Source organism: Micromonospora sp. NPDC047521, assembly GCF_055587305.1.
The window spans coordinates 56,014-106,305 of the sequence record NZ_JBVJGN010000016.1; the positions used below are offsets into that span (position 1 = coordinate 56,014).

Annotated in this window: 57 protein-coding genes (1 of these 57 only partly in view); 28 read left to right on the plus strand and 29 right to left on the minus strand. The window is 72.8% G+C overall.

Annotation, left to right across the window (positions count from 1 at the left end):
• The 4 genes from ACZ6N8_RS27100 to ACZ6N8_RS27115 all read right to left on the minus strand — a co-directional run.
• Nucleotides 1–712, minus strand: partial view of a phosphate/phosphite/phosphonate ABC transporter substrate-binding protein gene (locus ACZ6N8_RS27100; protein WP_466013354.1) — the 5' portion only. 134 nt of this gene lie to the left of the window's left edge; only the first 712 of its 846 coding nucleotides appear in the window; the start codon lies at nt 710–712; its stop codon lies beyond the left edge, outside the window.
• Entirely contained in the window at nt 712–1,881 is a 1,170-nt protein-coding gene (locus ACZ6N8_RS27105) for an acyl-CoA dehydrogenase family protein (RefSeq protein ID WP_466013356.1), read from the minus strand. Before ACZ6N8_RS27105 ends, ACZ6N8_RS27100 begins: the two co-directional genes overlap by 1 nt.
• A 78-nt stretch (nt 1,882–1,959) precedes the next feature.
• On the minus strand, nt 1,960–2,865 hold the full coding sequence (locus ACZ6N8_RS27110; RefSeq protein ID WP_466013358.1) for an ion transporter: 906 nt from the start codon (nt 2,863–2,865) through the stop codon (nt 1,960–1,962).
• A 49-nt stretch (nt 2,866–2,914) separates the two neighbouring features.
• The gene (locus ACZ6N8_RS27115; RefSeq protein WP_466013360.1) at nt 2,915–3,754 is read right to left on the minus strand and encodes an alpha/beta fold hydrolase; all 840 of its coding nucleotides are present in this window, start codon (nt 3,752–3,754) and stop codon (nt 2,915–2,917) included.
• 58 nt (nt 3,755–3,812) lie between these two features.
• On the opposite strand from ACZ6N8_RS27115, the gene ACZ6N8_RS27120 reads away from it, so the two are divergent.
• The gene (locus ACZ6N8_RS27120) at nt 3,813–4,502 is read left to right on the plus strand and encodes a TetR/AcrR family transcriptional regulator (protein ID WP_466013362.1); all 690 of its coding nucleotides are present in this window, start codon (nt 3,813–3,815) and stop codon (nt 4,500–4,502) included.
• A gap of 68 nt (nt 4,503–4,570) precedes the next feature.
• Here ACZ6N8_RS27120 and ACZ6N8_RS27125 read toward each other — a convergent pair whose 3' ends face one another.
• Nucleotides 4,571–5,428, minus strand: a complete 858-nt coding sequence (locus ACZ6N8_RS27125) for an NAD(P)H-binding protein (protein WP_466013364.1) — start codon at nt 5,426–5,428, stop codon at nt 4,571–4,573.
• 88 nt (nt 5,429–5,516) lie between these two features.
• Between ACZ6N8_RS27125 and ACZ6N8_RS27130 the strand changes: the two genes are divergently transcribed.
• Complete coding sequence (locus tag ACZ6N8_RS27130; protein ID WP_364376581.1) at nt 5,517–5,912, plus strand: winged helix-turn-helix transcriptional regulator; 396 nt, start codon at nt 5,517–5,519, stop codon at nt 5,910–5,912.
• Here ACZ6N8_RS27130 and ACZ6N8_RS27135 read toward each other — a convergent pair.
• On the minus strand, nt 5,909–6,856 hold the full coding sequence (locus ACZ6N8_RS27135) for a DMT family transporter (protein ID WP_466013366.1): 948 nt from the start codon (nt 6,854–6,856) through the stop codon (nt 5,909–5,911). The two genes, ACZ6N8_RS27130 and ACZ6N8_RS27135, sit on opposite strands and share 4 nt — an antisense overlap.
• On the opposite strand from ACZ6N8_RS27135, the gene ACZ6N8_RS27140 reads away from it, so the two are divergent.
• Nucleotides 6,855–8,261 (plus strand): aminotransferase-like domain-containing protein, encoded by a 1,407-nt coding sequence (locus ACZ6N8_RS27140; protein ID WP_466013368.1) that lies wholly within the window; start codon nt 6,855–6,857, stop codon nt 8,259–8,261. The genes ACZ6N8_RS27135 and ACZ6N8_RS27140 overlap by 2 nt on opposite strands.
• Here the strand turns inward: ACZ6N8_RS27140 and ACZ6N8_RS27145 are convergent.
• Both ACZ6N8_RS27145 and ACZ6N8_RS27150 read right to left on the minus strand, forming a co-directional pair.
• The gene (locus ACZ6N8_RS27145) at nt 8,258–8,899 is read right to left on the minus strand and encodes a DUF6624 domain-containing protein (RefSeq protein WP_466013370.1); all 642 of its coding nucleotides are present in this window, start codon (nt 8,897–8,899) and stop codon (nt 8,258–8,260) included. The two genes, ACZ6N8_RS27140 and ACZ6N8_RS27145, sit on opposite strands and share 4 nt — an antisense overlap.
• Nucleotides 8,900–8,954: 55 nt before the next feature.
• A complete protein-coding gene (locus ACZ6N8_RS27150; RefSeq protein ID WP_466013372.1) occupies nt 8,955–9,917 on the minus strand; it encodes a helix-turn-helix transcriptional regulator in 963 nt (320 codons plus the stop codon).
• A 405-nt stretch (nt 9,918–10,322) separates the two neighbouring features.
• Here ACZ6N8_RS27150 and ACZ6N8_RS27155 point away from each other — a divergent pair, with 405 nt between their 5' ends.
• From ACZ6N8_RS27155 to ACZ6N8_RS27165, 3 genes are all read left to right on the plus strand, one after another.
• On the plus strand, nt 10,323–10,985 hold the full coding sequence (locus ACZ6N8_RS27155) for a hypothetical protein (RefSeq protein WP_466013374.1): 663 nt from the start codon (nt 10,323–10,325) through the stop codon (nt 10,983–10,985).
• A gap of 85 nt (nt 10,986–11,070) precedes the next feature.
• On the plus strand, nt 11,071–13,035 hold the full coding sequence (locus ACZ6N8_RS27160) for a Xaa-Pro dipeptidyl-peptidase (RefSeq protein ID WP_466013376.1): 1,965 nt from the start codon (nt 11,071–11,073) through the stop codon (nt 13,033–13,035).
• A gap of 103 nt (nt 13,036–13,138) precedes the next feature.
• Nucleotides 13,139–14,647 (plus strand): phosphoesterase, encoded by a 1,509-nt coding sequence (locus ACZ6N8_RS27165; RefSeq protein ID WP_466013378.1) that lies wholly within the window; start codon nt 13,139–13,141, stop codon nt 14,645–14,647.
• 94 nt (nt 14,648–14,741) lie between these two features.
• Here the strand turns inward: ACZ6N8_RS27165 and ACZ6N8_RS27170 are convergent, their stop codons facing one another.
• Entirely contained in the window at nt 14,742–15,308 is a 567-nt protein-coding gene (locus tag ACZ6N8_RS27170) for a MarR family winged helix-turn-helix transcriptional regulator (RefSeq protein WP_466013380.1), read from the minus strand.
• A gap of 102 nt (nt 15,309–15,410) precedes the next feature.
• Here ACZ6N8_RS27170 and ACZ6N8_RS27175 point away from each other — a divergent pair, with 102 nt between their 5' ends.
• The 3 genes from ACZ6N8_RS27175 to ACZ6N8_RS27185 are packed head-to-tail and all read left to right on the plus strand — an operon-like array spanning nt 15,411 to nt 18,874.
• Complete coding sequence (locus ACZ6N8_RS27175; RefSeq protein ID WP_466013382.1) at nt 15,411–16,976, plus strand: LLM class flavin-dependent oxidoreductase; 1,566 nt, start codon at nt 15,411–15,413, stop codon at nt 16,974–16,976.
• A 48-nt stretch (nt 16,977–17,024) separates the two neighbouring features.
• Complete coding sequence (locus ACZ6N8_RS27180; RefSeq protein ID WP_466013384.1) at nt 17,025–17,621, plus strand: ArsR/SmtB family transcription factor; 597 nt, start codon at nt 17,025–17,027, stop codon at nt 17,619–17,621.
• A complete protein-coding gene (locus tag ACZ6N8_RS27185; RefSeq protein WP_466013386.1) occupies nt 17,618–18,874 on the plus strand; it encodes an MFS transporter in 1,257 nt (418 codons plus the stop codon). Before ACZ6N8_RS27180 ends, ACZ6N8_RS27185 begins: the two co-directional genes overlap by 4 nt.
• Nucleotides 18,875–18,881: 7 nt before the next feature.
• Here the strand turns inward: ACZ6N8_RS27185 and ACZ6N8_RS27190 are convergent, their stop codons facing one another.
• The 4 genes from ACZ6N8_RS27190 to ACZ6N8_RS27205 form a co-directional block, all read right to left on the minus strand.
• Nucleotides 18,882–19,577, minus strand: coding sequence for an alpha/beta fold hydrolase (locus ACZ6N8_RS27190; protein ID WP_466013387.1), 696 nt, complete (start codon nt 19,575–19,577; stop codon nt 18,882–18,884).
• Nucleotides 19,578–19,616: 39 nt separating this feature from the next.
• The gene (locus tag ACZ6N8_RS27195; RefSeq protein WP_466013389.1) at nt 19,617–19,997 is read right to left on the minus strand and encodes a VOC family protein; all 381 of its coding nucleotides are present in this window, start codon (nt 19,995–19,997) and stop codon (nt 19,617–19,619) included.
• Between the two features lie 46 nt (nt 19,998–20,043).
• Entirely contained in the window at nt 20,044–21,081 is a 1,038-nt protein-coding gene (locus ACZ6N8_RS27200; RefSeq protein ID WP_466013391.1) for an SMP-30/gluconolactonase/LRE family protein, read from the minus strand.
• 107 nt (nt 21,082–21,188) lie between these two features.
• Entirely contained in the window at nt 21,189–21,599 is a 411-nt protein-coding gene (locus ACZ6N8_RS27205) for an MmcQ/YjbR family DNA-binding protein (protein WP_387121562.1), read from the minus strand.
• Between the two features lie 140 nt (nt 21,600–21,739).
• Between ACZ6N8_RS27205 and ACZ6N8_RS27210 the strand changes: the two genes are divergently transcribed.
• Complete coding sequence (locus ACZ6N8_RS27210; RefSeq protein ID WP_466013393.1) at nt 21,740–23,542, plus strand: acyl-CoA dehydrogenase; 1,803 nt, start codon at nt 21,740–21,742, stop codon at nt 23,540–23,542.
• A 17-nt stretch (nt 23,543–23,559) separates the two neighbouring features.
• On the opposite strand, the gene ACZ6N8_RS27215 is transcribed toward ACZ6N8_RS27210, so the two are convergent.
• Nucleotides 23,560–23,739 carry a hypothetical protein gene (locus tag ACZ6N8_RS27215; protein ID WP_466013395.1) on the minus strand — a complete coding sequence of 60 codons (180 nt, stop codon included), beginning with the start codon at nt 23,737–23,739 and terminating at the stop codon, nt 23,560–23,562.
• A 181-nt stretch (nt 23,740–23,920) separates the two neighbouring features.
• Nucleotides 23,921–24,634 (minus strand): polyamine aminopropyltransferase, encoded by a 714-nt coding sequence (locus ACZ6N8_RS27220; RefSeq protein ID WP_466013396.1) that lies wholly within the window; start codon nt 24,632–24,634, stop codon nt 23,921–23,923.
• 127 nt (nt 24,635–24,761) lie between these two features.
• On the opposite strand from ACZ6N8_RS27220, the gene eccB reads away from it, so the two are divergent.
• Entirely contained in the window at nt 24,762–26,147 is a 1,386-nt protein-coding gene (gene eccB / locus ACZ6N8_RS27225; RefSeq protein ID WP_466013398.1) for a type VII secretion protein EccB, read from the plus strand.
• Between the two features lie 16 nt (nt 26,148–26,163).
• On the opposite strand, the gene ACZ6N8_RS27230 is transcribed toward eccB, so the two are convergent.
• From ACZ6N8_RS27230 to ACZ6N8_RS27245, 4 genes are all read right to left on the minus strand, one after another.
• The gene (locus ACZ6N8_RS27230; protein WP_377600346.1) at nt 26,164–26,769 is read right to left on the minus strand and encodes a class I SAM-dependent methyltransferase; all 606 of its coding nucleotides are present in this window, start codon (nt 26,767–26,769) and stop codon (nt 26,164–26,166) included.
• Nucleotides 26,770–26,842: 73 nt separating this feature from the next.
• On the minus strand, nt 26,843–27,709 hold the full coding sequence (locus ACZ6N8_RS27235; RefSeq protein ID WP_466013400.1) for a carbohydrate ABC transporter permease: 867 nt from the start codon (nt 27,707–27,709) through the stop codon (nt 26,843–26,845).
• Nucleotides 27,709–28,665 carry a carbohydrate ABC transporter permease gene (locus ACZ6N8_RS27240; protein WP_466013402.1) on the minus strand — a complete coding sequence of 319 codons (957 nt, stop codon included), beginning with the start codon at nt 28,663–28,665 and terminating at the stop codon, nt 27,709–27,711. Before ACZ6N8_RS27240 ends, ACZ6N8_RS27235 begins: the two co-directional genes overlap by 1 nt.
• Nucleotides 28,662–30,056 (minus strand): ABC transporter substrate-binding protein, encoded by a 1,395-nt coding sequence (locus ACZ6N8_RS27245; protein ID WP_466013404.1) that lies wholly within the window; start codon nt 30,054–30,056, stop codon nt 28,662–28,664. Before ACZ6N8_RS27245 ends, ACZ6N8_RS27240 begins: the two co-directional genes overlap by 4 nt.
• A gap of 115 nt (nt 30,057–30,171) precedes the next feature.
• On the opposite strand from ACZ6N8_RS27245, the gene ACZ6N8_RS27250 reads away from it, so the two are divergent.
• From ACZ6N8_RS27250 to ACZ6N8_RS27270, 5 genes are all read left to right on the plus strand, one after another.
• Complete coding sequence (locus ACZ6N8_RS27250) at nt 30,172–31,209, plus strand: zinc-dependent alcohol dehydrogenase (protein WP_466013406.1); 1,038 nt, start codon at nt 30,172–30,174, stop codon at nt 31,207–31,209.
• Nucleotides 31,210–32,031 (plus strand): TIM barrel protein, encoded by an 822-nt coding sequence (locus tag ACZ6N8_RS27255; protein WP_466013408.1) that lies wholly within the window; start codon nt 31,210–31,212, stop codon nt 32,029–32,031. It abuts the gene before it with no gap.
• Nucleotides 32,028–33,404, plus strand: a complete 1,377-nt coding sequence (locus ACZ6N8_RS27260) for an MGH1-like glycoside hydrolase domain-containing protein (RefSeq protein WP_466013410.1) — start codon at nt 32,028–32,030, stop codon at nt 33,402–33,404. The genes ACZ6N8_RS27255 and ACZ6N8_RS27260 overlap by 4 nt, the downstream gene beginning before the upstream one ends.
• 55 nt (nt 33,405–33,459) lie before the next feature.
• Complete coding sequence (locus ACZ6N8_RS27265) at nt 33,460–33,858, plus strand: NUDIX hydrolase (protein ID WP_466013412.1); 399 nt, start codon at nt 33,460–33,462, stop codon at nt 33,856–33,858.
• A 61-nt stretch (nt 33,859–33,919) separates the two neighbouring features.
• Nucleotides 33,920–34,327, plus strand: coding sequence for a DUF2267 domain-containing protein (locus ACZ6N8_RS27270; RefSeq protein ID WP_466013414.1), 408 nt, complete (start codon nt 33,920–33,922; stop codon nt 34,325–34,327).
• Between the two features lie 24 nt (nt 34,328–34,351).
• On the opposite strand, the gene ACZ6N8_RS27275 is transcribed toward ACZ6N8_RS27270, so the two are convergent.
• Together ACZ6N8_RS27275 and ACZ6N8_RS27280 are read right to left on the minus strand one after the other, a co-directional pair.
• The gene (locus ACZ6N8_RS27275; RefSeq protein WP_466013416.1) at nt 34,352–34,588 is read right to left on the minus strand and encodes a flavin reductase; all 237 of its coding nucleotides are present in this window, start codon (nt 34,586–34,588) and stop codon (nt 34,352–34,354) included.
• Complete coding sequence (locus ACZ6N8_RS27280) at nt 34,585–34,917, minus strand: hypothetical protein (RefSeq protein ID WP_466013418.1); 333 nt, start codon at nt 34,915–34,917, stop codon at nt 34,585–34,587. The genes ACZ6N8_RS27275 and ACZ6N8_RS27280 overlap by 4 nt, the downstream gene beginning before the upstream one ends.
• Before the next feature lie 208 nt (nt 34,918–35,125).
• On the opposite strand from ACZ6N8_RS27280, the gene ACZ6N8_RS27285 reads away from it, so the two are divergent.
• Genes ACZ6N8_RS27285 through ACZ6N8_RS27295 form a run of 3 tightly spaced genes read left to right on the plus strand, consistent with a single transcriptional unit; the run spans nt 35,126 to nt 36,512 of the window.
• Nucleotides 35,126–35,893, plus strand: coding sequence for a DUF5753 domain-containing protein (locus ACZ6N8_RS27285; RefSeq protein ID WP_466013420.1), 768 nt, complete (start codon nt 35,126–35,128; stop codon nt 35,891–35,893).
• The gene (locus ACZ6N8_RS27290; RefSeq protein ID WP_466013422.1) at nt 35,884–36,075 is read left to right on the plus strand and encodes a DUF397 domain-containing protein; all 192 of its coding nucleotides are present in this window, start codon (nt 35,884–35,886) and stop codon (nt 36,073–36,075) included. Before ACZ6N8_RS27285 ends, ACZ6N8_RS27290 begins: the two co-directional genes overlap by 10 nt.
• A gap of 20 nt (nt 36,076–36,095) precedes the next feature.
• Entirely contained in the window at nt 36,096–36,512 is a 417-nt protein-coding gene (locus ACZ6N8_RS27295; protein ID WP_466013424.1) for an NUDIX hydrolase, read from the plus strand.
• A 42-nt stretch (nt 36,513–36,554) separates the two neighbouring features.
• Here ACZ6N8_RS27295 and ACZ6N8_RS27300 read toward each other — a convergent pair whose 3' ends face one another.
• On the minus strand, nt 36,555–37,781 hold the full coding sequence (locus ACZ6N8_RS27300; RefSeq protein ID WP_466013426.1) for a hypothetical protein: 1,227 nt from the start codon (nt 37,779–37,781) through the stop codon (nt 36,555–36,557).
• Between the two features lie 26 nt (nt 37,782–37,807).
• Entirely contained in the window at nt 37,808–38,323 is a 516-nt protein-coding gene (locus ACZ6N8_RS27305) for an NUDIX hydrolase (RefSeq protein WP_466013428.1), read from the minus strand.
• Nucleotides 38,324–38,386: 63 nt separating this feature from the next.
• On the opposite strand from ACZ6N8_RS27305, the gene ACZ6N8_RS27310 reads away from it, so the two are divergent.
• Nucleotides 38,387–38,878 carry a type II toxin-antitoxin system PemK/MazF family toxin gene (locus ACZ6N8_RS27310; protein WP_354818926.1) on the plus strand — a complete coding sequence of 164 codons (492 nt, stop codon included), beginning with the start codon at nt 38,387–38,389 and terminating at the stop codon, nt 38,876–38,878.
• Nucleotides 38,879–38,884: 6 nt separating this feature from the next.
• On the opposite strand, the gene ACZ6N8_RS27315 is transcribed toward ACZ6N8_RS27310, so the two are convergent.
• Entirely contained in the window at nt 38,885–39,535 is a 651-nt protein-coding gene (locus tag ACZ6N8_RS27315; protein ID WP_466013430.1) for a flavodoxin family protein, read from the minus strand.
• A 208-nt stretch (nt 39,536–39,743) separates the two neighbouring features.
• On the opposite strand from ACZ6N8_RS27315, the gene ACZ6N8_RS27320 reads away from it, so the two are divergent.
• The gene (locus ACZ6N8_RS27320) at nt 39,744–40,733 is read left to right on the plus strand and encodes a phosphotransferase enzyme family protein (RefSeq protein ID WP_466013432.1); all 990 of its coding nucleotides are present in this window, start codon (nt 39,744–39,746) and stop codon (nt 40,731–40,733) included.
• A gap of 18 nt (nt 40,734–40,751) precedes the next feature.
• On the opposite strand, the gene ACZ6N8_RS27325 is transcribed toward ACZ6N8_RS27320, so the two are convergent.
• The gene (locus ACZ6N8_RS27325) at nt 40,752–41,402 is read right to left on the minus strand and encodes a GGDEF domain-containing protein (protein WP_466013458.1); all 651 of its coding nucleotides are present in this window, start codon (nt 41,400–41,402) and stop codon (nt 40,752–40,754) included.
• 265 nt (nt 41,403–41,667) lie between these two features.
• On the opposite strand from ACZ6N8_RS27325, the gene ACZ6N8_RS27330 reads away from it, so the two are divergent.
• The 6 genes from ACZ6N8_RS27330 (at nt 41,668) to ACZ6N8_RS27355 (ending at nt 46,529) form a co-directional block, all read left to right on the plus strand.
• Entirely contained in the window at nt 41,668–41,907 is a 240-nt protein-coding gene (locus ACZ6N8_RS27330; protein ID WP_139584525.1) for a DUF397 domain-containing protein, read from the plus strand.
• A gap of 126 nt (nt 41,908–42,033) precedes the next feature.
• Entirely contained in the window at nt 42,034–42,921 is an 888-nt protein-coding gene (locus tag ACZ6N8_RS27335; protein ID WP_364376469.1) for a helix-turn-helix domain-containing protein, read from the plus strand.
• Nucleotides 42,922–43,047: 126 nt separating this feature from the next.
• On the plus strand, nt 43,048–44,091 hold the full coding sequence (locus ACZ6N8_RS27340; RefSeq protein WP_466013434.1) for a LacI family DNA-binding transcriptional regulator: 1,044 nt from the start codon (nt 43,048–43,050) through the stop codon (nt 44,089–44,091).
• Nucleotides 44,092–44,093: 2 nt separating this feature from the next.
• Complete coding sequence (locus ACZ6N8_RS27345; protein WP_466013436.1) at nt 44,094–44,288, plus strand: hypothetical protein; 195 nt, start codon at nt 44,094–44,096, stop codon at nt 44,286–44,288.
• Between the two features lie 105 nt (nt 44,289–44,393).
• Nucleotides 44,394–45,830, plus strand: a complete 1,437-nt coding sequence (locus ACZ6N8_RS27350) for a serine/threonine-protein kinase (protein WP_466013438.1) — start codon at nt 44,394–44,396, stop codon at nt 45,828–45,830.
• A 33-nt stretch (nt 45,831–45,863) separates the two neighbouring features.
• On the plus strand, nt 45,864–46,529 hold the full coding sequence (locus tag ACZ6N8_RS27355) for a histidine phosphatase family protein (RefSeq protein ID WP_466013440.1): 666 nt from the start codon (nt 45,864–45,866) through the stop codon (nt 46,527–46,529).
• Here ACZ6N8_RS27355 and ACZ6N8_RS27360 read toward each other — a convergent pair.
• From ACZ6N8_RS27360 to ACZ6N8_RS27375, 4 genes are read right to left on the minus strand one after another with little or no spacing between them, the layout of a single operon-like run.
• Nucleotides 46,526–47,050 carry a GNAT family N-acetyltransferase gene (locus tag ACZ6N8_RS27360; RefSeq protein ID WP_466013442.1) on the minus strand — a complete coding sequence of 175 codons (525 nt, stop codon included), beginning with the start codon at nt 47,048–47,050 and terminating at the stop codon, nt 46,526–46,528. The genes ACZ6N8_RS27355 and ACZ6N8_RS27360 overlap by 4 nt on opposite strands.
• An 11-nt stretch (nt 47,051–47,061) precedes the next feature.
• A complete protein-coding gene (locus tag ACZ6N8_RS27365) occupies nt 47,062–47,559 on the minus strand; it encodes a DinB family protein (protein ID WP_466013444.1) in 498 nt (165 codons plus the stop codon).
• A gap of 46 nt (nt 47,560–47,605) precedes the next feature.
• The gene (locus ACZ6N8_RS27370; protein ID WP_466013446.1) at nt 47,606–48,436 is read right to left on the minus strand and encodes an MOSC domain-containing protein; all 831 of its coding nucleotides are present in this window, start codon (nt 48,434–48,436) and stop codon (nt 47,606–47,608) included.
• 19 nt (nt 48,437–48,455) lie between these two features.
• Nucleotides 48,456–49,208: a carbon-nitrogen hydrolase family protein gene (locus ACZ6N8_RS27375; RefSeq protein ID WP_466013448.1), complete on the minus strand. Its 753-nt coding sequence runs from the start codon at nt 49,206–49,208 to the stop codon at nt 48,456–48,458.
• Here ACZ6N8_RS27375 and ACZ6N8_RS27380 point away from each other — a divergent pair.
• Entirely contained in the window at nt 49,207–49,989 is a 783-nt protein-coding gene (locus ACZ6N8_RS27380) for a DedA family protein (RefSeq protein WP_466013450.1), read from the plus strand. The two genes, ACZ6N8_RS27375 and ACZ6N8_RS27380, sit on opposite strands and share 2 nt — an antisense overlap.
• Nucleotides 49,990–50,292 lie beyond the last annotated feature (303 nt).

The window sequence follows — 50,292 nt, forward strand, 5'->3', positions numbered from 1 at the left end:
GCGGGCGCACCTGCGGATCGGCGTACGACATGCCGCGCAGCAGGGTGCCGAAGAGCCGGACACCGTTGGACGCCGGCTCGCGTACCGTCATGGTGCAGTGGTCGTACGGGTCGGTCTGGGCGACGATCCGGGTGCCTTCGGGGGGCAGCGTGCCCTCCTGGACGAACAGCAGGTGGTTGGCGTCGATCATGCAGGCGGCGTCGACCTCCCCAGCCGCCAGGGCGCGGGCGGCGTCTCGTTCGCCGCCGATGTGGTCGCCGTGCAGCCCCACACCGACGTCGAACCGGCGCACGTCGACCCGGACACCGGCGGCCGTGAGGTGACCGAGCGGGATCAGCGTCGCCTGCGGGCTGTCCACCGCGCCGGTGCCGACCACCCTCCCGGCGAGGTCCTCGACCCGGCGTACCGGCGAGTCGGCGCGCACCACGACGACCGACGTGAGGTCCCGGTCGGTGTCGCGCATCGTGAGCGCGCTTACCGAGCCGCCGCCGGCCGCCGCCAACCGTTCGGCTCGGAGCCAGGCGAGGGGAGAGTTCCAGGCCGCGTCGAGCCGGCCGGCGACCAGGTCCTCGACCTGCCGCTCGTAGTGCGAGTAGAGGACGAAGTCGAAATCCAGGCCGCGCTCGCGCAGCCAGGCGCGAAAGCCCTCCCAGATGGTGACCACCTTGGGGTCGTACGCGACAGCGCCCATCAGGACCGATGGCGCGGGCATCAGCGGTTGGCCTCGTCGAGCAGCGGCAGTCCGGTGGCGACGCGGCCCACGAAGTCGTGCAGGGCGTCGGTGGTAGGTGCCATCACACGGGCCGCTCGAGAGTCGCGGAACCGGCGTTCCAGACCCAGCTCCCTGCGGAACGCGCTGCCACCGCAGAGCCGCATCGCGCCGTCGGTGACGTCCGCGACCGTCTCGCCGGCCAGGGCCTTGACCTGCAACACCCGCAGCGTCGCGTCGTCCCGGCCGGTCTCCAGCGCGGTGAGGGTGTCGGCGAGAAAGGCGCGCAGGGCGTCGGTGCGGATCTTCAGCTGGGCGAAGTCGCGCCGGGCCACGGGCGCGTCGCGAAGGGCCGCGCCGGTGTGCGTGAGTGTGGTGCCGGTGAGGTGCCGCCCGGCCTCGGCGACCGCGCTGTCCGCGAGGCCGAGGCAGAACGCGGAGTTGAGCACCAGGAACCAGGGGAGTACGGCACCGAGCGCGGTGTCGAGGCCGGCGCCGTCGGCGGCCAGCATCGCGTCGGCGGGGACCAGCAGGCCGTCGGCCGTCATCGGTCGGGAGCCGTTGCCGCGCAGGCCGAGCCCGTCGAAGTCCCCGGCCACGCGGAGCCCCGCGCTGTCGGCGGGAACGAGCCACAGCGTCATCGGCCCGGCCCCCGGCGACAGCGCGAGGCTGGACCAGACGTAGCTGTCGGCCTGGCCCGCCGCGGTGACCCAGCTCTTGCGGGCGTCGAGCCGCACGGTGTCCCCACCTGCCGCCGTCGCGGTGCCGGTGGGTGACCAGAAGTGGCTGCGGGAGCCGTACTCGGAGAACGCCAACGTGGTCAGGTGGCCTCCGGCGGCGATGGCCGCGCGGACCTCGCGCGGGCCGTGGGCCTCGACGACGGCGGTCGCCGCGTAGTGCATGAGCACCACCATCGCGGTGGATCCACACTCGGCGGCCAGCCGTTCGATGACGGCGGCGACGGCCCGCATGCCCTGGCCGCCGCCACCGACGTCGGTCGAGGAGGCCAGACCGAGCAGGCCTGCGGCGGCGAGCGCGTCGATGCCCTCGCGGGGAAAGGCGCCGTCCCGGTCGACGGTCTCCGCCCGCGGGCGGATCACCTCGTCGACCACTGTGTCCAGTGGGGTCAGGATGTCGGCGCTGGGTTGGACGTTGTCGACACTGGCCGTCATGGGGATGCCCCTTCAGCCGGACCGGCAGACCGTCATCGAGGTTAACCGATCCCGATGTCACCGGGCGAGAGTGTCGGATCACCGTCTGGAGCTGACGTCCTCGCGGTGTGCTCGGCCGTGCCCGTCCTCACGGTCGATCCGCAGTTCCCGTTCCAACTCGGCGATGACCGCCCGTAGGTCGTCCAGCCGTTGGGTGAGCGCGATGCGGTCCACCTCGTCGGGGACGCCGTCGCCGTCCTCGTCGTAGCCGGGGGCCAGCCGCTCGGTCATCTCCAGCCGGCGTGCCTCCTCCATCGAGTTGACGATGACCGCGATGAGGATGTTGAGGAGCAGGTTGACCGTGATGATCACGTAGCTGACGTAGTAGAGCAGCGTCCACGGCGACATGGCCAGTCCCTGCTCGATGAGGTCGGGCAGGGTCTCCAGCGACAGCAGCACGAACAGCGTCAGCAGCGACCGGCCGATGTCGCCGTACTCGTCGGGATAGCGGTCGCCGAAGATCAGCCAGCCGGCCATCCCGTACACGTAGAGCGTCACCACGGCCAGGGCCAGGAACCCGGTGACGCCCGGCAGGCTGCGCCACAGCGCCGACACGATGGTCCGCAGGCCCGGTGAGAACCGCACCAACCGCACCATCCGGGCGACCCGGACGACGCGCAGCAGCGCCGAGTCACCGTGCAGGCCCGGAACGAAGATGGCCGCGATCACCAGGAAGTCGAAGACGTTCCAGCCGTGCCGGAAGAAATCCTGCGGACGGCGGCCGTAGGCCGCCAGCCGGATGGCGATCTCCAGGACGAAGACCGCGCGGAAGAGCCATTCCAGCCCGTGCAGCGCCGCGTTCGCGGGGATCAGACCGTCGTACGTCTCCAGGCCGAGAACGACGCCGTTGGCGAGGATGGCGACGACGATGACGATCTCGAAGGGTCGCGACCGGGCGAGCCGTGCGCAGGCGTCGGCCAGCGCGGGCCGGCGGTGCGGGGGCATGGCGACCAGCCTAGCCAAGATCAAGCTCGCCCGGCGACCGCGCGACCGCTCAGGAACGGCCCGCCGGGTCCGGAGTCACGGGTGCGGCGAAGAAGTCGACGAGCGGTTCGACGGTCCTCGGGTGTGCGCGGTTGATGGCGTCGTGGCCGCTGCGGGGGATCGTCAGCGCCCGTGCGCGCGGCAGTGCGCGTGCCAATGCCTCGTTCATGTCGACGTAGTAGGGCGGGCCGTCGGCGCCGCAGGCCAGCAGCACCTCCGCGGTCACCCCGGCCCACCGCGTGGCGGGCCCGTCATGCGCCAGGATCAGGGCCGTCTCGTCGAGCGTCATCGGCAGCAGATCGCCCATCATGCGGCCGATCGGGGTCCGCAGGAAAGCGCGGATGATCGCCACCCGGACGGCGAGCGGAAGCCTCGCCGCCGCCATCTGCGGGTTGATTCCGGCGGTCGTGATGGCGAGACCCCTGGCGATGTCGCCATCGCGTGCCGCCGCGCGGGCCTCCTCGAGCCACGCGGAGGGCATGCCGCCGTCGACGGAGATGGCGGCGTCGTAGAGGGCGAGCCTGTCGATCGGCAGGTGACGTGCGCCCTCGAGTGCGATGAACCCGCCGGCGCTGTGGCCGATGACGTTGGTGGCGCCGGTGTGCTCCAGCACCGTGGCGAGGTCGTCGATCTCCTGCTCGAGTGTGTATGGCTCAGATCTGGGCGGCGCGTCGGCCCGTCCCCGCCGGTTGTAGAGGTGCACGGTGAACCGGTCGGCGAGGGCGGCGGTCAGCCGGCGGTAGACGTCGATGGTGACGCCGCCGCCGTGCACGACGACGATCCCCGGGCCGTTGCCCGTGGAGTGCAACGCGAGGGTCTGCCCGTCGCGCGCCCTGATCCGCTCCGTCATCGGCCCGCCTCTCCGTCTCAGCAAACTGCGAACGACGTTTGCAGTTTACAGTGGATCGGTGACCGACGCACCCAGGAAATCCGGCGACCCTGCCGCCGACGGTCGGCAGTCGGTCTGGGCCCGGCCCGAGCGGGGCAGCCGTGGACCGGCGCCGGCCCACAGTCGGGACGCCATCGTCGGGGCGGCCATCGCCCTGGCCGACGCCGAAGGGCTCGCCGCGGTGTCGATGCGTGCCGTCGCCACCGCACTCGGCACCGGTGCGGGATCGCTCTACCGCTACCTGTCGTCCCGTGACGATCTGCTGGACCTGATGACCGACCGCGTCGTGGGGGAGATGCGGCCGTACCCGCAGGATCGGGGCGACTGGCTGGACACGATGATGCTGCTGGCCCGTCGGCAGTTGGCGCTGCACCGCGCCCACCCGTGGCTGCTGGACGTGATCCATCGCGGCTCCGGTGTCGGCCCCGAGGCCCTGGCCTGGTTCGACAACTGCGTCCGGGTCCTGGAGCCGGTGCCCTGTGCCGTCTCGGCCAAGTTCGAGGCGATCGCCATGATGACCGGCGTGGTGACCCTGTTCGCCCGTAGCGAGGCCGCCTCCGGGGCGGTCGGTTTCGCGGGCGTCGACCTCGCGGCGTACCCGTATCTGGTCGCGGCGCTCCGCCAACCCTCCGCGCCGCCGCCCCGGGCGGACCTTTTCGAGCGGACGCTCCGCAGCGTGCTGAGTGGCCTGCTCACCGACCCGGCATGACGTCGGACGGCGACGCGGGGGGCTGTGCCGCCGTGGAGGTCGCTACCTCGGCGTCGCGGCCGGTCAGCTCAGCCCCGCGCGGCCCGGATGGCGTCGCGCAGCGGGGTGCTCGGCCGGCTGATCAGCCGGCTGAGGTCGTCGCTGTCGGTCGCCAGCTCGCCGAGGGCGATCGAGTGGTCGAGCGCGGCGACGAAGCCGGCGGTGCCGGCGTCCAGCCCGACGCTCTGCAGGGTGGCGGCCAGGTCGGTGGCCGACATGTCCCGGTGCACGACAGTGGTGCCGGTGACCTCGGTGACGGCCTCGGCCAGTTCGTCGAAGGTGAACGCCGCGCCGCCCAGTTCGTAGACGACTGTGCCGTCCTCGTCGCGGGTCAGCGCCGCGGCCGCGGCGGCGGCGTAGTCGGCCCGGGTCGCGGCGGAGACCCGGCCGCCGCCGGTAGCTCCGAGGATGGCGCCGCTCTCGAGGTACTGCGGTAGCTGGTCGGTGTAGTTCTCGGTGTACCAGCTGTTGCGCAGCGCCGTGTACGGCAGGCCCGACGCGGCGAGGACCGCCTCGGTCGCCTTGTGCTCGGGTGCCAGGGGGTTCGTGGTCGTGTCGGCCTTCAGGATGCTGGTGTAGACGACGCGCTCGATCCCGGCGAGCCTGGCGGCGTCGATGACGGCGGTGTGCTGGGCGACGCGCTGCCCGGGGGTGTCGCCGGAGATGAGCAGCAGGCGGCGTACGCCGGCCACGGCGCCGGGCAGCGTCGACGGGTCGTCGTAGTCGGCCTGCCGGATCTCGACGCCGCGCGCGGCCAGGTCGGCGGCCTTGTCGGTGTCGCGGACCACGGCGGCGATCTCGGTGGCGGGCAGGCCTGTGTCGAGCAGGCGCTCGATGACCAGGCGGCCCAGCCGGCCGGTGGCGCCGGTGACGGCATAGGTGGGCATGGGAACCTCCGAAGGGGCGGTAATGATCGGTAAGTACTTACGAATCTATAGTACAAGTAGTTGTGTAAGCGTCGGGTAGGCTGGTGAGGTGAACGACAAGCCGGCCCACGACCCGGCGGGGCCTACCCAGGAACTCGTCAGCGATGTCTTCGCGCGGGGCTGCACCTCGCGTGCCGCCTTCGAGGACGTGACCTCGAAGTGGGCCTCGCTCGCGCTGCTCGCCCTCGGCGAGGGCCGGTACCGGTTCAACGCGTTGCGGAGGCGCATCGACGGGGTCAGCGAACGGATGCTCTCGCAGACGCTGCAGACGCTCGAACGCGACGGCATGCTCACCCGCGAGGTGCTCACCGCGATCCCGCCGCGCGTCGAATACTCACTGACGCCCCTCGGCGCCCGCGTCGCCGAACAGTTGCGTGGCCTCGCGGACCTGCTGGAGGCCTCGGTGCCCGAGTTGCAGACGGCCCGCGAGCGCGAGCGGGCCTAACGCACGCCCGCCCGCTCCCGTCGCACCACCGGCCCCGGCCGCCGGGTGCGCTGGATCAACACGACGCACGCCAGCACCACCACCGCCGCCACGATCGAGGTGGGGGTGACGTTCTCGCCGAGCAGCAGCGCCGACCACCCGAGAGTGAGCACCGGCTGCGCGAGCTGGACCTGACCGACCTGCGCGATGCCGCCCCGGGCCAGCCCCGCGTACCAGGCGAAGAAACCCAGGAACATCGAGACGACAGTGAGGTAGCCGAACGCCGACCAGCCGACGGTGTCGGCGTGCGGCCGGTCGGCCAGCGCGGCGACGACAGTAACGGGCACGGTGACGGGCAGCGACAGCAGCAGCGCCCAGCAGATCGTCCGGGCGCCGCCCAGATCGCGGGCCAGCGCGCCGCCCTCGGCGTAGCCCAGGCCGCAGAGCACGATCGCCGCGAGCAGGAACACGTCGGGCAGGGTGATCGTGCCGCGTACCGCGCCGCTGGCGGCGAGGAAGACCAGCACCGCCAGCAGCCCGCCGGCGCTCGCGATCCAGAACAGCGTCGGCGGGCGTTCCCCCGCGCGCAGCACCGCGAAGACGGCGGTCATCGCGGGCAGCGCGGCGATGACGACCGCGCCGTGCGCCGAGGTCTGGGTGAGCAGCGCCAGCGAGGTGAACAACGGGAAGCCGACGACGACGCCCAGGGCCACGACCGCCAGCCGCCGCCACTGGCCGCGCGAGGGCCGTGGCGCGCCCGTGAGACGCAGGTACGCCCAGGCCAGCAGACCCGCGCCGACCGCGCGTCCGAAGGCGACGAACCACGGATCGAGTTGTTCGACGGCCAGGCGGGTCGCCGGCAGGGAGAGGCTGAAGCCGAGCACGCCCAGCGCGCCGAGGGCGAGGCCGCCGGCCCGGCTCGTTGTTACCGTGCTGCCGGCAGTAGCGCTACTATCTTCCTTCATGGAAGACGGTAACGCAGCCGCTCGCGTTATCCAAGATCTGCGGGTGCTGGTGGCCGCCGCGGGTCCGGGCGCCCGACTGCCCTCGGTCCGGGAGTTGACCGCCCGGCACCAGGCCTCACCTGTCACCGTCGCCGAGGCCGTCCGGCGGTTGGTGGCCGAAGGGCTGATCGAGGCGCGGCCCGGCAGAGGCACCTTCGTGGCCGCCGCGCCGGACGTGCGGCGCGTACCCGACCTGTCCTGGCAGACAGTCGCGCTCGGCCCCCGCCCGTCCGGCGAGAGCGAGATGCAGGCACTGCTGGCGCTGCCGCGCGACGGTGCGATCCCGTTGTCCGGCGGCTACCTGGACGCCGACCTTCAGCCGGCCGCCGCGTTGGGCGCCGCCCTCGCCCGCGCCGCCCGCCAGCCCGCCACCTGGCAGCGCGGGCCGGTCGAGGGGCGCGAGGACCTGCGCGCCTGGTTCGCCCGCGAGGCCGGGACCGGGCTGCGGGCCGAGGACATGGTGATCTGCCCCGGTGGGCAGGCCGCGCTGTCCTCGGCGGTGCGGGCGCTCACCGCCCCCGGCGACGCCCTGCTCGTCGAGTCCCCGACCTACCTGGGCGCGCTGGCCGTGGCACGAGCCGCCGGACTCCGGGTGGTGCCCGTGCCGGCGGACGCCGACGGGGTACGCCCCGACCACCTCGCCGCCGCGTTCGCCCGCACCGGCGCGCGGCTCTTCTACTCCCAGCCGCTGCACGCCAACCCGCACGGCGCGACGCTCGCGGCTGACCGCCGGGCCCGGGTCGCCGACGCGGTACGCGACGCCGGCGCCTTCCTGATCGAGGACGACTACGCCCGCGACCTCACCATCGACGGTCCGGCCCCACCGCCGCTGGCCGCCGACGACCCCGACGGCCACGTCATCTACCTGCGTTCGTTGACCAAGTCGACAGCGCCCGGGCTGCGCGTCGCGGCGATCGGCGCCCGCGGGCCGGCCGGTGCCCGGTTGCGTGCGGCACGGCTGCTCGACGACTTCTTCGTGGCAGGTCCACTGCAACAGGCGGCGTTGGAGTTCCTCACCTCCCCGGCGTGGTCGCGGCACCGTCGGATTCTCGCCACGTCGCTCCGGACGCGCCGCGAGGCGTTGGTGGCCGCGCTGCGGCGACACCTGCCCAGCCTCTGCCCGCAGTCGGTCCCGCGTGGCGGCCTGCACCTGTGGATCCGCCTGCCCGACGGCGTCGACGACGTGGCGGTGGCCGCCGCCGCTGCCGCCGAGGGCGTCGTCGTCTTTCCGGGTCGCCCCTGGTACGCGGCCGAACCCCCGGCGCCGCACCTGCGCCTCACCTACGCCGCCGCCGCGCCCGACCTCATGGACGAGGCCGTCCGCCGCCTCGCCCGGGCTCTGCGCGCGGAACGGGCACCTGTCTAGTTGGTGTCCTGCGCGCAGATCGTGGTCATCTCGGCCAGGTAGCTCGCGAGCGTGGGCAGGCCGGCCTCGGCGCGGCGTCGTTCGACATCGGCCTCGTCCCTGATCGGGGTGGCCGGGACGGGGCCGCCGGGTCCACATCGGATCTGCGTCCCGTACTCCTGCGGCTCGCCCCTGCCTGTCGCGACCCGGTCGTGGAGGTAGGCGAGGTTGCCCGGCGACGCCTGGCCGGCGGCGACGGCCGCGCGTAACAGGTCCAGCGCCTCCTGCTGGAACGCGGGATCCAGGTCGGAATGTTGGGCGATGGCCCACGCGGCGTTGCCGCCGTCCTCGCCGACCAGGGCGAAGGTCGGCCAGCCGTGGGCCCGGACGATGTCCTTGAGCCGGGCGGTGCGCGCCTGGTCGGACTCGGCCTGCGGGCTGCCCTCGCGGTCGGCCTGGTCGCGTTCCAGCATCGCGATCAACTCGTCGTGCAGCGCCTTGTCGAAGGCGGCAGGGGAGGCTGACGCGCTGGACGGGGCCGGGGGAGTGGTAGGTGTGGTGCCACCCGTCGGTGTGCCGGCCGGTTCGGGCGCGGTGTCGCACGCGGCGAGGACCAGCAGGCCCACAAGCGTCACCGCGACCCGCGAGGGGAGCTTCACGGGGCCGATTGTCGCCGGTGCGGGGCGGTGTCACAAGGCGGGTGCCGGGGCCGTCTCAGGCGCGGAGCGTCTCGCGGGGCGGTACGCCGTAGCTGGCGTGGTACCGGGCGGTGAACCTGCTGTGGCTGGCGAACCCCCACCGGCTGGCGATCGCCGACACGGTCTCCCGTCGAGGGTCGGCCCGGACCAGGTCGTGGTGGGCGCGGTCGAGGCGGATCCCGCGCAGGTACGCCATCGGGGTGGTGCCGAGGTGGCGGCGGAACGCGAGTTGCACGGCCCGCAGGGAGACGGCGGCGGCGCCGGCGATGTCTGCCGCGCTGATGTCCCGGTCGGCGTTCTCCTCCATGAAGGCGGTGGCGCGGCGCAGGGTGGCCGTGCTGGCGTCGCGGCGGTCCGCGGCTGTCTCGTCGGTGAAGGCCGTGTTGGGAAAGATCGCCAGCGCCGCCGCGGCGAGCATCCGCGCGGCGTTGCCGACCACCAGCGGCTGGACCCGGGCGCTCGGGTTGCTCAGGACGACGTCGCTGATGTAGCTGGTGGTCTTTCGCCACTGCCGGGCGAGGAGCGCGTTTGCGGCGCCCAGGTCGGTGAACCGGATCCGGCCGGGCCGCCGGCCCGGCGCGGCGGTCGCCACCTGCGTCAGCACCGCGAGGTCCAGGACGCAGAGCTCCACCAGACCAGGCTGCCAGTGCAGGCTGAACCGCCGGCCGGGCCGGGTGGTGAGAAAGACGTCGCCCGGACCGAACCGGTGGTTGGATCCCTCGCACGCGCGGTCGATGAGGGCGGTGCGGCTACGGCAGACGACCAACCCGTCGATGTCGTCGACCTCGATGTCGAGATGCGCGGTCTGGCCGGTGGCGGCGAGGGCGAACGGCCCGGTGTCGACGCGTTGGTGAACGAGGTGGTATCCGGTCTCCTCGGCGCGGATGCGCAGGTCCGTGCCGTACGTGCTGGCCAGGAAACGGTGGATGGCCGCCGGGTCGCGGCTGTCGAATCCTCGGGTCTGCACTGATGACGTCATCCGCTGTCTCCGTCCGGGGAAGGACCCGCCGGTGGCCCACCGGGGCCGGCGGTGTGGTCGGGACGTGTCCGGGCGCACGGGCCGGTGGATCCCGGCAGGGTGCTGACCCGGCGGTTCGGCGGTGGTAGCGGTCGAGCGTTGTCGGAGTGGACTGGCCGTTAAGTAATCCCAACTATTCGCATATCCATTGATGGGAATTCCACCATACGACAGCCAGTAGTGTGCCGCTCGGTTTTGCGCCGTCCGTGAGTCCACTTCGCTTTCCGGCTACCGCGCGGGCAATCCTGCGCCCGCTGTCCTAGTCGCCCCGCCCGCTGCGGCGAAAATCTTGTTCATGATCTCCCGGGCGCCGCACCGGTTCCCGGGAACGCTGCCGGAATTCCGGCCAACAGGTGGGGGTAGACGTTGGACAAACATGATCCGGACCGCGTCGTCCGACTGGCGGTGGCCGAGGCGTTGGCGCGGGTGGCGGACGAGGACAGCCTGGGACTGGGCGAGGGCGACGCCCTGGAGAACCTGGGAGTCGCGCTGCGCGAGGTGCTGCGCCGCGCTCTGGACGACCGGGTGCCACTGACCACACCCGAGTTCGTCGACCTGTGCCGCGACCTGCGGCTGAACCGGGACTCCTTCGACCTGCTCGGGCACTACCTGCTCACCGCGTTGCTGGCCCACCACGTGGGACCCGACGCCCTGATCCGCGTCGGGGTGCTCCTGGGCACCGTCCGGCGCTATCTGCCCGCGCCCCGGCCACCCGCGCACCGCAACGCCGGCCCCGCTCCCCGGCGACGGGACGTGCGCGCCGACAACAGTGTCGTGGGCCGGTACCAGCGACCGAAGCTGCCCGAACACCTTCCCAACCCGCCGAGCTGGACCTGCACGGGCTGCGGTCGGGAGTGGCCCTGCGCCACCAAGCAGAGTCAACTGCTCGCCGAGTTCGGTGGGGCGCGCGCCTCCCTCGCCGTCTACCTCGGCTCCTGTCTCGTCGCCGCAGCCGAGGATCTGCCGACCCTGCCACTGCCCCGGGCGCGGCTCCGGTTCCTGGGCTGGCTGCCCCGCGCCCGGATCTGACAACGACTCGCCGCCGCGGCACTAGGCAAGGGGGACATCGATGCGATGGAATGTGATCCACGCGTCGCACCCCGGGAGGACACCGATGTCGACCGCCCGTACCCGCGCCCGGGTCGCCAACATCCTGGCCGGCCTGCTGGTCGCGGCGCTGTTCGCCGCTCCCACCGCTCCCGCGGCCGCCGACCCGACCACCCGGCACCGGCAGTCCCCGCCGCACGTCGTCGGCACCGAGACGGTCCCCGTCTACTCCTACGCCGACGCCATCCGCGAGAGCGTCTGGGTCGAGACACGGGCCGACAGCGACGGCGACGGCGTCCGGGACCGGGTGGCCGTGGACGTCGTCCGACCGCGCGAGGCGGCCGCCGCCGGGGTCCGGGTACCGGTCATCATGGACGCGTCGCCCTACTACCTCTGCTGCGGTCGGGGCAACGAGAGCGAACGCAAGACGTACGACGCGGCAGGCGTGATCGCCAAGGCTCCGCTGTTCTACGACAACTACTTCGTCCCGCGCGGGTACGCGTTCGTCGCCGCCGACCTGGCCGGCACCGCCCGCTCCACCGGCTGCCAGGACGTCGGCGGCCCGGCCGAGGTGGGCAGCGCCACCGCAGTGGTGGACTGGCTCAACGGGCGCGCCCGCGCGTACGCCGCCGACGGGCGACAGGTCAGCGCCGCCTGGAGCACCGGACGGGTCGGCATGATCGGCAAGTCGTGGGACGGCTCGGTCGCCAACGGGGTCGCCGCCACAGGCGTGCCGGGGCTGGCCACGATCGTGCCGATCTCGGCGATCTCCAGCTGGTACGACTACATGCGCTACAACGGTGTCCTGCGCGCCGCCGACTACCCCGGCTACCTGCACTCGTACGTCAACGGGCGCGGCGAGCAGGCGTGCGCCGACGTCCTGGCCCGACTGCGCTCGGACAGCGCGGAGGAGACCGGCGACCGCAACGGGTTCTGGGCGCAGCGCGACTACCGGCCCTCGGCCGGGCGGGTACGGGCCAGCGTGTTCGTGGCGCACGGCGTGAACGACCTGAACGTCACGACCAACCAGTTCGCCCGCTGGTGGCAGGAGTTGGCCGAGCAGGGCGTGCCCCGCAAGCTCTGGCTCTACCAGGCCGGCCACGAGGACCCGTTCGACGTCCGGCGCGGCACCTGGGTGGACACGCTGCACCGCTGGTTCGACTACTGGTTGCAGGGGCTGCGCAACGGCGTGATGGCCGAGCCCCGGGTCGACCTGGAGACCGCTCCGGGCACCTGGACGACCCAGCGGGACTGGCCCGCCCCCGGCACCCGGGACGTGCGGGTCGCCCTCGGCGTCGGCGATGGCGTGACCGGGACGCTCGGCGGGCGCGGCGCGCGGCCGGGTCTGGAGCGGGCGTACGTCGACGAGTCGCTGTCCGAGGACGCACTGGTGGCCGAGCCGAACAGCGCAGCCTCCGGCCGACTGGTGTTCCTCTCCGGCGCGCTCACCGCGCCCCTGCGAATCTCCGGCAGCCCGTCGGTGCGGCTGCGGATCCGGGTGGACCGCCCGACCACCGAGCTGACCGCCCGGCTCGTCGACTACGGCACCGCCGAGCGGATCCGCTACGACAGCTCCGAGGGTGTGCGGACGCTGACCACCGAGTCCTGCTGGGGAGCGTCCACGGCCGCTGACGACGCCTGCTACCGGGACACCGAGGAGATCACCGCGGTCACCGACCACGCCGTGCTGACCCGGGGATGGCTCGACGCCGCGCACCACCGCTCGCTGCGGTTCACCACCCCGCTGCGCCCGGACCGGTGGTACACGGTGACGGTGCCGTTGAACGCGTACGACGCGGTGGTGCCGGCCGGGCACGTGCTCGGCCTGGTGCTCGGTCAGAGCGACCCGGACTTCACCGAGACCGACGACCGCGACGCCACCGTCCGGGTCGACCTGGGTCGCAGCGAGTTGGTCCTTCCGGTCACCGGCCGGGCCGGGCTGCCCAGCGTCGCCGTCGCGCCGTCGGTGGTCACCGCGCCGGCCGAGCGGTCGTCGGCCCGGACGGCGCCGGACAACCGGCAGGTGCCCTGAATCAGTTCATCGTGGCCCCGCGCCACGTACAACACCTGTTCATCACCCTCTCCGAGGCTTCTTGATCGAAAGAGCATCCGCTTGATCGAGGAGAGGCTCTCAGGTGAGAGACAAGCATTCCGAACAGGCCGAGCACGTGCAGCTGTCGCGGCGCAAGCTGGTCAAGTACGCAGGCGTCGGCGCGACGCTTGCCGCGGCCAGCCCGCTTGTGGGGGCCGGCGCGGCGTGGGCCGACGAGGAGCGGCGGCCGGCCGACGACACGAGCGACAGGGGCGCCGCGAAGAACCGGTCGTGGCGTGCGGGCGACCACCACGTCCACTCCGAGTACAGCGGCGAGTTCGACACGACGAAGAGCCCGATCGTCTTCCACAAGGGCGCGGACGCCGTCTACCCGATCGTCACCAACGCCATCATGGCCAAGAACTTCGGCCTGACCTGGGCCATGTGCACCGACCACGGTGGACCGACGCATTCCAAGGTGAACATCGAGCAGGCGTACCCCGACCTGCTGCGCTCGCGCAAGCTGGTCCCCGAGGTGCTCCAGTTCTGGGGCATGGAGTTCGACGCGCCGTCGCTCGACCACCACACGCTGATGATCCCGCGCCACGACGACGAGGCTAAGCAGCTCTTCGAGCTGGAGAGCCGGTTCGCCAAGTACGACGCGTTCCCCACCGACCCGGCCCGCGACACCGAGGCCAGGATGGTGGAGTTCCTCAAGGTCGCGCGGGGGATGCCGCACAAGCCGCTCGTGATCGCCCACCACGCGTCCCGCTCCGCGCCCGGCCTCGGCGTCTACGGCCAGGACACGCCACGCGAGTTCCGCAACGGCAACAACGCCGCGCCGGACGTCTACATCGGCTTCGAGGGGGCTCCCGGGCACCAGGCGGGTCCGCTCAACGGGGGCAAGCGGGGCGGGTACGGCAACCACCCCACCTACGGCGGCTTCGACCAGATGACCGCGCGGGTCGGTGGTCTCTGGGATTCGCTGCTCGGTGAGGGCCGCCGCTGGTGGATCACCGCGACGTCGGACTCGCACGTGCACTGGACGCGCGGCGGCTCGGACTTCTGGCCGGGGGAGTACAGCAAGACCTACGTGCACGCCCGTCAGGACTACGGCGACATCATGGACGGCCTGCGCAACGGCCGGATCTGGGTGACCACAGGTGACCTGATCCGCGGCCTCGACGTGACAGCCAGGTCGCAGGGGAAGACGGCCGAGGTGGGCGAGACCATTACCCTCAGCCGCCGCGGCCGCACCGACGTCGAGATCGAGATCCGGTTCCGCCCGCTGGGTGGCGTGAACGCCAACGGGGACCGCCCCGAGGTCCGCCGGGTCGACCTGATCGTCGGTCAGATCACCGGGCCGAGCGCCAACCCGGACGCCGACACCAACCCCACCACAAGCGTGGTGGCCCGGTTCGGCCCGCGCGACTGGCGTCGACAGGGCGACGAGTACGTCATCAGGCACACCCTGCGCAACGTCGAGGCCGACACGTACGCGCGGGTGCGCGGCACCAGCACCGACGAGGCCGAGCCGCTCGCCGACGGGCTGGAGAGCCCGTGGGACGACCTGTGGTTCTACTCGAACCCGGTCTTCGTGCACGTGCGCTGACCGACGGGCACGGCGGGTCCGCCGAAGCCGCTCGACGCACCACTGTCGGGCGGCGCCGGCGGGCCCGTACCGTATCCGGCTCCGCCGGCGGTGGTCAGGAGGCGTTGGGGCGACGTCCGGCCCGGCGCCCGCCGGCCGGCAGCTCGGCCGGGCCGGGCTCGGGCCGCACCTGCTCGACCACCTCGCAGAGGTTCCGCAGCGGGTCGGTCGCCTGGGTCGAGCAGGCGACGCGTTGCAGCAGGGCCCGCAGCGTCGCCGACTCGGCAGGCGTGAGCGCCCCCAGCAGGTGTGCCTCGACCTGTCGCAGCGCCCGCCGTCGCTGCTCCCAGGCCGCCCGGCCGGTGTCGGTGACGTCCACCAGCCGGCTGCGTCGGTCGGCCGGGTCCGCCCGTCGGGCGACGAACCCGGGCCGCTCCAGGTCGTCGATCAGGTATGTGAGCACCGTGCGGTCGATGCCCAGTTCCTCGGCGATCGCGCCCTGGTTGCGGGCCGGGCCGTTGGCGGCGGCGGTGAGCACCTGGTAGCCGCGCGGGCCACCGGGGAAGTCGGCCAGGGCGTGTTCGGCCGCCTTGACGTGGCCCCGGAACACGATCCCGAGCATCCAGCCCAGGTCGTCGTCGAGCGGATCGGGCCGGTCCGGCCGGTCGGTGGCACCCGTCATAGGACGACAATAGCGCAGCACGGCATACCTTGTTGGCAGCAGATGTTCTGTCTGACATAAGGTTGTGCGCATGACGCATTGCGCGGAACGGGAGGCTCGCAGATGAGCGACTACGGCCACGAGCTGATCTTCGGCTCGTTCACCACGCCCGGCAACGACGATCCGGACCGCACCGTCGGTCTCGCCGTCCTGGCCGAGCAGGTCGGGCTCGACCTCGTGACCTTCCAGGACCACCCGTACCAGCCACGGTTCCTCGACACCTGGACGCTGCTGAGCTTCGTGGCGGCCCGCACCGACCGGGTGCAGCTGTCGGCGAACGTCACGAACCTGCCGCTGCGCCCACCTGCGGTGCTCGCCCGCAGCGTCGCCAGCCTCGACCTGCTCACCGACGGCCGGGTCGCGCTGGGTCTCGGCGCGGGCGCGTTCTGGGACGCCATCGAGGCGATGGGCGGTCGACGGCTGACCGCCGGGGAGGGCGTCCGGGCGCTGGAGGAGGCCATCGAGGTCATCCGACAGATCTGGGACGCCGAGGCGCGCGGCGGCGTCCGGGTGGACGGCGAGTTCCACCGGGTGGTCGGTGCCAAGCGCGGCCCGGCCCCGGCCCACGCGGTGCCGATCTGGCTGGGCGCGTACAAGCCGCGCATGCTGGCGCTCACCGGGCGTCGGGCCGACGGCTGGCTGCCCTCGCTGGGCTACCTCCAGCCCGGTGACCTGGTCAAGGGCAACGCCATCATCGACGACGCCGCGCGCGAGGCGGGCCGCTCGCCCCGGGACGTGCGCCGGCTGCTCAACATCTCCGGCACGTTCTCGACGGTCGGGCGCGGGCAGCTGAACGGCCCCGCCGAGCAGTGGGCGCGGGAGCTGGCCGAGCTGGCGCTGGGCGACGGCGTCGGCACCTTCATCCTCGCCAGCGACGACCCCGACGACCTGCGCCGGTTCGCCGGCGAGGTGGCGCCCGCCGTCCGCGAGCTGGTGACCACCGAGCGCGAGCGGGGCGACGCGCCCGCCGCGGTGCCGCCGGTGGCCGTCGCGCCCGCGGCGCCCCCGGCGCGGGCGAGGGTGACCGCCGGCGCCTTCGCCGTGGTGCCGACCCCCGACGACGGCCGGCGTCTCAGTGACCGCCAGGTGTGGGACGAGTCGGCCCGCCCGACCGGACCGGCGCCCGATCCGACGCGCACCTACACGGCGCACGAGCAGGCGAACGGCCAGCACCTGGTGCAGGTGCACGACGGGCTGCGGGGCGAGCTGGCCCAGATCCACGACCTCATCGAGCAGGTCGCGGCCGGTGAGATCGACGCCGGCACCGCCCGTTCCCACATCAACACGATGACCATGCGGCAGAACCGGTGGACGCTCGGCGCGTACTGCGAGTCGTACTGCCGCATCGTCACCACCCACCACACCATCGAGGACCAGGCGCTCTTCCCGCGCCTGCGGCAGGCCGATCCCCGGCTGCGTCCGGTCATCGACCGGCTGGAGCAGGAGCACCACGTCATCCACGACGTGCTGGAGGGGGTCGATCGCGCCCTGGTGGCGTACGTCGGAGCGCCGGACGGCCTGGCCGAGCTGCGCGCCGCGGTGAACCTGCTGACCGACACCCTGCTGTCGCACCTGAGCTACGAGGAGCGCGAGCTGGTCGAGCCGTTGGCGCGGTTGGGGGTGAGCTGACCGCCCCGGGGGGTTGCCCCGGATAACGTGAGAGACTACTTTCGAAACATGTCTCTCAAGAACCCGTACGGGGATTTCGAGATCACCGAGCCGCAGGCGCTGCGGGCGCTCGCCCATCCGGTGCGGCTCGCCATCCTCGACCGGCTCCAGCGGCACGGCCCGGCCACCGCCACCGGGCTCTCACCGCACGTCGGCGCCACCCCGTCGGTGGTCAGCTGGCACCTGCGGCACCTCGCCACGTTCGGCCTGGTCACCGACGCCGAGGGCACCGCCAGCAAGCGGGAACGCTGGTGGCAGGCAGCCGCCCGGGGCTTCCGCTTCAGCCTGCCCGACGACGCCGAGGGGCAGGCCGCCGGCCGGCAGCTGCGCGGCGAGATGTTCGCCAGGTACGCGGACACCCCGCAGCAGTGGCTGCTGCACGAGGAGCCCCGGCTGGACGCCGAGTGGCGAGGGCTGGCCGGGGTCGCCGACACCCGGTTCGTCGCCACACCCGACGAGCTGCGGGAGCTGGAGAACGCCATCGAGGAGCTGCTCGCCCCGTACGTGCGGCGCAAGGACGACGAGACGCCACCGGACGGCGCACGGATCGTGCGGATGCTGCGCTACCTGCTGCCCGAGACCGGCGACGACAGGTCCGCGTCATGACCACCGTCGACACCGCGCCCCCGCCCGCCCTGCACCGCGACAGGCGGTTCCGCACCTTCTGGATCGGCGAGACGGTCTCGCAGTTCGGCGACCGGATCAGCGAACTGGCCCTGCCGCTGATCGCCGTCTCCCTGCTCACCGCGACGCCCCTTCAGGTGAGTGTCCTCACCGCGTTGATCTGGCTGCCCAACCTGCTGGGCCTGTTCCTGGGCGCGTGGGTGGACCAGCGCACCCACAAACGGCGGCTCCTGATCATCGCGGACCTGATCCGCGCGGCCGTGCTGTTCAGCCTGCCGGTGGCCTACCTGTTCGGCGCGCTCACCCTCACCCACCTCTACCTGGTGGCGCTGCTCACCGGTGCCGGGGCGGTGCTGTTCGCCCTGGGACGCCAGGCGTTCTTCGTCGCCCTGGTGCCCCGGTCGGCGTACGTGGACGCGAACAGCAAGCTGAGCATGAGCCGGTCGCTGTCCTTCATCGCCGGGCCGGCGGTCGGCGGTGGGCTGGTCCAGGCGCTCGGCGCGCCGGTGGCGATCGTCGTCGACGCGGTGTCATTCCTCGGCTCGGCGCTGCTGCTGCGCCGCATCCCGGTGACCGAGTCGCCCCCGCCGCCGCGCAGGACGTCCACTCTCGGCATGGTCCGCGAAGGGCTGGTGATGGTGCTGCGCGACCCGGTGCTGCGCGCCGCGCTCGGCTGCACCAGCACTGTCAACTTCTTCACCTTCATCGCCTCGGCCCTGCTGGTGCTGTACGCGAGCCGTGACCTCGACCTGTCGGCCGGCGCCATCGGCCTGGCCTTCGCAGCCGGGGCACCCGGCGGGCTGGTGGGCGCGGCGCTGGCCCCCCGCATCGCACGGGCCATCGGGCTGGGCCGTACCACGATGATCGGCGTGGTGCTGTTCTCCGCGCCGCTGGCGCTGACCGCCCTGATCACCGGCCCCACCTGGTCGAAGATCACCATGCTGGCGGCCATCGAGCTGGTTTCCAGCTTCGGTGTGATGCTGATGGACATCAACCTCAACGCGCTGCTGACCGCGGTCACGCCCGACGACGCCCGCGGCCGCCGAGCCGGTGCGTACAGCGCCGTCAACTACGGCGTCCGGCCGCTGGGGGCGCTGGTCGGCGGCGCGCTGGGCACCGCCGTCGGGCTGCGGCCGGCCCTTGTCGTCGCCGGGCTGGGCGGCACCCTCGCCGTGCTCTGGCTGCTCGCCTCGCCGGTACGCCGCATCGCCAGCATCGACGAGGCGACGGAATGACCGCCGGTCAGCCGGCCGCCGCCAGCAGCAACCGCGCCAGCTCGGTCGGCTGGGAGAACATCGGCCAGTGGCCGGTGTCCATCGTGACCAGACGCCACCGCTCGCTGGTCAGCAGGCCGGCGACTGTGTCGTTGGGCTCCGGGCCGTCGAGCAGACACTTGACGTACGTCGCCGGCAGCTCGCCGAGCGGCCGGTCGAGCACGGCCGGCTCGGTGAGCGACGCCCCCGGGTGCGGGGTGGCGCCCCCGATGAGCCGGGCGACCTGCTCGTCGGTGAGCCCCTGGCCGTCGAACTCGGCCGCGCCCGGCGGCGGCCAGTATCCGCCGTTGTCGGCGACCAGCGCCTCGAACACCTCCCGGCCCTGCCACCAGCCGGACGCGAACGACCTGCCGTCGACAGGCACCTCCGCGTCGACGAAGACCACCCGGGTCAGCCGGTCGCCGATCCGCTCGGCGGCCTGCCCCACCGGGATGCCCGAGTAGCTGTGCCCGACCAGCACCACATCGCGCAGGTCGCGTCGCTCGATCTCACCGACGACGTCCCGCACGTGGGTCTGCTGCCCGGCGGGCGCGTCCCGCCTCTCGGCCAGACCGGAGAGGGTCAGCGGATGGACACCGTGCCCGGCCGCGCGCAGCGGCGGCACCACCTCGTCCCACGCCCACGAACCCAGCCACGCCCCTGCCACCAGAACGAATTCAGCCATGGCGGGGACCCTAGCGTCGACCTGTGACAGCCCGACGGTTCAGGACCAGGTGCGGGACTGCGCCGCGAAGACCCCCGGTGGGCTCTCCACAGGCAGCACGCACAGCAGGTGGCCACCGGGCGCCCGCAGGATCCGGCATTCCAGCCACCGCGTCACCTCGGTCGCGCCCAGACCGATCAGCCGGGCGGTCTCGGCCGCCACGTCGTCGGTCTCGATGTCGAGGTGGTAGCGCGGCGCGTCGTCGACCGCCTGAACGGCGGTGACCAGCCCCGGCAGGGCTTCGTGCAGACCGACGAACTGTGGCTCCTCGGGATGGGTGCGGGTGGGCACACCCAGGGCAGCGGACCAGAACTCCGCCGCCCGGGCCGCCTCCGCCTCCGGCGCGTCGATGAGCAACGCGTACACACGGCTTCGATGCATGCGAGGCAGGATATCGACGACTCCGCCGGCCCGCCCGCCCCGTCGCTCAGCAGTGGTCCAGCGGCGGTGGGCCGACGTCGACAGGCAACCGGTAGATCCGGACCGGATAGTCGACTGCCGCGTGCCCACCGTTGAGCCCTGCGGTCAGGTGCAGTTGGGCCGCCGGCATCCACAGGTGCCCGTCGGCGTCGAGCCACATCGCGTCCACCCAGCACAGACGGGGGTCGTCGACGAGCGTACGGACGTCGCCGTCGGGCGCCAGGGCGAGGATGCGCCGTCGCTCCACGTCGCTGACGTAGATCGTGCCGTCGGCGTCGATCGCCGTACCGCCGGTGCTGGGCGTGTCGCACCACCGCTGCACCCGGCGGGCCAACTCGTCGGCGGAGACAGTCGGGTCGTTAAGCCATCGGATGCCGATCCGGGACATGCCGCCGGATGCCGGTTGGTAGTACAGCCACCGCCCGTCCGGCGACACCTCCAGCTGGTCGGCGTGGACGCGCACCTCGGCACCGGTGGGATCGCGCAAAGCCCGGCCGTCGGCGACAAGCGTGCCGCCCACCGTGCTCGGATGCCCGTCCAACACCCGCCGGCACCGACCCGAGTCGAGGTCCAGCACGATGAGACCTGGCGCACCCGCGTCGGTCAGGTACGCGGTGCCGCCGTGGAACCGGACGTCGTCCACGTAGCTGTCGGGGCGTACCGCCTCGTCGAGACGGTGGATCCGCTCCACCCGGTCGCCGTCCACGTCGACCACGATCAGCCGTGCGCCACCGGGCACCTGCCGCCCGCCGATCTGCGGCGCCCCCGAGTCGACGATCCACAGCTTGCCGTCCGGCCCGGCACGCAGGCCGTTCACGTGGACGAACGCGCCGTCCGCCGACTGGCCCACCCGGTTCCACGCGGCGTCCGGGTACGGCCGGCGACGGCCGTCCGGCAGCGCCTCGGCCACCTGCACCCCCGGCCCGTCCGCCGACGGGTAGCTCAGGAACACCCGACCCCGCAGGGTGGTCACCCCCGTGCACACCCGGTCCTCGGCGCGCACCGACGTCAACCGAGGATCCTCCTCGGTGCGAAGCAGGGACACCGGTCCGCTCCTCATCCACTCGGCGGCGTGTCGGCTCGGCGGCCGACGGGACCGACCACCATCGGCGCGGTATCCCCGAGCCGGAACCCGCGAAACGCCCGCCGGTCTCACACCGGGCGGTCGACCAGGGCGGCGAGCCGTTTGGGTGCCAGCACGCAGTAGCTCTCGGTGAGCAGCTCGCCGACCTCGTCCCAGTCGGTGTCGTCGGACAGGACCATGCCCATCACGTCCCGGCCCCAGTCCGGCTTGTAGAAGGGGTGCCCACAGCCCAGGAGGCCGGCGATCTCGTCGAGTGGCGACCGGAAGACCAGCAGGCAGGCCGGCCGGTCGAGCGCGGCGGCGCGCGCGTGCACCGCCTGCCGGGCCGGGTCGACGGTGAGCACGTGGGCGAAGGTCCGTCTGCGGATGCGCCAGCGGACGCCCACCCAGGCCGGCTCCTCGTACGTCTCCGGCAGCCCACGGCAGATCGGACGCAGCCGGTCGAGGATCTCGGGGTCGACGTCTCCGGGCGCGCTCACGGGCAGGACCCTAGTGAACGGGTACGACACGTCTCCGAGTCGCCGGCTGTGGTGTGCGCCCGGTCGATCCGCCAGTATGGGCCGGGGCGACGTCGGGCCGTCGTCCGCGCCGACCCGCCCCGTGCCCGCTGAGGAGTACCGTGTCGTCCACCCTGCTCTCCCGCCGTGACCTGGACTTCCTGCTGTACGACTGGCTGCGGGTGGCCCACCTCGTCGAGCGTCCCCGCTACGCCGAGCACTCCCGGGAGACGTTCGACGACGCGCTGGACCTCGCCGAGCGGGTGGCCACCGAGCAGTTCGCCCCGCACAACCGAGCGGCCGACCTCACCGAGCCCACCTTCGACGGGCAGCGGGTGCGGCTCATCCCGCAGATCCGGGCGGCACTGGACAGCTTCGCCGAGACCGGCCTGCTCACCGCCGGGCTGGACGAGTCGGTCGGCGGCCTGCAACTGCCGCACGCCGTCGCCGCCGCCTGCTTCGCCTGGTTCCAGGCCGCCAACGTGGCCACCTCCGCGTACCCGATGCTCACCCTCGGCAACGCCAACCTGCTGCTGACGTACGGCAGCGCCGACCAGGTGGACACCTACGTACGGCCCATGCTGGACGGCAGGTTCTTCGGCACCATGTGCCTGTCCGAGCCGCACGCGGGCAGCTCGCTCGCCGACATCACCACCCGTGCCGAGCCGCAGGACGACGGCACCTACCGGCTCTTCGGCACCAAGATGTGGATCTCCGGCGGTGACCACGAGCTGGCCGAGAACATCGTCCACCTGGTGCTGGCCCGGATCCCCGGCGGGCCGCCCGGAGTCAAGGGCATCTCGCTGTTCATCGTGCCCAAGGTGCTGGTCCGCGCGGACGGGTCGCTCGGCGAGCGCAACGACGTCGTGCTGGCCGGGCTCAACCACAAGATGGGCTTCCGGGGCACCACCAACACCCTGCTGAGCTTCGGCGACGGCCGGCACACCCCCGACGGCCGGCCCGGGGCCGTGGGCCACCTCGTCGGCGCCCCGCACCAGGGGCTGGCACAGATGTTCCACATGATGAACGAGGCACGCATCGGCGTGGGGGCCGGCGCGACAGCCCTGGGCTACACCGGCTACCTCAAGAGCCTCGCGTACGCCCGGGAACGGCCGCAGGGCCGGCCGGTCGGCGCCAAGGACCCGGCCGCGCCGCAGGTGCCGATCATCGACCACCCCGACGTACGACGGATGCTGCTGGCACAGAAGAGCTACGTGGAGGGGGCCCTCGCGCTGGTGCTCTACTGCGCGCGGCTGCTCGACGAGGAGAAGACCGCCCCGGCGGACGCCGACCGTGAGCGGGCGCACCTGCTGCTGGAGGTGCTCACCCCGATCACCAAGAGTTGGCCGTCGCAGTGGTGTCTGGCCGCCAACGACCTGGCGATCCAGGTGCTCGGCGGCGCCGGCTACACCCGCGACCACGACGTGGAGCAGCACTACCGGGACAACCGGCTCAACCCGATCCACGAGGGCACCCACGGCATCCAGGCGCTGGACCTGCTCGGCCGCAAGATGACCATGCGTGACGGCGCGGGTCTGTCGCTGCTGACCGAGAAGATCGGGGACACCGTGGCCCGGGGCCGCAAGGCCGGAGGGGAGGCCGCCGACCTGGCCGACCGGCTCGCCGACGCGGTGGACCGGGTGGTAGCGGTGACGCGTCGACTCTGGGCCGACGGTGACCCGGTGCTCGCGCTGGCCAACGCCAGCGTCTACCTGGAGGCCGTCGGGCACGTGGTGGTGGCGTGGATGTGGTTGGAGCAGGTGCTGACGCTGCCGCCGGCGGACGCGGGCGACGCGTTCCACGCCGGCAAGCGGCAGGCCGCCCGCTACTTCCTCACCGTCGAGCTGCCCCGCACCTGCCCGCAGTTCGACCTGCTGGACGGCCGGGACCGCACTGTCCTGGACATGCGTACGGAGTGGTTCTGAGCCCGACCCCCGCGCCGTCAGCGCCGGCGGGTCTGGTGCTGCTGCATCGCCTGCCGTCCCTTGACGACCGCCAGCACGATCACCACGACGAGCGCGATCAGCCCGATGATGACCAGCCAGCGAACCGCTTCGAGGACCAGCCCGAGCAGGATCAGCACACCGGCGACGACGCCGACGACCCAGAGCATGGCACGCATCTCGACCTCCCGTGACGGGTCGCCGCGCGACGCGGCGACCCCGGGCTCAACCTTCCCGCCCCCGCCGACCCCAAACCCGGCCCGCCCCCACATCGCGATCTTGCACTTTCTGTGGCGACGAACATGACCTACGCCCGCATAGCGACAACAGAATCTGCAAGATCGACGGGGTGGGGGCGGGTCAGGGCTGGGCCACGTACACGGTGTTGGCGGACTGGCCGCCCGTGAGGGGGTTGGCGAACGGCACGACGTGCGCCTGCGTGGTGCCGAACACCTCGCCGAGGGTCGCGGTGAACGCGTCGTCGGGTGGGTCGTCCGACCACAGCGCGAAGACCCCCTCCGGGCGCAGGAGCGCGGCCAACCGGCGCAGGCCCTGCGGCGTGTAGAAGTCGGCGTGGCTGGGGTGCAGCACGTTGCGTGGTGAGTGGTCGACGTCGAGCAGGACGGCGTCGAACCGTCGCCCGGGCTCGTCGGCGTCGAAGCCGGTGCCTCCGGCGACCGCCGCGAAGAAGTCGGCCTGGGCGAAGCGGGTTCGCGGGTCCTCCGCGAGCCCCGCGGTGAACGGCAGCAGCCCGCGCCGGTGCCAGTCGATGACATCCTCGATCGCCTCGACCACCAGCAGCGACCGGACTCTCGGGTCGTCAAGCGCGGCCTTGGCCGTGTAACCGAGACCGAGGCCGCCGACCACCACGTCCAGGGCGTCGCCGGTCAGCGCGGCGAGGCCCAGCCGGGCCAGCTCGATCTCCGCGACCGGGAAGAGGCTGGACATCAGGTACTCGTCGTCGAGCTTGACCTCGTACACCTCGACCTGCAGTGCCGGGTCGAGACGCCGACGCAGGCTGATCTCGCCGATCGGAGTCTCCCGCCAGGCCAGCTCCTCGAAACGCGCGCCCACGGTGCCCTCTCGCCGCCGGATTCGTCCCCGCATGGTATCCGTCGGGGCCGCGCCGGCCACGCAGGGTCCACGGGACATCGACGCACCGCATATCCTGTGCCCGGCCGATCCAGTGGGAAGGGACCTCATGCCGTCGCGGCAGGACCAGCTGCACTCCTACCAGTTCAGCGTCCAGCGGGCGGTCGCCGCCCTGGTCATGCGGGAGACCGACCCCGCGCAGTCGCCGTTTCGACGGCTGGCGGGCGCCGGCCTGGCCAGCGTCCTGGTCGCGGCGATCGGCCTGGGCGGCTCGGCGCTGTACGGTCTGTTCGCCGGCGGTGGCAAGGGGTGGCGGGACCCGGGCGCGGTCATCGTCGAGAAGGAGTCCGGCGCCCGGTTCGTCTACCGCGAGCAGAAGCTGCATCCGGTGCTCAACTACGCCTCGGCGTTGCTGATCGTCGGCGCGGACACCTCGAAGACAGTGCTCGTCTCGCGGCGTTCGATCGACGGCGTGCCGCGCGGTCTGCCGCTGGGCATCGCCGACGCACCCGACTCGCTGCCCGCCGCGGGCCGCCTGGCCACGACGGGGTGGACTGTCTGCTCGGCGGTCCCGGCCGGTGCGGACGGCGAGAGGCCCCGCTCCGCGCTGCTGATCGGTGCCGAGCCCGGCGGCGGGCGGCCGCTTGGCGACGACGCGCTGCTGCTGCGCCACCCCGACGGTGGGCTGCACCTGGTCTGGCACCAGCGGCGCTATCTGGTCCGCGACGCCAACCGGGTGCTGGCGGCCCTGGCCACCACCCGTACCCGCGCGGTGCCGGTGGCGCCCGCCCTGCTCAACGCCCTGCCCGCCGGCGTCGACCTGGCACCGCTCGACCTGCCCGAACTGGGCCGGCCCAGCACCGGTGTGCCGGGCGCCAGCGTCGGCCAGGTCTACCTCGTGCGCAATTCCGGCGGCGGTCGGCAGTACGCGGTGGCGCTCGACGCCGGGTTGGCGGGGATCACCGAGTTGCAGGCCGGCCTGCTGCTGGCCACCACCGCCCAGGGTGAGCCGGCGCCCATGACGCTCGGGCAGTTCGCCGCGCTGCCCACGGTGCCCGACCTGACCCCGAGCGGCCCGACGGCCCCACCACCTGTCCCGCCCCGGCTCGCCGCGGCCGACGGCGCGGGCCTCTGCACGCGCGTCGGCGACGACGGCGGGGTGGGCGAGGTGCGCTGGGGCGTACCGCTGCCGGACCTGGCGGCCGTTCCACGGACCGCGCCGACCGGCGGCGCGGTCCTGGCCGACCACGTGGTGGTGGAGCCGGGCCGTGGCGCGGTCGTCGAGGCCGCGGCGGCGCCCGGTGCGACCGGCGGCACGGTGTCCGTGGTCACCGACCTGGGCCGGCGGTACGTGGTGGCCGACCGCGGTGTCCTCGCGATGCTCGGCTACCGCGACGTGCGTCCGGTACGGCTGCCGGCCGGCCTGGTGAGCCTGGTGCCGGCCGGCGCGACCCTGGACCCGGCGGCCGCGCGGGCCGTCGCCGCCCCCGGCTGAGGCGGGGCGGGCGGGGTCAGTCGGCCGGGCGGCGCAGGACGCTCACCGCGAAGTCCGCGTCGTCGCGCCACGGCCGCAGGTCCCAGGTGGCGAAGCGGTGTTCCAGGCGCAGGCCGGCGGCGACCGCGTCGGCGTCGAACGCGGTAAGCGGATAGCCGCGTTCGGTGCCGAAGCCGACCGCCAGGACGCCGTCCGGGCGCAGGTGCCCGGCCAGTCGGCGCAGCACCTCCGGCTCGGTACCGACGGCGACGAACGCGAGGACGTTGCCGGCGAGTACGGCGGCGTCGAACGGCTCGGCCTCGCCCAGCGCCGGCAGGTCCAGCTCGGCCAGGTCGGCGACGAGCCAGTGCGGGCCGGGGTAATCGGCGCGGGCGGCCTGCACGAGCGCGGGGTCGGCGTCCACGCCGACGACTGTGTGCCCGCGCTGGGCCAGCGCGGCGCCGACCCGGCCGGTGCCGCTGCCGGCGTCGAGGATGCGCGACCCGGGTGCGACGAGAGCGTCCACCAGACGGGCCTCGCCGGCCAGGTCCGCGCCCTCGGCGGCGAGCTTGCGGAACCGGTCGATGTACCACTGCGAGTGCTCGGGACCGGTGTCGGTCGCCCAGCGGGTCGGGTTGGCCATACGGTCACGGTAGCCGGGCCGGCGGGGGCGCGGTGGGCGGCCCGGGGAGCCGGCCCGGCTACCGGTGCGTCGGTCAGCCCTTCTCCGCGCCGCTGGTCAGCCCCTCGGTGAGCAGCCGTTCGCTGGCGAAGAAGAGGATCACGATGGGCAGGGTGAGGACGACCGATCCGGCCATCAGCACCGTCTTGGGCACCTCCACCCCGTCGGCGAGCAGGGAGAGCCCCAGGGACACCGTCCACCTGTCGGGTTTGTCGACAAGGAACAGCAGGGCGAAGAGGAACTCGTTCCAGGCGATCATGAAGTCGTACAGCGCGACCGCCATGATCGACGGCATGGCCAGGGGCAGGCTGACCCGGCGGATGATGCCGAGCCGACCGGCCCCGTCGATGGCTGCGGACTCCTCCAGACTGACCGGGATGGTCTCGAAGTAGTTCTTCAGCATGTAGACCGAGACCGGCAGGGTCTGCGAGATGTAGACCAGGACCAGCCCGAACAGCGAACCGCGCAGCCCGGCCCGGGTGAAGACCACGAACAGCGGGATCGCGATGACTATCGACGGGAACAGGTAGACCGCCAGGAACAGGAAGTCCACCTGCCGCCGGCCGAAGAACCGCAGCCGGGCCACCGCGTACGCGCCGGGGATCGCCACCACGAGGGTGAGCGCCGTCGCCGCGACGGCCACCAGGCCGCTGTTGCGGATGAAGGTGAGGAACCCCTGGCCGCCGTCGGCGGTGGCCTTGAGCACCTCGGCGTACGTGGCGACGGTCAGCTCACCGAAGCCGACCACAAGCGCCCCGGGGTCGAGCAGCAGCCGCTCGATGGGACGCACCGACAGGACCAGCATGTAGTAGAACGGAAAGACGGTGACCACCAGGAACATGGCGATCACCAGGCGGCGCAGCCAGCGCAGGCTCACCGTCTCGACGGCGTCGCGGTCCATCAGCCCACCCTCCGTCCGAAGAAGCGCAGATAGATCAGCACGAACACGATGAGGACGACGGCCAGGACGACCGCCTGCGCGGCGGCGGCGCCGATGTCGGTACGCGCGGTGAGGAAGTCGTACACCCGGACGCTCACCACCTCGGTGCCGGCCGAACCGCCGGTGAGCAGGTAGACGTCGTCGAACTTGTTGAACGTCATGATGAAGCGCAGCACCCCCAGCAGGGCGATCACCGGGAGCAGCTGCGGCAGCAGGATGTGCCGGAACCGCTGGGTGGGTGTGGCGCCGTCGACCCGGGCGGCCTCCTCCAACTCACCGGGCACCGCCTGGAGCCGGGCCAGCAGGAACAGGAACGCGAACGGGAAGTACCGCCACGCCTCGAAGGCGATCACCGTGGCCAGGGCTGTCGACTCCTGGGTGAGGAACGGCACCGGGGCGTCCCAGCCGAGCAGCCGTTGACCCCAGTGGTTGACGATGCCGAGCTGCGGGTCGAGCATCACCTGCCAGACGAAGGTGACCGCGACCACCGGCGCCACGTACGGCAGCAGCATGGACGCCCGGACCAGTGTGCGGCCCCGGAACGGCCGGCGGACGACCAGGGCGGCGACGAGGCCGAGCACTATCGACCCGACGGTGCCGCCGATGCTGTAGATCAGCGTGACCCACAGCGTGTCGGCGAAGCCGGGGGTGTGCAGCACCCGGTCGATGTTGTCCATGGTGAACTCGCCGAACAGGCCGGTCTTGCGCAGTGTGGCGAGCCGGACCCGCTGGAAGGCGAGCACCACTGTCCACACGATCGGGATGCCGATGACCGCGATGGTGACGAGCAGGGTGGGTGCGACGAGCGCGAGCCCGGCACGGGATTCGCGGCGGCGCAGGGTCAGTGGTCGGCGCCGTGGGGGCTCCGGCCGCTCCCGGGTGGGGGAGCGGCCGGGGCCGGGCGCGGTGGTGGTCAATTGACGCCCGACTTGATGGCATCGACGTCCTTCTTGGCCCGTCCGGCGGTGGCCGCCGGATCGGACTTGCCGGCGATGAGGTCGCCCAGCACCTTGGGCACCGGCAGTTCGCCGAGCATGGCGCCGACCAGCTTGCCCTGGCCCTGGGTGAGCCCCCACCGCCCGAAGGTGTCCGGGCTGCGGCGCAGGGTGGCCAGCACCTCGTCGCCGTACACGTCGGCGAGGGGCTTCTTGGCGTCCACGCCGGCCTGGCTGGTGTTCCAGGCGGTCAGGTACGCCTCCGGCTCGGCAGGGGTGCCCTTGCGCACCGGGAAACGGCCCTCGGGGGACATGCCGAACCAGCGCGGGTAGCCGTCGCTGAGCATGTACTCCACGAAGGACTTCGCCGGGTCGGCCACCGCGCCGTCCAGTACGGCCCACGAGCTGATCTCGCCGTACTGGGCCGGTTCGGTGCCGTTCGGCCCCTTGATCGCGGTGACGAACCCGCTGTTCTTCGCCAGGAACGTCGGGTCGGCCTGGCACTGCGGGCAGGTCGGCTTGGCGTCGCTGCGCAGCCCGGCCAGCTCGTCGAGGATGAACGGCGACCAGATCACCATTGCCGCCTTGCCGGCGAAGTAGGTGGCCCGGGTGGTGTCCACGTCCTGCGCGCCCTTGATCGAGCTGGTGCGGATCAGGTCGCCGTAGAAGCGGAACGCCTCGACGCACTGGGGTGAGTCCAGGGTGACCTTGCCGGAGTCGTCGGTGAGCTGACAGCCGTTGGCAAGTGCCAGGTGCTCGAAGGTCTGCTGGGTGAACACGTCGCTGGGGGCGGTGGCCGCGGTGATCCCGGCGACGCCGCCGGTGTTCAGTTTCGCCGCCGCGTCGGTGATCCGTTCGTACGTGTCGGGGGCGGGCAGGCCGGCGGCGGCGAACAGGTCCTTTCGGTAGACGAGCAACTGCCCCCACCCGTCGCTGGGTACGGCGAGCTGTGTGCCGTCGTCGGAGGTGAGCTCCAGCGCCCGGGGGGAGAACGTCTGCCGGCCCAGCTTGTCGACGACCTCCGCGTTCGCCGAGGCGTGCAGCAGCTCGTTGCCGGCGAGGGTGCGGATGCCGGCCAGGGAGACCGAGCCGACGACGTCGGGCAGGTCGCCGGCGGCCGCGTTTGCGGCGATCAGGGAGGGGAACTGGTCCTCGTTGACGGTGACCAGGTCGACCTGGATGCCGGTCTTGGCGGTGAAGTCGGCGATGATCGCCTTGGTGGCGGTGACGCGGTCGGCGACGTCCTCCAGGCTCCAGACGGTGATCTTTTTGCTGTTGCTGTCCGGTTCGTCGTCTCCGCAGGCCAGCAGGGTGGACGCGGTCAGTGCCATGATCAGGGTGGTGGCGAGTATCCGCCTCGGAGGTGCTGACATCGGTGGCACTCCTCTCGAAGGGTACATACGGGATCCAACACCTTCGATAGATCAATGACAAGACATATAGCGATTTTTTGCTATCCTGGAGCCCAGTGCTACCGGGATGTGACACATGGGCAACTGGGTGGTCTCTCTCGCCGGGCCTCGACGGATCAGCCTCGAGCCCTGCCCCCCGGATCCGCTCGGCCCCGGCCAGGTCCGCGTCCGCACCTGCTACTCGGGCATCTCCGCCGGCACCGAGCTGACCCTCTACCGGGGCAGCAACCCCCGACTCAGCAAGGACTGGGACGACACCGCCCGGATGTTCGTCCCCCGGCAGACGCCGGTGCCCTACCCGCTCGTCGGCTTCGGCTACGAGGAGGTCGGCGAGGTCGTCGAGGTGTCGCCGGAGGTCACCGACAGGCACCCGGGGCAGCTCGTGTGGGGCATCTGGGGGCACCGGGCCGAGGCGGTGCTCGCCGCCGACGCGGTCCGTCCGCTCCCCGGCGGGCTGGACCCGCTCGCCGGCGTCTTCGCCCGGCCCGGCGCCATCGCGCTGACCGCCGTGCTCGCCGGCGACCTGCACCTGGGTGACTGGGTGGGTGTCTTCGGGCAGGGCGTCATCGGTCTGCTCGCCACCCGACTCGCCGTGCTCTCCGGTGCCCGGGTGGTCGCCGTCGACCGGGTGCCCGACCGGCTGGAGCACGCCGCCCGCTACGGCGCGTGGAGCACCGTGGACGCCGGCGTCGAGTCGGCCGCCGCCGTGCTGCGCGGGGCCACCGGTGGCCGGGGCGCGGACGTCTGCCTGGAGCTGTCCGGGGCGTACCCGGCCCTGCACGAGGCCATCCGCTCGACCGCCCACGCCGGTCGGGTCGTGGCCGCCGGCTTCTACCAGGGCCAGGCCGACGCGCTCGGCCTCGGTGAGGAGTTCCACCACAACCGCATCCAGTTGGTTGCCGCCCAGGTCTCCGGCCCCACCCCCGCGCCGAGCATGGCCGGCCGGTGGACCGGGGACCGGGTGGCGCAGACCTTCATGGACCTGGTGGCTGAGCGCAGCGTCGACCCGTTGCCGCTGGTCAGCCACATCGTCGACGCCAGCGCGGTCGCCGACGCCCTCGCGCTGCTCGACCGCGGCGCCGGTGACGTCCTCCAAGTGGTGTTGAGGTTCTAGATGACCACCATCGCGCTGGCCTGCCAGGAACAACTCCTGCCGGGCACCAACCTGATCCAGAAGTACGCCCTCGCGTCGGCCCTCGGCTACCAGGGCATCGAACTGCGCGGACGCGGCGACCTCGCGTTCGCCCGCCGGCTGCCGGAGCTGCGCCGGGCCCGCGCCGCCGGGGTGGTGATGCCCACCGTCTGCGTCGAGATGGACCACTTCATCGGCGACTTCGACAGGGCCCGGTCCGCCGACGCGGTCCGCAACCTGCGCTCGCAACTGTCGGTGATCGCCGAGCTGAGCGGCGTCGGGGTGATGACCCCGGCCGCCTGGGGGATGTTCTCCCGGCGGTTGCCGCCGTTCGAGCCGCCCCGCCCGCCGGCCGGCGACCGGCAGGTCCTCCTCGACGCGCTCGGCGAGCTGGGCGAGCACGCCCGGTCCGAGGGGGTCACCCTCTTCCTGGAACCCCTCAACAGGTACGAGGACCACATGGTCAACCGGCTCGACGAGGCGGTCGCCCTGTGCGCGGCGCTCGCGCTGCCCTCGGTGCGGGTGGTCGCCGACACCTTCCACATGAACATCGAGGAGGACGACGTGCACCGGGCGCTGCGGGCCGCCGCGCCGTACCTCGGGCATGTGCAGGTCAGCGACTCCAACAGGTACCAGCCCGGTGCCGGGCACCTGGACTGGCCGGCGCTGATGCGGACCCTGCTGGAGCTGGACTACCGGGGCTGGCTGGCCCTGGAGTGCCGGTTGCGCGGTGACCCGGTCCGCGCCCTGCAACAGGCCGCCACGGTGCTGCGGCAGGCGCTGCCCCGGCGGGCCGCCGCATGAGCGCCGAGGTCGGGCCGGCACGGGTCGGCGGGACCGCCGTGGCCCGTACCGGTGGTCCCGCCGACCTGGCCGGGCTGCGCCGGCTCGCCATCGACACGCTCGACTCCAACTGGGAACACGACCACACCGTGCCGTCGCGCACCCTCTACCCGCACCAGTGGAGTTGGGACTCGGCGTTCATCGCGATCGGCCTGGCCCAGATCCGCCCCGAGCGGGCCTGGACGGAGCTGGACAGCCTGTTCCGGGCGCAGTGGGCCGACGGGCGGGTGCCGCACATCGTGTTCAACCCGGCGCTTCGCGTCGGCTCGTACTTCCCGGGGCCGGAGCTGTGGGGCTCGGCGAACGCCGAGGGGGCGCCTGCCGTGCACACCTCCGGTCTGGTCCAGCCGCCGGTGCACGCGCTCGCCGCGTTGCTGGCGTACCGGCGGGCACCCGGGCAGGCCAGCCTGGCCGCGTTGCGCCGGCTCTACCCGGCGCTCGTCGCCCAGCAGCGCTACCTGGCCGGACGGCGGGACGTGGCGGGCGACGGACTGGTCTGCGTCGTGCACCCGTGGGAGTCCGGACTGGACAACAGCCCGGCCTGGGACGAGCCGATGGCGGCGGTGCCGGCCGAGGCGGCAGTCATGCGCGCGTACCGTCGGCACGACACCGCGCACGCCGACGCCGCGCACCGCCCCACGGACCTGGACTACGCGCGGTACCTGGCGATCGTCGCCGCCTACCGGGAGCACGGCTACACCGACCGGGGCCTCGCCGAGCGCCACCCGTTCCTGGTGGAGTGCCCGCTGTTCAACGCGGCGTACGGCGCGGCCGAACACGCCCTCGCCGAGATCGCCGCGCTGATCGGCGCCGACCCCGGGCCGCACCGGGTCCGCGCGGCCCGGATCACCGACGCCCTGGTCCGCCGGCTGTACGACCCGGACACCGGTACGTTCCAACCCCGCGACCTGCGCACCGACCGGCTGCTCGGCGCGCGGACCGTGCTGGGGCTGACGCCGCTGATCCTGCCCGACCTGCCGGCGCGGCACGCCGACGCGCTCGTCGTCGAGGCGACGTCGGCGCGCTTCGGGGTCGCCGGGCGGATGGACCGCCCGCTGCCCAGCCACGACCGCACCGCGCCGGACTTCGAGCCGCTGCGCTACTGGCGTGGACCGAGCTGGCTGAACATCGGTTGGCTGGTACGCCGGGGGCTCGCCGCGCACGGGCATCCGGAGCTGGCGGCCGGGCTGCGAGAGTCGATGATCGGCCTCGTCGCCGACGCCGGCTGCCACGAGTACTTCCACCCGGACACCGGCGCGGGGCTGGGCTCACCGGCGTTCGGGTGGACCGCCGCGCTGCTGCTCGACCTGCTGGCCGACGAGCCGGCGCGCTGAGCGGCCCCGCCGCAAGTGGTAGCGTGCCCGACCCAACGGTCGGGGGAGGGGCGGCGTGGCCGAGATCGACAAGGTGGCCTGGATTCTCGTGCGGGACGGGCTGGTGCTCAGCACCCGCTCCCGGGGCAAGGACGTGTGGTATCTGCCGGGTGGCAAGCGCGAGCCGGGGGAGACCGACCTGGAGACCCTGCGCCGGGAGATCGACGAGGAGTTGAGCGTCGCGGTGGACGTACGCGACGCCGTGCACCTGGGCACGTTCACCGCCCAGGCGCACGGGCACGCGGCCGGCACCACCGTCCGGATGACCTGCTACCGGGCCGGGTACGAGGGACGCCTGCGGCCCGCCGCCGAGATCGCCGAGATGGCCTGGCTGGGGTACGCGGACCGGCACCGCACCTCCCCTGTCGACCAGGTCATCTTCGCGCACCTGCGGACGGCGGGTCTGCTGCGCTGAGCGCCGTTTGCCGAGCGTGTGCCCGGGTAAGCGCGGGACCCGTGGCGGACAGGAGGGCGGCGTGCGGTTCCCCCGCTTCATCGACGCGGTGTCCCGGCGCTCCGGGCTGCCCACCGAGCAGGCTGCCGTGGTGGCGCGTGCCGTTCTCCAGACGATGGCCGAACGGGTCACCGGTGGCGGGAACCACGACCCCGCCGGCGAGCTCCCGGACGAACTCCACCCGTACCTGCGCGGTCCGGATCGCGCGCCCGCCGCGTCGGCGGCCGTCGCCGGGCCGGCGGAGTTCCTGCGCCGGGTCGCCGATCGGGCGGGCGTCGACGAGGCGACCGCCCGGGCCGGCACCGGCGCCGTGTTCGTGACGCTGCGCGAGGCCGTCACCGTGCGCGAGTTCCGGCAGATGGTGGACGCCCTGGCCCGTGACCAGGACGGTGGCGTGACCCCCGCCGTCCCGCCGTCCGTCGGGGAGTGAACGCGCGCAGGACGCCCCGTCCGGTCATCGGGCCGATGCCCAGCCGGTGAACCGTTCGAGCAGGTCGGCCGACGCTGCCGACGCTCCGAGTTCGACTGCCGCCTCCGCGCCCACCGTCGCCAGGTGGCTCAGCAGCGCCGGCCGGTCGTTGCGGTACTCGGCGAGCAGGAGCAGCTTCGCGGGCGAACACGGCCAGGCGATCCCGCACGCCCGGCAACGCCAGGTGGGCCGCGAGGGCAGGTGGTCCGGGCGGCGGCTCACACCGCCACCTTTCGGGGTACGGCTGGGCGGCGGCGCGGCGGCTCGGGCGGACCCGGCAACAGGTGCGCGCCGGCGGGCATCAGGTACAGCTCCCGTCGGGCCACCGCGTCCCCGTCGCGCCCCAACTCGTAGCACTCGATCCACACCCAACCGTGGTAGGTGTGCCGCTCGACCAGCACCCGGATCACGCGGACCGTGATCGCCCGGACGAACTGAGGGCTCGCCTCCCGGGTCAGGCGCAGCACGTCGCCGGACCGGATCGCCCGTGTCTCCACCCCGACGGTCGGCCTCGCCGGCGTCGCATCGGGCGTCTTCGGTGTGTCCGGCATGGATTCCCCTCACATCCCGTTGGGAAGGGGGCCCGGCCTCGGTGCTCGCCGTCGGGTCGACCGGGCCCCCGCTACGAACGCGCTCGGCGGGCTTCGTCGCCTCCACCGCTCACGCCGTCACCCACACCCTGCCGAGGGTTGCCTGACAATCACACAGCGTTAGATGATTTCTTCGGAACGCTCCATTGGCTCCCGAAGGGACGCAGGCATGAACCATGCATTCGTCGCGGCGCTCGCTGAGGCCTCCGAGACGGCCGAGAGTCTGGCCGGTCGCATGGGGATCCACCCGAAGACCGTCGCCCGCTGGGCAAATCCGGGACGCGTCCCGCAGACCCGACACCGTGCCGAGGTGGCGAAGATCCTCCACAAAGACGTGGTGGACCTGTGGCCGGACGTCTTCAACCGCCGCGAGCCGGTCTGGTTCCGGCCGTGGGTCGACATCGAACGCGAGGCGGTCGCCCTGCGCGCGTTCCAACTCGCCTGGGTGCCGGGCCTGCTCCAGACCGAGGCCTACGCCCGCGCCACGCTCGCCTGGGAAGCGCTGACAGCGACAGAGGTAGACGAGTTGGTGTCCGCGCGCATGGATCGGCAGGGAATCCTCACTCGTGAGCGGGGGCCGCTTTTCGTGGCGGTGCTGGATGAGGGGATCATCCGCCGCGGTATCGCCGGGGGGCGCTCTCTCATGGCTGATCAGCTCGCTCACCTCGTCACCTGTGCTGACCTGCCGAGCGTGCAACTCCACGTCGTGCCCAGCGAGGCGATCGCCTACCCGGGCCTGAACGGGCCGTTCACTCTCGCCGAGTTGCCAGACGGCACGCGAGTGGGCCATGTGGACAGTCAGGCGCAGGCACAAATAGTCGACCAGACGTCGGAAATTGCTACCCTCGAGCGACGATGGGAACGCATCCGGGGCGAGGCCCTTCCCCGAGGGCGGTCCCTGGACCTCCTGAGAGAAGCGGCAGCATCATGGACGTGACCAGCGCACGGTGGCGCAAGAGCACCAGGAGCGGCAGCAACGGCGGTGACTGCGTCGAGGTTGCCGACAATCTGCCCGGCGTCGTCCTGGTCCGTGACACGAAGAACCGCGACGGCGGCACCCTCGCGTTCGCCCCGGCCTCCTGGCGGGCGTTCGTCACCCAGATCGCCGCGGGCTCCTAGAGCGTCTCTGGCCTAGTGCAGTGGCCACCTACGAGGTCGCGCTCGCGTTGCTTGTCGATGCGTCAGGCGCGGTACTGATGCAGCACCGCGACGAGGACGCACCCGTCTCGCCGAACCAGTGGAGCCTTCCCGGCGGCCACCTTGAGCTTGGCGAGACGCCCGAGGAGGCAGCCCGTCGCGAGTTGTGGGAAGAGACCGGTCTGACGGCGGACGCGCTGCATCCCCTCTGGAGTGGCCCGCGTCCGTACGAGGCCGGCTTCCCGCACACCGTGACGGTGCACGTGTTTCAGGGCATCACGACGGCGCGGCAGGAAGACGTGGTCCTCGGCGAGGGGCAGGCGGTGGTCTTCGTCCCTCGGGACGAGGTACTTGACCGCGAGCTGGCAGTTTCCTCCGCGATGGTCCTGTCGTCCTATCTCGCGGACACGGCCGGGTGATCGACTCTGTATCGCCGATGGTGAGTTGATCAGGCGCGGCGGTCAGGCGTCGGCGTCGGGCAGTTCGTCGGGCTCGGCGACCCAGGCGGAGAAGACCGGCACACCGTGCCACGGCCCGGTGGTGCCGTCGGAGCGCCGGTCGGTGGCGACGGCGACCGCCGCGTACGGGTGGCCGAAGCGCAGTTCGGCGGTGCGGCGGACGCCCTCCGGCGGCAGGCTCGTCAGCCCGAACATGCCGGTGACGGCCGCCGCCTCGAAGCCGTACCGCCCGAACCGCGCCATCGCCACCTGCCGTGCCTCGAAGTTCCGCACCGGCAGGGCCAGCGCCCTTCCCAGGGTCGCCGACGCGGCGGCGAAGCCCAGCGCCGGCCCGGTCAAATCGTGTTCGCTGCGTGCCGACCAGCAGGGCAGCACGGCCGTGTGCCGTTCCTCGCGGCCGTCGCGCGCACGGGTCCGTACCCTCTCCTCGCGGATCGTCGAGAGGGGAGCGTCGCCGAGCGGCAGGTCGAACAGCGAGCGGTGACCGGCCGGTTGCGCGCCGTCGGCCGCGCCGGCGCTGATCCGGTACGCGGCGGCCAGCACATCGGCCGCCGGCACCTGCGGTGCGGCGGCCACCGAGAGGACGACCAGGCCGGCGCCGTCGTCCGCCTTGGCCGACGCGGCGTGCGTGATCACCTCGCCGGCCTCCGGGGTCGTCGCGATGGCGCAGCGGTGACCGTGCTCCGGGGTGCGCAGCACCCGGCGCAGCCGGCCTGCCCAGAGGCTGTCCGCTCCGAACGCGTGGGCGTCGGCGACGTCGAACGGCTCGGCCCAGGAGATGCGGGTGGCCAGGGCGCTGGCGAGGGCGAGCACCACCTCCGGCGTGACTTTCAGCGGGAAGTGTTCGATCAGGCCGAGTGTGTGCTCGCGCGCCCAGGCGTCCAGCCCGGCCTGGTCGGGCAGCACGCCCACCTCGGTCGTCGCGGGCAGGGCGGCCCGCCAGTCGGCCGGTCCGCCCTCGCCCCCGCCGGGCCGGTGCCAGAGCGCGGTGGCGGACGCGACAAGCGGGTGCGGCGCGTCCAGCAGCGCGCGGGCGATCGTCGCGGCGGTGTCCAGGTCGGTGCCCAGGGCCTCGGTCAGCGGCCCCTCGGCGCGGTCGGGTGCGGTCGCGGCGGCCAGCGCGAGCAGCAGCCAGGCTCCGAGCGGCGAGGCGACGTGGTGCCGGTCGCCGATCGTGGTGTGCAACCGCGCGGCGTACGCGGCAAGCGGCCCGTGCAGGTCGGTCGTCATGCCTCCACTCTGCCCGCCGGCCGGCTTCACGACCACAGCTCGAAGGGCTCGTCGATCTCCTCTCCGGCCAGGAAGCCGGTGATCAGCCGGGGGAGTTGGCCGGGGTAGAAGCGTTCCGGGCTGGCCACCACCTCCGGCAGCGGCCACCAGCGGAAGCCGAAGTAGTCCTCCAGTTCGTAGTCGAGCCGGTGCGCCTCGTCCACGTCCGGGCCGGGGCCGGTCAGCCGTACCGTGACGACGACCTCGTCCTGGACGTGCCGCACCTGCCGGTGCAGGAAGCTGGCCCGCCGCCGCCAGGTCGGCTCGCCGATCTGGTCGGCGGCAACGACGAGGCCGGTCTCCTCGCGCAGCTCCCGCACGGCCGTGTCGCGGTACGTCTCCCCGGCGTCCATGCCGCCGCCGGGCAGCTCCCACCAGGTGCCCAGCCGGGGATGGTCCGGGTCCCGGGTGTGGAACAGCAGTACCCGTTCGGCGTCGTCGAGGACCACCACCCGCACGGCACGCCGTTCGAGGATCGGCAGGTCGTCGGGCAGCTCGCTCATCGGGCCAGTCTGCCGCAGCACCGCCCGCGCCGGTGCGCCGCCGGGGCCGGTAGGCTGCCCGCCGTGGCTGGACTGTTGAGGAACGTGGCGGCGCGCATCTCCCGGGTCGGCGCGGCGATCCCGTCGCCCCGCCGTACCGGGCCGGGTCCGGCGCAGGTGGCCCGCCGTCGCCAGGTGAGCGCGCTACAGAGGCGCGAGCTGACCTACGCCCCGGAGCGGGACGGCCAGGCCGACCCCGGCGAGATCGTCTGGACCTGGGTGCCGTACGAGGACGACCCCCGGCAGGGCAAGGACCGGCCGGTGCTTGTGGTCGGGCGGCACAGTCGGACGCTGTTCGGGTTGATGCTGTCCAGCCAGAGCGAACGGGACGGGCAGCGGCACTGGCTGGCGCTCGGCCCGGGCGAGTGGGACCGGGACAACAGGCCGAGCTGGGTACGGCTCGACCGGGTGCTCACCATGCGTGAGGACAGCATCCGCCGCGAGGGCGCGATCCTGGACCGGCCCCGGTTCGAGCGGGTCGGGCAGGCACTGCGCGCCGGCTACGGCTGGCGCTGACCTCCGTCAGGCCGGTTCGCGGCTCGGGCCGACCGCGGCGCCGCGCGCGTCCGGCGGCGGGTACTGCTGTTCGGCGAGCAGCCGTGCGAGGTGCGCGCTGTTCAGCGCGAGAGCCTTCGTCGTACGGCCGGTGGTGTCGTCCTTCGGCCCGGCGTCGCGGTAGTCCACCTTGTGCAGTGCCTCGCCGACCCAGTACGTCGCGCCGGCGGCGGGGCAGGTGAAGCCCACCTCGTTGAGCGCCTGCTGCACCTGGCCGATGGTGTGGTGCGCGCCGTCCTCGTTGCCCACGACGGCGACGCCTGCCACCTTGCCGTAGGTCAGGAGCCGGCCCTCGGCGTCGGTCTCGGAGAGTTCGGCGTCGAGGCGTTCGAGGACCATCTTGCATACGCTGGACGGCTGACCGAGCCAGATCGGCGTGGCGATGACGAGGATCTGCGCGGCCAGCAGTTTGGCGCGGATCGCGGGCCAGCCGTCGCCGTGCCCCTCGTCGGTGGACACCCCGAAGCGCACATCGTGGTCGACGACCCGGACCAGGTCGCCGTCCACGCCCTGCGTGGCCAGCTCGGTCAGGACCTCCCGGCCGAGCTGCTCGGCGCTCGACGGCGCCGGCGACGGCTTGAGGGTGCAGTTGAGTACGAGGGCGCGGATGCTCGCCACGTCTGTTCCTCTCGGCCGTCGGGCGCTCTCACCGTCACCCCATACCCGGGCGCCGGCCCGAATCACGCGGACCGAATCACGCGGGCCGAATCACCCGGACAGGTGAGAGCGGCACGATGCCAGCCGATCCGGTCAGCGCCGTCGCCGCCCCGCTGCCCGAGCGGTAATTCGGTGGGGCCGGCCGTCCGCCCGGTGGCAGGGTGTCGGCATGTCCTCCGAGGTGGCCGAATGGGTCCGTACCGACTTCGGCCTCGACGTGACCACGATGGACGCGGTCACCCACGGCGCCGACCGGTACGCCCAGCTGTGGCGGGCGCGGGCCGTCGACGGAGCCCGGTACGCCGTGAAGCTCAGCGGGGGCGGCACCTCGGCAGGGCTGGCGGTGTCCGCGTACCTCGCCGGGCAGGGCGTGCCGGGCGTGCCCGCGCCGCTGCGGACCCGGGACGGGCGGCTGTGGGCCGACCGCGACGGCCGCCGCCTCACCGTGGTGCCGTGGGTCTCCGACACCCGGGCGCTCGACGGTCCGATGACCGTGGCGCACTGGCGCTCGTACGGCGAGGTGCTGGCTGCGGTGCACGCCGTGCCGGTCACCGACGAGCTGGCGCGGCTGCTGCCGCGCGGCGGGTCCGCGTACCCCCGGATCGTGGCCGCGACGCGGGCGGTGGCGCGACGGCTGCGCGACCCGGCACCGGATCCGGTGGCCGCCGACCTGGCGGCGGTCTGGTCGGCGGCGGCCGACCGGGTGTCCCTGCTGACCCGCGCTGTCGAACGCCTCGCCGCCGATGAGCCCCCGGGGACGCCTGTGGTCTGCCACGGCGATCCGCACCTGGGCAACCTGCTGCTCGGCCCGGACGGTCAGGTCTGGCTGATCGACTGGGACGACGCGGTGCTCGCGCCACCCGAGTGCGACCTGATGTTCGTCACCGGTGGGGTGCTCGCCTTCGCGCCGGTCACCGCCCAGCAGCGGGAGGCGGTGCTCGCCGGCTACGGCGGGACCGACGGCGACCGGTCGCGGCTCGCCTGGTTCCTCGCGGTCCGCGCGCTCGACGACCTCAGTGACTGGACCCGCCAGGCACTGGATCCGGGCGCCGACGAGGCGGAGCGGGCCTTCGCCCGCCGGATCGTACGGGGACTGGTGTCGGCGGACGGCCTGGTCACCCTCGCCGAGGTGGCGCTGCGTGACCTCGCCCGGCGGTGACCGCGCCGGTGTGGCAGCTCAGAGATCGGCCAGCGGGACGCTGTCGACGAGCTGCCGGGGTGAACGGGCGCCGCCGAGGCTCTTCGCCTGGTACATGGCCGCGTCGGCGCGACTGAGGGCGTCGGTGAGCTGAGCCGGGCCGGTCACCGGCGCGAGCCCCACCGAGGCGGTCACCCGTACGCTGCACCCGGCCAGCCGGATCGGCGCGGCGACGGTCTCGCTGAGCCGTCGCGTGGCGTGGTCGATCCACCGCCTGTCGATGGTGGGGCTGGCGAGCAGCCCGGCGAACTCGTCCCCGCCCAGGCGGGCGACCAGGTTGTCGCCGGCGAACCCGGCCAGCCGCTCGGCCACGCTGATCAACACCTGGTCGCCGGCCGCGTGGCCGTACCTGTCGTTGATCTGCTTGAAGTCGTCCAGGTCGAGCACGACGGCGATCAGCGGCTCCCCGGCCGCGTCGGTGAGCAGGGCGGCCGCGAGCCGGTAGAAGGCGCGGCGGTTGGGCAGGCCGGTGAGCGGGTCGTGGCTGGCCGCGTGCCGCTCGGCGGCCAACTCGGCCTGGAGGTGGCCGATCTCGGCCTCGGCGCGCACCGCCCTGCGGCGCAACTGCCAGGAGGAGAGCAGCGCACCCGCCGCGCAGATGCCGGAGGCGACACTCATCGGATCCGGCAGGAGCCCTCCCATCAGCGCGACCGCCTCCAGTCTCCGGCCGACGCGGCGAACACCGTGCCGGGCCCGTTTCCCCCGGGTGGTTGCCCAGCCCAGGGTTACTCAACGTGAACGGATGCGCACCATTCACGTGCGTTATCATGCTCGCCGTCCGGTGCAGATGCAATAGCAGATGCACGTGCAGAATGTCCGACGTCGTTACCGCACCCCTCGCCGTCACCGCTCCTCCCACGGGCACCGGCGGGCTCGTGAGCAGAAAGACTTCCTCATGCAGCAGCCACCCAATGGTGTGCCGATCCATCAGTTGCCCCCGTTGACCTGGCAGAAAAGCCGCCGCAGCAACCCCAGCGGCAACTGTGTCGAACTCGCCGAACTGCCCGGGGGAGCCGGCATCGCGGTCCGCAACTCCCGACATCCGGAGGGGCCGGCGCTGATCTACACAGTGGACGAGATCGCCGCGTTCGTGCTCGGAGCGCGGGACGGCGACTTCGACCATCTGATCAACTGACCGTCCCTGCCGGGCCGACCCGAATCACCGGTCCGGAGGAGTTCACCTCACTGTCGGTCCATGGCATGCTTACACGTCGGTCGGGCCGGGTTCCCGTCCGCGAGGTCGGTATCCGGAGGTCCGCACGTGACGATGGTTCCCGCCGAGGGAGGCCCGACAACCGGGCCCACCGTGCTGCGCATGCTGCTCGGCGCCCAACTGCGCCGTCTGCGGGAGTCCAGCGGGGTGACCCGGGAAGGCGCCGGCTGGGAGATCAGGTCCTCCGAATCCAAGATCAGTCGGATGGAGCTGGGCCGCGTCGGCTTCAAGGAACGCGACGTGGCCGACCTGCTCACCCTCTACGGCGTCACCGACGAGGGTGAGCGCGAGGCGCTGCTCAAGCTCGCGCGGGACGCCAACAGCCCCGGCTGGTGGCACCGCTACGGCGACGTGCTGCCCAGCTGGTTCCAGTCGTATCTGGGCCTGGAGGCGGCGGCCGCGCTGATCCGCAGCTACGAGGTGCAGTTCGTCCCCGGGCTGTTGCAGACCCGGGAGTACGCTCGCGCGGTCGTCCTGCTCGGGCACGGCTCCGCCGGCTCCGCCGAGATCGACAGGCGGGTCTCGCTGCGGATGCAGCGCCAGCAGTTGCTGCAGCGGGACAAGCCGCCGCAGCTCTGGGCTGTGGTGGACGAGGCGGCACTGCGGCGGCCGATCGGCGGCGCCGAGGTGATGCGCGGCCAGCTCACCGCACTCATCGAGGCGACCAAGTCACCGCACATCCGCCTCCAGGTCATCCCGTTCGCCGCCGGGGGGCACGCCGCGGCCGGCGGCGCCTTCACGATCCTGCGCTTCGGTGACCAGGAGCTGCCCGACATCGTCTACATTGAACAGTTGACGAGCGCGATCTACCTCGACAAGCGCGACGACCTGGAGTATTACGCCGTCGCCATGGAGCGGCTCTGCGTCGAGGCCGAGCCGCCGGAGCGTACGCCGGAGATCCTCGGGCGGCTGCTGGAGGAGCACTACCAGGCGTGATGCCCGCGACGCCGGAGCGTTCGCGGGCCTTCCGTATTGACCGTCGCCGACTCGTCGGGCTAGTCTCTGTATCGATACAGTCTGGATCGATACAGAGGGGTGCCGGTGAAGCCAACACTGCAAGCCGTGGCGGACGCCGTCGGCGTCTCCCGCAGCACCGTGTCCAACGCGTACAGCCGCCCCGACCAGCTCTCCGCCGCCCTGCGCGAGCGCATCCTTGACGCCGCCCGCCAGCTCGGCTACCCCGGCCCCAACCCCACCGCGCGATCCCTGCGGCGCGGCTTCGTCGGCTCCATCGGGGTGCTGTTCACCTCCCAGCTCTCGTACGCCTTCACCGACCCCTTCGCGGTCCGCTTCCTCGCCGGCGTCGGCGAGGCCGCCGAGCGGCACGGCACCAGCATGCTGCTCGTGCCGCTGCCCGAGGCCCAGACCGACGCCCGCCGGGCCGTGGAGAACGCCGCCGTCGACGGCTTCTGCGTCTACTGCGTGGCCGACGAGGAATGGGCCCTGGACGTCATCCGGGCGCGCGGCCTGCCGTACGTCAGCACCGCCCCGCGCGACGACGCCGGCGCGGACGAGCGGTTCGTCGGCATCGACGAACGGGCCGCGGCGTACAGCGCCGCCGCGCACGTGGCAGGTCTCGGCCACCGCCGGGTGGCCCTGCTCGCCGACGCGGTGCTGCCCGACGCGCCGGCCGGGCCGCTCACCCTGTCCGGGGCGCACGAGGTGTGGCACCCGACGACCAGGGGCCGGCTCACCGGCTTCGCCGACGCGTTCGCCGAGGTCGGCATCGACTGGGCCGACCTGACCCTGCTCAACGCCCGGGGCAACAGCCGCCAGGCAGCGACCGCCGCCGTCGCCGGGCTGTTCGACGGGCCGGCGCCGCCGACCGCCGTGCTGGCCGGCTCGGACGTGCTCGCCCTCGGCGTGCTCGACGTCCTGGCCCAGCGGCCCGCCGGCACCAACCCGCCGGTGTCGGTGACCGGCTTCGACGACGTCCCCGAGGCCGCGGCGGCCGGCCTCACCACCGTCCGGCAACCGGCGAAGGAGAAGGGCCGCATCGCCGCCGAACTGCTGCTCGACCCACCCGCTGATGCCACGGCCGGCCACGTCCTGCTACCCACCGCACTCGTCGTCCGGACCTCCACCGGACCTGTCCCGAGGAGCTGATCATGGAATACCCGACCGGATACGTCACCGCTCTCGACGCCATGAGCCGCCACGTCAACTCGGCCCGCCCGGACGCCCCCGTCCAGGTCGAGCGCGTCCGCCGGCCGCTGCTCGCCCCGACCCGGCAGGCGACAGCCGTCGCCCTGCGCCGGCTCGCCGACCGGATCCAGCCCCGACCGGTGCCCCGCTGCTCCTGACCACCGCCCATTTGGGCATGAGCGGGACGAAGGGTGCCGGCCCGGGCACGCAGGGTGGTCGAGTGGGAAGTCGCCAGGCAGACTGGTGAAGCCATGTCGCCCTTCATGCCCACCCTCCGTCTCCACGACCGCTACGTACTGCACGAGCGGATCGGTCTCGGTGGCATGTCCGAGGTGTGGCGGGCCGACGACGAGGTGCTCGGCCGGCCGGTCGCCATCAAGGTGCTCGCCGGGCAACTCGCCGCCGACCCGCAACTGCGGGCCACCATCCAACGCGAGGCCCGCGCCGCTGCCCGGCTGACCCACCCGCACGTCACCCAGGTGTACGACTACGCCGAGGCGACCCTCGCCGGCGGCGTCGTCGTCCCGTACCTGGTCATGGAGCTGGTCGAGGGGCACAACCTGGCCGACCGGCTGCGTACCGGCCCGCTGCCCTGGCACGAGGCGGTCCGGGTGGCCGGGCAGATCGCCGCCGCGCTGGCCGCCGCACACCGCATCGGGGTGGTGCACCGGGACGTCAAGCCGGGCAACGTCATGCTCACCGACACCGGCGCCAAGGTGCTCGACTTCGGCATCGCCGCGCTCGGCGGGCTCGACAGCCAGTCCGGCGAGCCGCTGATGGGCACACCCGCGTACTTCGCCCCGGAACGCCTCACCGCCGGCCCGCCCGACCCGGCGAGCGACGTGTACGCCCTCGGCGCGCTGCTCTACCGCACCCTCACCGGGCAGGCGCCGCTGCCCGTGCAGAGCTGGGAGGACGCCCTCGACGTGCACCGGCGGGGCACGCCGGTGCCGCCGCTGCGGGTGGCCGGTCTGCCCTCCGACATCGCCGAGCTGACAGTCGCCTGCCTCGCCGCCGACCCGGCCCGCCGCCCGTCCGCCGCGCACCTGGCCCGCCGGTTCGGGGCCGGCCAGCCGGTCGAGCCTCCTACCGAGCTGCTGCGCATCCTGCCCAGCGCCCACCCGCCCACGCTGATCGACCGCTCGGCGGCCCGCCCCCACCCCGCACCGGTAAAGGCCCCACCGCGCCGGCGTTCTCGCCGGCCCGCCGCCGTGCTGGTCGCGGCCGGCCTTGCGGCGGTCGTCGGCGCGGGCGCACTGCTCGCCCAGAACCTGGACACTCCCGAGCGTCCCGTCCAGGTCGCCGGTCCGCCGCCGAGCAACACCCCGTCGCCCCGACCCAGCACCCAGGCGCCGACGTCGGCGCCGCCGTCCGCGTCCCCTGCCCCCAGCAGCGCCGCGCCCTCGACCGTCGGTCAGCAGGTGCCGGTCAGCCTGCGCCAGGTCACCAACGAGTTCACCGCGACGCTCGCCGAGGCGCAGGCGCGCGGTGAGATCGACCGCAGGACGGCCGAGGACCTGCGCGACGACCTCGCCGACGCCAACCGTCGGTCCCGGGACCGCGCCAAGCGCGTCGCGGACCTGCGCGAACGCATCGCCGACCTGGTCGACCGGGGCAGACTTTCCGCGCGGACGGCCGCCGACCTCGACAGACTGCTCGGTCAGGCGACCACCTTCTCCACCGACCGTACGGACGACTGATCCATCCGCCTGTCTCACTGGCATGATGGGCCGATGCGGACACGGTTGATCTTCGTGCGTCATGGTGAGTCGGTCCACCAGGTCGACGGGACCGTGGGCGGACCGCACGGATGTCGCGGGCTGACCGCGCTCGGCCACGACCAGGCACACCGGCTCGCCCGACGACTCGCCGAGGACCACGCTGTCGACCGGCCGGTGGCGGTCTACTCGTCGGTGCTGCGCCGGACCGTCGAGACCGCGCAACCGATCGCCGCGGCGTTCGGCCTGCGTGCCGTGGCGGACTGCGGTCTGTGCACCTGGCACACGCCCCCGTACGCCGACGGCCTGCCGCTCACCCGTTTCCGGAGCGAGCACGCCGCGGTGGGCGGAGGGCTGTTCCGGCCGTTCGAAACCGGCAACGAGAGCTGGGCCGAACTGGTCGTCCGGATCAGCCGGGCGATCATGGAGATCGCCCAGCGGCACCGGGGCTCCACAGTGGTCCTCGTCGGCCACACCGCGACCGTCGAGGTCGCCTTCCACGCGCTCGCCGCCCAGCCGCTGCACCGGGGGTTCGACCTGGTCATCGCGCCGGCCTCGATCACCGAATGGACCACCGACCACGACACCGGCGCCTGGCCACCGGCCCGCTGGACCCTGCACCGCTTCGGCGACACCGCCGGGTCAGCCAGAGGCCGATCCAGCATCGGCGGGCCGGCCTAGAGGCTGACCCAGTACCGGCGGGCCGGGCCCAGCTCGGTGTCCCGGACGTCCTCCAGAACGCCGCCGTGACGCTCGATCGTCCGCGCCGACGCCACATTGTCCGCCGCGCAGACGATCAGCACCCGATCCAGGCCGATCGCCCGTGCCTCGCCGAGCATCCGGCCCAGCGCCCAGGTCGCCAGCCCTCGCCGTCGCGCGGACGGCCGGATGCCGTACCCGACGTGGCCGGCGCCGCGCAGCAGGACGTCGTTCAGCTCGTGCCGCAACGCGATCCCGCCGAGCACACGGTCGTCCTCGACGATCCACCGGTGCGTGCACCGCACCTGACCCTCGGCGAGAAGCGTCCCGGGATCCGCCTGCTCGTTCACCCGTCGCACCCAGGCCGCGAATCCGTCAGGTGAGCGCACCTCGTCGGACGGCCGCAGCCCGAAACCGTCCTCGTGCAGGCCGGGGCCCCACTCGTCGTGCGCGTCGAGCCAGGCGCCGTGCAGACCGACGGTGGGCACGACCAGCTCGGGCATCAGTGGACCCGTCAGTCGTTCAGGATCTGCTCGCGCAGGATCTCCGCGTGCCCACAGTGCTGCGCCAGCTCGCGCAGCACGTGCAGATAGACCCAGCGCAGCGGCAACGGGCCACGGCGGTTGCCCCGGAGCAGGTCGTCCAGCCCGAGCGACGCCGTGGCGCGGCGGGACGCCTCGCACGCCTCCCGATGCGCCCGCTGGATCGCGGCGATCGTGTCGGCGTCGTCCAGGACGAACGACTCGTCGGGCGTAGCCGGGATGCCGATCTCAGCCCGCGAGCGGCAGGTGACAGCCTCGTCGAACCAGACCTTCTCGACGAACGTCGCGTGCTTCACCAGACCCAGCAGCGTGGTCCGCGACGGCACCAACGACCGGCGCGCCTGCTCCTCGGTCAACCCGTCCAGGTAGCCGTTGAGCGCCAGGCGGTGCTCGTCGATGAACGCCTCGAACTGCGCCTGCGCCGGCTGGCCGACGACATCCTCGGCGAACGTGGGCGGGAAAACGGTCATGAGGGAAGCATTCCAAGCCGGCCGGTCGAGAGCAACCACGGCACGCTCACCCGACCGTAACCCGGTCGCCGTCCGCCACCCGGCCGGCGCGGACCACCCTGGCGTACGCGCCGACGCACGGCTGCGGGCCCATCCCGGGCAGCGGCTCGACCCGGTTGAGCCGGGCGGGCACCCGCAGCGCCTCGGGCTCGCGGGGCAGCGGGCCGTGCGCGAGCGTCGGCACCGCGCAGCGCGGCGTCGGAGCGAGCACGGCGAGCACCAGGTCGGGGCCGACCCGCAGTTCCCGACCCACCCAGTCGTTCTCGGCGAAGGCCGCCGCGTCCGTGTCGAGCACCAGGTTGGCCCGGTAACGGTCGACAGTGCCGGCCCCGGGCGGCAGGCTCCCGGTGATCCGGTCCAGGGTCGCTGTGGTGACCAGGTGGATGGGGGCGAAGTCGAAGAAGGTGCCGGGCACCACCGCCCCGAGGCGGCTCTCGTCGGCCGGGACCTCGTCGGTCAGGCCGGCGGCGAGCACCGCGTCCGGGTGGGACCGCAGCAGGGTGGCACCGTCCGGCAGGGTGTCGACAACTGTCACCGGGTGGCCCACCGCCGCGCTGAGCGTCTCGTCGACGGTGGGGTCGGCGGCCGACAGGTGCCGCCCGTCGGGCAGGGTGATCCGGATCGGGTCGGGCGCCCCGCCGGTCGCCCGCAGGGTGAGCAGGTCGCGCCAGCGGTGCGGTTGCTTGGCGCTGGCGACCCGTCCGCTGGCCCGGTCCAGCAGGGCCAGCGCACGATCACCCACGACGCCGGCCACACCCACCTCGGCGGCCGGGATCCGTTCGCCGAGCAACGACTTCACCGGGTATCGCCGCAGCTGCGCCAGCCGTCCTGAGATCATCCCGCCACCCTAACCGGGCTCAGTCGATGCTCACTCGAACCAGTTCTCCCGGTGCCGTACCTGCCCGTGCGCACACCTCGCCCTGTGGCGTCCAGACGCCGGAACGCCCCGCCGCCTCCGTGTAGCCGCCACCTGTCGACCCGGCGAAGCTCGCCATCGCCACCCACACCCGGTGCGTGACGGCGATCCGGTGGGCCCGCTGGTCCACCACGGCGGTGTCGGACGCCGACTCCAGCACCCCCGCCGCGTACACGTCGACGCCGAGCGCGACCGTGCGCTGCGCGTGCGCGGCGACGCCTGTGTCCTTGCAGACGGCAAGCCCCAGCCGCCATCCGTCCACAGTGAGCACACCCGGTGTGTCACCCGGTCGGAACCGGCGGGCCTCCGCCCCACCCAGGCACATCTTGCGGTACGCCACAGTCACACCGTCACCGGTCACGGCCAGCACCCCGATGTGGTCACCGGCGACCGGCGCGCCCGCCAGCGCCAGCGCCCTCGTCTCGGCGCACGCGCGCACCAGCGGTGCCAACCGTGGGTCGTCGGTGGGCACGACAGGGGCGTCCAACTCGTACCCGGTCAGCGACAGCTCCGGAAAGACCACCACCCGGGCGCGCGCCGCGCGGACCGCGTCGGCGTGCGCCCGCGCGTTGGCCGCGACATCAAGGGGTACGCACAGTGGCTGCGCCGCCGCGAGCCGCAACGGGGTACGGCCGTCGGCGCGTACGGCGGCCTCTCGGTCGGCTCTCAGGATCGCTTCGTAGCGTGTGGGCATGATTCGAACGTCGCACGCCGTGCTCGCCACCGGAACCCCTGCCGCCGCCGCGGAACCGCCGCAGGGCGGCATCGTCGGCTACGTCAGCGACCTGGTGGAACGGCTCGGCGGCCCGGGCGCGGGCCTGGCGGTGGCGCTGGAGAACCTGTTCCCCCCGATCCCCAGCGAGGTGATCCTGCCGCTGGCCGGGTTCGTCGCCGCGCAGGGTCGGATCAGCCTGTTCGGTGCGATCTTCTGGACCACGCTCGGCTCGGTGGTGGGCGCGCTGGCGCTCTATCTGATCGGCGCGTCACTGGGCCGCGACCGGATGCGCGCCATCGCGGCCCGGCTGCCGCTGATCAAGCTCAGCGACGTGGACCGGACCGAGGCGTGGTTCCTGCGGCACGGCGTGAAGGCTGTCTTCTTCGGCAGGATGATCCCGATCTTCCGGAGCCTGATCTCCATCCCGGCCGGGGTGGAGCGGATGCCCGTACCGGTCTTCCTGCTCTACACCACGCTGGGCAGCCTGATCTGGAACACCACCTTCGTGCTCGCCGGCTACCTGCTCGGCGACAACTGGCACCTCGTCGAGGGGTACGTCGGCACGCTCCAGAACGTGGTCATCGTGGTCTGTGTGGCGGGCGTCGCGTGGTTCGTCGGATCCCGGGTGCTGCGCGCCCGCCGCGCCGCACGGAACCCCGAACCCACCGCCCCCGAGCAGCCCTCGCCGAACGGGGTGCCCGACCCGGGCGGTCGCGGCACTCTCTACCGCAGCGGCTCCTGGCCCGCCAACGACCGCTAGACGGGCGATCCGTGACAGTCGGCCGAAGGTGCGCGCGGTACGGCCGCGCCGGTCCGGTCGGCTTCAGACCCCCGCAGTCGGACAACTCGCCCCCGAAGGGTGCGTTGTCTCTTCCGGTCCCTTTCACCATGATCAGCCGTCCATGATCGAAACAACATCCCCGATATGGCGGTATCTCGGCGTCCCGAATGGCACCGTATCGGCGATATGGAGTGGATCATCGTCCTGGGCGCCCGGGGTGCCCCCGCCCGGTGTCCGGCTGGGGTGTTTGTCTGGTCTGGGGTCGTGTGGGTTGTGACCGGT

Coding starts and splice junctions, on each gene's coding strand:
- ACZ6N8_RS27215 (WP_466013395.1), bottom strand. CDS start 23,739: ATGCGTGCCATGCTCTGGGTCGTCGGCGTCGTCGCCGGTGTGCTGATC.
- ACZ6N8_RS27285 (WP_466013420.1), top strand. CDS start 35,126: ATGAACCATGCATTCGTCGCGGCGCTCGCTGAGGCCTCCGAGACGGCC.
- ACZ6N8_RS27260 (WP_466013410.1), top strand. CDS start 32,028: ATGAGCGCCGAGGTCGGGCCGGCACGGGTCGGCGGGACCGCCGTGGCC.
- ACZ6N8_RS27370 (WP_466013446.1), bottom strand. CDS start 48,436: ATGATCTCAGGACGGCTGGCGCAGCTGCGGCGATACCCGGTGAAGTCG.
- ACZ6N8_RS27330 (WP_139584525.1), top strand. CDS start 41,668: ATGCAGCAGCCACCCAATGGTGTGCCGATCCATCAGTTGCCCCCGTTG.
- ACZ6N8_RS27180 (WP_466013384.1), top strand. CDS start 17,025: ATGTCTCTCAAGAACCCGTACGGGGATTTCGAGATCACCGAGCCGCAG.
- ACZ6N8_RS27375 (WP_466013448.1), bottom strand. CDS start 49,208: ATGCCCACACGCTACGAAGCGATCCTGAGAGCCGACCGAGAGGCCGCC.
- ACZ6N8_RS27350 (WP_466013438.1), top strand. CDS start 44,394: ATGCCCACCCTCCGTCTCCACGACCGCTACGTACTGCACGAGCGGATC.
- ACZ6N8_RS27115 (WP_466013360.1), bottom strand. CDS start 3,754: ATGACGGAGCGGATCAGGGCGCGCGACGGGCAGACCCTCGCGTTGCAC.
- ACZ6N8_RS27190 (WP_466013387.1), bottom strand. CDS start 19,577: ATGGCTGAATTCGTTCTGGTGGCAGGGGCGTGGCTGGGTTCGTGGGCG.
- ACZ6N8_RS27355 (WP_466013440.1), top strand. CDS start 45,864: ATGCGGACACGGTTGATCTTCGTGCGTCATGGTGAGTCGGTCCACCAG.
- ACZ6N8_RS27170 (WP_466013380.1), bottom strand. CDS start 15,308: ATGACGGGTGCCACCGACCGGCCGGACCGGCCCGATCCGCTCGACGAC.
- ACZ6N8_RS27105 (WP_466013356.1), bottom strand. CDS start 1,881: ATGACGGCCAGTGTCGACAACGTCCAACCCAGCGCCGACATCCTGACC.
- ACZ6N8_RS27305 (WP_466013428.1), bottom strand. CDS start 38,323: ATGAGCGAGCTGCCCGACGACCTGCCGATCCTCGAACGGCGTGCCGTG.
- eccB (WP_466013398.1), top strand. CDS start 24,762: ATGCCGTCGCGGCAGGACCAGCTGCACTCCTACCAGTTCAGCGTCCAG.
- ACZ6N8_RS27345 (WP_466013436.1), top strand. CDS start 44,094: ATGGAATACCCGACCGGATACGTCACCGCTCTCGACGCCATGAGCCGC.
- ACZ6N8_RS27110 (WP_466013358.1), bottom strand. CDS start 2,865: ATGCCCCCGCACCGCCGGCCCGCGCTGGCCGACGCCTGCGCACGGCTC.
- ACZ6N8_RS27320 (WP_466013432.1), top strand. CDS start 39,744: ATGTCCTCCGAGGTGGCCGAATGGGTCCGTACCGACTTCGGCCTCGAC.
- ACZ6N8_RS27135 (WP_466013366.1), bottom strand. CDS start 6,856: ATGAAGGAAGATAGTAGCGCTACTGCCGGCAGCACGGTAACAACGAGC.
- ACZ6N8_RS27290 (WP_466013422.1), top strand. CDS start 35,884: ATGGACGTGACCAGCGCACGGTGGCGCAAGAGCACCAGGAGCGGCAGC.
- ACZ6N8_RS27140 (WP_466013368.1), top strand. CDS start 6,855: ATGGAAGACGGTAACGCAGCCGCTCGCGTTATCCAAGATCTGCGGGTG.
- ACZ6N8_RS27150 (WP_466013372.1), bottom strand. CDS start 9,917: ATGACGTCATCAGTGCAGACCCGAGGATTCGACAGCCGCGACCCGGCG.
- ACZ6N8_RS27125 (WP_466013364.1), bottom strand. CDS start 5,428: ATGCCCACCTATGCCGTCACCGGCGCCACCGGCCGGCTGGGCCGCCTG.
- ACZ6N8_RS27175 (WP_466013382.1), top strand. CDS start 15,411: ATGAGCGACTACGGCCACGAGCTGATCTTCGGCTCGTTCACCACGCCC.
- ACZ6N8_RS27280 (WP_466013418.1), bottom strand. CDS start 34,917: ATGCCGGACACACCGAAGACGCCCGATGCGACGCCGGCGAGGCCGACC.
- ACZ6N8_RS27245 (WP_466013404.1), bottom strand. CDS start 30,056: ATGTCAGCACCTCCGAGGCGGATACTCGCCACCACCCTGATCATGGCA.
- ACZ6N8_RS27380 (WP_466013450.1), top strand. CDS start 49,207: ATGATTCGAACGTCGCACGCCGTGCTCGCCACCGGAACCCCTGCCGCC.
- ACZ6N8_RS27300 (WP_466013426.1), bottom strand. CDS start 37,781: ATGACGACCGACCTGCACGGGCCGCTTGCCGCGTACGCCGCGCGGTTG.
- ACZ6N8_RS27255 (WP_466013408.1), top strand. CDS start 31,210: ATGACCACCATCGCGCTGGCCTGCCAGGAACAACTCCTGCCGGGCACC.
- ACZ6N8_RS27250 (WP_466013406.1), top strand. CDS start 30,172: ATGGGCAACTGGGTGGTCTCTCTCGCCGGGCCTCGACGGATCAGCCTC.
- ACZ6N8_RS27185 (WP_466013386.1), top strand. CDS start 17,618: ATGACCACCGTCGACACCGCGCCCCCGCCCGCCCTGCACCGCGACAGG.
- ACZ6N8_RS27365 (WP_466013444.1), bottom strand. CDS start 47,559: ATGACCGTTTTCCCGCCCACGTTCGCCGAGGATGTCGTCGGCCAGCCG.
- ACZ6N8_RS27160 (WP_466013376.1), top strand. CDS start 11,071: ATGTCGACCGCCCGTACCCGCGCCCGGGTCGCCAACATCCTGGCCGGC.
- ACZ6N8_RS27230 (WP_377600346.1), bottom strand. CDS start 26,769: ATGGCCAACCCGACCCGCTGGGCGACCGACACCGGTCCCGAGCACTCG.
- ACZ6N8_RS27195 (WP_466013389.1), bottom strand. CDS start 19,997: ATGCATCGAAGCCGTGTGTACGCGTTGCTCATCGACGCGCCGGAGGCG.
- ACZ6N8_RS27360 (WP_466013442.1), bottom strand. CDS start 47,050: ATGCCCGAGCTGGTCGTGCCCACCGTCGGTCTGCACGGCGCCTGGCTC.
- ACZ6N8_RS27235 (WP_466013400.1), bottom strand. CDS start 27,709: ATGGACCGCGACGCCGTCGAGACGGTGAGCCTGCGCTGGCTGCGCCGC.